Annotated in this window: 62 protein-coding genes and 1 tRNA gene (1 of these 63 only partly in view); 36 read left to right on the forward strand and 27 right to left on the reverse strand. The window is 45.2% G+C overall.

The genetic code is table 11. The features are described from left to right. Nucleotides 1-203 precede the first annotated feature (203 nt). Nucleotides 204-482 (forward strand): hypothetical protein, encoded by a 279-nt coding sequence (locus tag AZI87_RS14575; protein WP_063208640.1) that lies wholly within the window; start codon nt 204-206, stop codon nt 480-482. 102 nt (nt 483-584) lie between these two features. Here AZI87_RS14575 and AZI87_RS14580 read toward each other — a convergent pair whose 3' ends face one another. After that, nucleotides 585-1598, reverse strand: coding sequence for an alpha/beta fold hydrolase (locus AZI87_RS14580; RefSeq protein WP_063208642.1), 1014 nt, complete (start codon nt 1596-1598; stop codon nt 585-587). A gap of 10 nt (nt 1599-1608) precedes the next feature. Further along, nucleotides 1609-2274 (reverse strand): hypothetical protein, encoded by a 666-nt coding sequence (locus AZI87_RS14585; RefSeq protein ID WP_155722583.1) that lies wholly within the window; start codon nt 2272-2274, stop codon nt 1609-1611. 284 nt (nt 2275-2558) lie between these two features. Here AZI87_RS14585 and AZI87_RS14590 point away from each other — a divergent pair, with 284 nt between their 5' ends. The 7 genes from AZI87_RS14590 (at nt 2559) to AZI87_RS14620 (ending at nt 8655) form a co-directional block, all read left to right on the forward strand. After that, nucleotides 2559-3692 (forward strand): hypothetical protein, encoded by a 1134-nt coding sequence (locus tag AZI87_RS14590; RefSeq protein ID WP_253696873.1) that lies wholly within the window; start codon nt 2559-2561, stop codon nt 3690-3692. 245 nt (nt 3693-3937) lie between these two features. Next, a complete protein-coding gene (locus AZI87_RS14595) occupies nt 3938-4612 on the forward strand; it encodes a FliG C-terminal domain-containing protein (RefSeq protein ID WP_253696874.1) in 675 nt (224 codons plus the stop codon). A 426-nt stretch (nt 4613-5038) separates the two neighbouring features. Next, a complete protein-coding gene (locus AZI87_RS14600) occupies nt 5039-6766 on the forward strand; it encodes an alpha/beta hydrolase family protein (protein ID WP_063208648.1) in 1728 nt (575 codons plus the stop codon). Further along, on the forward strand, nt 6763-7377 hold the full coding sequence (locus tag AZI87_RS14605; RefSeq protein WP_063208650.1) for a pyroglutamyl-peptidase I: 615 nt from the start codon (nt 6763-6765) through the stop codon (nt 7375-7377). The genes AZI87_RS14600 and AZI87_RS14605 overlap by 4 nt, the downstream gene beginning before the upstream one ends. A 61-nt stretch (nt 7378-7438) precedes the next feature. Beyond that, nucleotides 7439-7864 (forward strand): Spy/CpxP family protein refolding chaperone, encoded by a 426-nt coding sequence (locus AZI87_RS14610; protein WP_063208652.1) that lies wholly within the window; start codon nt 7439-7441, stop codon nt 7862-7864. A 6-nt stretch (nt 7865-7870) separates the two neighbouring features. Then, the gene (locus AZI87_RS14615) at nt 7871-8359 is read left to right on the forward strand and encodes an RNA polymerase sigma factor (protein WP_063208654.1); all 489 of its coding nucleotides are present in this window, start codon (nt 7871-7873) and stop codon (nt 8357-8359) included. Next, nucleotides 8356-8655, forward strand: a complete 300-nt coding sequence (locus AZI87_RS14620) for a hypothetical protein (RefSeq protein ID WP_063208657.1) — start codon at nt 8356-8358, stop codon at nt 8653-8655. Before AZI87_RS14615 ends, AZI87_RS14620 begins: the two co-directional genes overlap by 4 nt. A 52-nt stretch (nt 8656-8707) precedes the next feature. Here AZI87_RS14620 and AZI87_RS14625 read toward each other — a convergent pair whose 3' ends face one another. Further along, nucleotides 8708-9808, reverse strand: a complete 1101-nt coding sequence (locus AZI87_RS14625) for an OmpA family protein (RefSeq protein WP_063208659.1) — start codon at nt 9806-9808, stop codon at nt 8708-8710. A gap of 247 nt (nt 9809-10055) precedes the next feature. On the opposite strand from AZI87_RS14625, the gene AZI87_RS14630 reads away from it, so the two are divergent. Continuing rightward, complete coding sequence (locus AZI87_RS14630; RefSeq protein WP_063208661.1) at nt 10056-10625, forward strand: hypothetical protein; 570 nt, start codon at nt 10056-10058, stop codon at nt 10623-10625. Here the strand turns inward: AZI87_RS14630 and AZI87_RS14635 are convergent, their stop codons facing one another. Next, nucleotides 10626-12137: a carboxylesterase/lipase family protein gene (locus AZI87_RS14635; protein ID WP_063208663.1), complete on the reverse strand. Its 1512-nt coding sequence runs from the start codon at nt 12135-12137 to the stop codon at nt 10626-10628. 83 nt (nt 12138-12220) lie between these two features. Then, a complete protein-coding gene (locus tag AZI87_RS14640) occupies nt 12221-13003 on the reverse strand; it encodes a methyltransferase domain-containing protein (protein ID WP_172795530.1) in 783 nt (260 codons plus the stop codon). A gap of 34 nt (nt 13004-13037) precedes the next feature. On the opposite strand from AZI87_RS14640, the gene AZI87_RS14645 reads away from it, so the two are divergent. Further along, the gene (locus AZI87_RS14645; RefSeq protein WP_253696875.1) at nt 13038-13367 is read left to right on the forward strand and encodes a DUF1904 domain-containing protein; all 330 of its coding nucleotides are present in this window, start codon (nt 13038-13040) and stop codon (nt 13365-13367) included. Here the strand turns inward: AZI87_RS14645 and AZI87_RS14650 are convergent. From AZI87_RS14650 to AZI87_RS14680, 7 genes are all read right to left on the reverse strand, one after another. Next, a complete protein-coding gene (locus tag AZI87_RS14650; RefSeq protein WP_063208666.1) occupies nt 13364-14455 on the reverse strand; it encodes a M24 family metallopeptidase in 1092 nt (363 codons plus the stop codon). The two genes, AZI87_RS14645 and AZI87_RS14650, sit on opposite strands and share 4 nt — an antisense overlap. Before the next feature lie 36 nt (nt 14456-14491). Then, complete coding sequence (locus AZI87_RS14655) at nt 14492-17968, reverse strand: hypothetical protein (RefSeq protein ID WP_063208668.1); 3477 nt, start codon at nt 17966-17968, stop codon at nt 14492-14494. A gap of 246 nt (nt 17969-18214) precedes the next feature. After that, nucleotides 18215-18628: a VOC family protein gene (locus AZI87_RS14660; RefSeq protein ID WP_063208670.1), complete on the reverse strand. Its 414-nt coding sequence runs from the start codon at nt 18626-18628 to the stop codon at nt 18215-18217. Nucleotides 18629-18708: 80 nt separating this feature from the next. Next, nucleotides 18709-19044: a hypothetical protein gene (locus AZI87_RS14665; RefSeq protein WP_155722584.1), complete on the reverse strand. Its 336-nt coding sequence runs from the start codon at nt 19042-19044 to the stop codon at nt 18709-18711. 92 nt (nt 19045-19136) lie between these two features. Further along, a complete protein-coding gene (locus AZI87_RS14670; RefSeq protein WP_063208674.1) occupies nt 19137-19445 on the reverse strand; it encodes a hypothetical protein in 309 nt (102 codons plus the stop codon). A gap of 5 nt (nt 19446-19450) precedes the next feature. After that, a complete protein-coding gene (locus AZI87_RS14675) occupies nt 19451-20230 on the reverse strand; it encodes a TIGR02147 family protein (RefSeq protein WP_172795531.1) in 780 nt (259 codons plus the stop codon). Between the two features lie 132 nt (nt 20231-20362). Then, on the reverse strand, nt 20363-20632 hold the full coding sequence (locus AZI87_RS14680; RefSeq protein WP_063208678.1) for a hypothetical protein: 270 nt from the start codon (nt 20630-20632) through the stop codon (nt 20363-20365). Between the two features lie 211 nt (nt 20633-20843). On the opposite strand from AZI87_RS14680, the gene AZI87_RS14685 reads away from it, so the two are divergent. Then, the gene (locus AZI87_RS14685; protein ID WP_063208680.1) at nt 20844-21584 is read left to right on the forward strand and encodes a hypothetical protein; all 741 of its coding nucleotides are present in this window, start codon (nt 20844-20846) and stop codon (nt 21582-21584) included. A gap of 12 nt (nt 21585-21596) precedes the next feature. Here the strand turns inward: AZI87_RS14685 and AZI87_RS14690 are convergent, their stop codons facing one another. Both AZI87_RS14690 and AZI87_RS14695 read right to left on the reverse strand, forming a co-directional pair. Continuing rightward, nucleotides 21597-23216 (reverse strand): S8 family serine peptidase, encoded by a 1620-nt coding sequence (locus tag AZI87_RS14690; RefSeq protein WP_063208682.1) that lies wholly within the window; start codon nt 23214-23216, stop codon nt 21597-21599. 81 nt (nt 23217-23297) lie between these two features. Then, entirely contained in the window at nt 23298-23954 is a 657-nt protein-coding gene (locus AZI87_RS14695) for a hypothetical protein (RefSeq protein WP_063208684.1), read from the reverse strand. Nucleotides 23955-24085: 131 nt separating this feature from the next. Here AZI87_RS14695 and AZI87_RS14700 point away from each other — a divergent pair, with 131 nt between their 5' ends. From AZI87_RS14700 to AZI87_RS14715, 4 genes are all read left to right on the forward strand, one after another. After that, the gene (locus tag AZI87_RS14700) at nt 24086-24985 is read left to right on the forward strand and encodes a YihY/virulence factor BrkB family protein (protein ID WP_063208686.1); all 900 of its coding nucleotides are present in this window, start codon (nt 24086-24088) and stop codon (nt 24983-24985) included. Between the two features lie 82 nt (nt 24986-25067). After that, on the forward strand, nt 25068-25943 hold the full coding sequence (locus AZI87_RS14705) for a S8 family peptidase (RefSeq protein ID WP_063208688.1): 876 nt from the start codon (nt 25068-25070) through the stop codon (nt 25941-25943). Nucleotides 25944-26021: 78 nt separating this feature from the next. Further along, complete coding sequence (locus AZI87_RS14710; protein WP_063208689.1) at nt 26022-26282, forward strand: hypothetical protein; 261 nt, start codon at nt 26022-26024, stop codon at nt 26280-26282. Then, nucleotides 26282-26851 (forward strand): HD domain-containing protein, encoded by a 570-nt coding sequence (locus tag AZI87_RS14715; protein ID WP_063208690.1) that lies wholly within the window; start codon nt 26282-26284, stop codon nt 26849-26851. The genes AZI87_RS14710 and AZI87_RS14715 overlap by 1 nt, the downstream gene beginning before the upstream one ends. On the opposite strand, the gene AZI87_RS14720 is transcribed toward AZI87_RS14715, so the two are convergent. Together AZI87_RS14720 and AZI87_RS14725 are read right to left on the reverse strand one after the other, a co-directional pair. Further along, nucleotides 26837-27625 (reverse strand): hypothetical protein, encoded by a 789-nt coding sequence (locus AZI87_RS14720; RefSeq protein ID WP_063208691.1) that lies wholly within the window; start codon nt 27623-27625, stop codon nt 26837-26839. The genes AZI87_RS14715 and AZI87_RS14720 overlap by 15 nt on opposite strands. Before the next feature lie 265 nt (nt 27626-27890). Next, complete coding sequence (locus AZI87_RS14725) at nt 27891-28358, reverse strand: hypothetical protein (RefSeq protein WP_063208693.1); 468 nt, start codon at nt 28356-28358, stop codon at nt 27891-27893. Between the two features lie 247 nt (nt 28359-28605). Here AZI87_RS14725 and AZI87_RS18225 point away from each other — a divergent pair, with 247 nt between their 5' ends. Together AZI87_RS18225 and AZI87_RS14735 are read left to right on the forward strand one after the other, a co-directional pair. Next, complete coding sequence (locus AZI87_RS18225; protein WP_063208695.1) at nt 28606-28986, forward strand: hypothetical protein; 381 nt, start codon at nt 28606-28608, stop codon at nt 28984-28986. A 147-nt stretch (nt 28987-29133) separates the two neighbouring features. Then, nucleotides 29134-29868 (forward strand): transporter substrate-binding domain-containing protein, encoded by a 735-nt coding sequence (locus tag AZI87_RS14735; RefSeq protein ID WP_155722586.1) that lies wholly within the window; start codon nt 29134-29136, stop codon nt 29866-29868. A gap of 49 nt (nt 29869-29917) precedes the next feature. On the opposite strand, the gene AZI87_RS14740 is transcribed toward AZI87_RS14735, so the two are convergent. Next, on the reverse strand, nt 29918-30172 hold the full coding sequence (locus tag AZI87_RS14740; protein ID WP_063208698.1) for a zf-TFIIB domain-containing protein: 255 nt from the start codon (nt 30170-30172) through the stop codon (nt 29918-29920). A 257-nt stretch (nt 30173-30429) separates the two neighbouring features. Here AZI87_RS14740 and AZI87_RS14745 point away from each other — a divergent pair, with 257 nt between their 5' ends. After that, on the forward strand, nt 30430-31626 hold the full coding sequence (locus AZI87_RS14745) for a DEAD/DEAH box helicase (RefSeq protein WP_081112242.1): 1197 nt from the start codon (nt 30430-30432) through the stop codon (nt 31624-31626). Nucleotides 31627-31759: 133 nt separating this feature from the next. On the opposite strand, the gene AZI87_RS14750 is transcribed toward AZI87_RS14745, so the two are convergent. Next, nucleotides 31760-33250: a MerR family transcriptional regulator gene (locus tag AZI87_RS14750; RefSeq protein ID WP_081112243.1), complete on the reverse strand. Its 1491-nt coding sequence runs from the start codon at nt 33248-33250 to the stop codon at nt 31760-31762. A 484-nt stretch (nt 33251-33734) separates the two neighbouring features. Continuing rightward, nucleotides 33735-33811: transfer RNA gene (locus AZI87_RS14755), tRNA-Pro, on the reverse strand. Between the two features lie 82 nt (nt 33812-33893). Here AZI87_RS14755 and AZI87_RS14760 point away from each other — a divergent pair. Next, nucleotides 33894-34556, forward strand: a complete 663-nt coding sequence (locus tag AZI87_RS14760; RefSeq protein ID WP_063208702.1) for a hypothetical protein — start codon at nt 33894-33896, stop codon at nt 34554-34556. On the opposite strand, the gene AZI87_RS14765 is transcribed toward AZI87_RS14760, so the two are convergent. Beyond that, nucleotides 34553-34756, reverse strand: coding sequence for a hypothetical protein (locus AZI87_RS14765; protein WP_063208704.1), 204 nt, complete (start codon nt 34754-34756; stop codon nt 34553-34555). The two genes, AZI87_RS14760 and AZI87_RS14765, sit on opposite strands and share 4 nt — an antisense overlap. Before the next feature lie 148 nt (nt 34757-34904). On the opposite strand from AZI87_RS14765, the gene AZI87_RS14770 reads away from it, so the two are divergent. Next, the gene (locus tag AZI87_RS14770; RefSeq protein ID WP_253696876.1) at nt 34905-35294 is read left to right on the forward strand and encodes a hypothetical protein; all 390 of its coding nucleotides are present in this window, start codon (nt 34905-34907) and stop codon (nt 35292-35294) included. A gap of 222 nt (nt 35295-35516) precedes the next feature. Here AZI87_RS14770 and rpsR read toward each other — a convergent pair whose 3' ends face one another. After that, nucleotides 35517-35786: a 30S ribosomal protein S18 gene (rpsR, locus tag AZI87_RS14775; RefSeq protein WP_063208708.1), complete on the reverse strand. Its 270-nt coding sequence runs from the start codon at nt 35784-35786 to the stop codon at nt 35517-35519. 179 nt (nt 35787-35965) lie between these two features. Here rpsR and rpmB point away from each other — a divergent pair, with 179 nt between their 5' ends. The 9 genes from rpmB (at nt 35966) to AZI87_RS14820 (ending at nt 42336) form a co-directional block, all read left to right on the forward strand. Next, nucleotides 35966-36253: a 50S ribosomal protein L28 gene (gene rpmB, locus AZI87_RS14780; RefSeq protein WP_041875865.1), complete on the forward strand. Its 288-nt coding sequence runs from the start codon at nt 35966-35968 to the stop codon at nt 36251-36253. 14 nt (nt 36254-36267) lie between these two features. Continuing rightward, complete coding sequence (locus AZI87_RS14785; RefSeq protein WP_063208710.1) at nt 36268-36528, forward strand: KOW motif domain-containing protein; 261 nt, start codon at nt 36268-36270, stop codon at nt 36526-36528. A gap of 189 nt (nt 36529-36717) precedes the next feature. Next, entirely contained in the window at nt 36718-37068 is a 351-nt protein-coding gene (locus AZI87_RS14790) for a hypothetical protein (protein WP_063208712.1), read from the forward strand. A gap of 4 nt (nt 37069-37072) precedes the next feature. Next, nucleotides 37073-37909: a carbon-nitrogen hydrolase family protein gene (locus tag AZI87_RS14795; RefSeq protein ID WP_063208714.1), complete on the forward strand. Its 837-nt coding sequence runs from the start codon at nt 37073-37075 to the stop codon at nt 37907-37909. Between the two features lie 96 nt (nt 37910-38005). Continuing rightward, the gene (locus AZI87_RS14800) at nt 38006-38254 is read left to right on the forward strand and encodes a hypothetical protein (protein ID WP_063208716.1); all 249 of its coding nucleotides are present in this window, start codon (nt 38006-38008) and stop codon (nt 38252-38254) included. Nucleotides 38255-38356: 102 nt separating this feature from the next. Then, nucleotides 38357-40093 carry an electron transfer flavoprotein-ubiquinone oxidoreductase gene (locus AZI87_RS14805; RefSeq protein WP_063208717.1) on the forward strand — a complete coding sequence of 579 codons (1737 nt, stop codon included), beginning with the start codon at nt 38357-38359 and terminating at the stop codon, nt 40091-40093. Between the two features lie 229 nt (nt 40094-40322). Beyond that, entirely contained in the window at nt 40323-41447 is a 1125-nt protein-coding gene (locus tag AZI87_RS14810) for a THUMP domain-containing class I SAM-dependent RNA methyltransferase (RefSeq protein WP_063209562.1), read from the forward strand. Between the two features lie 32 nt (nt 41448-41479). Continuing rightward, entirely contained in the window at nt 41480-41857 is a 378-nt protein-coding gene (locus AZI87_RS14815; RefSeq protein ID WP_063208719.1) for a hypothetical protein, read from the forward strand. Next, on the forward strand, nt 41854-42336 hold the full coding sequence (locus AZI87_RS14820) for a Mut7-C RNAse domain-containing protein (protein WP_063208721.1): 483 nt from the start codon (nt 41854-41856) through the stop codon (nt 42334-42336). The genes AZI87_RS14815 and AZI87_RS14820 overlap by 4 nt, the downstream gene beginning before the upstream one ends. 151 nt (nt 42337-42487) lie before the next feature. On the opposite strand, the gene AZI87_RS14825 is transcribed toward AZI87_RS14820, so the two are convergent. Both AZI87_RS14825 and lpxD read right to left on the reverse strand, forming a co-directional pair. Continuing rightward, complete coding sequence (locus AZI87_RS14825) at nt 42488-42853, reverse strand: hypothetical protein (protein WP_063208723.1); 366 nt, start codon at nt 42851-42853, stop codon at nt 42488-42490. 14 nt (nt 42854-42867) lie between these two features. Then, a complete protein-coding gene (lpxD, locus tag AZI87_RS14830; protein WP_063208725.1) occupies nt 42868-43917 on the reverse strand; it encodes a UDP-3-O-(3-hydroxymyristoyl)glucosamine N-acyltransferase in 1050 nt (349 codons plus the stop codon). Nucleotides 43918-44041: 124 nt separating this feature from the next. On the opposite strand from lpxD, the gene AZI87_RS14835 reads away from it, so the two are divergent. From AZI87_RS14835 to AZI87_RS14855, 5 genes are all read left to right on the forward strand, one after another. Beyond that, a complete protein-coding gene (locus AZI87_RS14835) occupies nt 44042-44581 on the forward strand; it encodes a hypothetical protein (protein WP_063208727.1) in 540 nt (179 codons plus the stop codon). A 62-nt stretch (nt 44582-44643) separates the two neighbouring features. After that, complete coding sequence (gene infA, locus AZI87_RS14840; protein WP_061836535.1) at nt 44644-44862, forward strand: translation initiation factor IF-1; 219 nt, start codon at nt 44644-44646, stop codon at nt 44860-44862. A 50-nt stretch (nt 44863-44912) separates the two neighbouring features. Further along, on the forward strand, nt 44913-47267 hold the full coding sequence (locus AZI87_RS14845) for a helix-hairpin-helix domain-containing protein (RefSeq protein WP_063208729.1): 2355 nt from the start codon (nt 44913-44915) through the stop codon (nt 47265-47267). Nucleotides 47268-47664: 397 nt separating this feature from the next. Next, complete coding sequence (locus AZI87_RS14850; protein WP_063208731.1) at nt 47665-49053, forward strand: TldD/PmbA family protein; 1389 nt, start codon at nt 47665-47667, stop codon at nt 49051-49053. Continuing rightward, nucleotides 49053-50393: a TldD/PmbA family protein gene (locus tag AZI87_RS14855; protein ID WP_063208733.1), complete on the forward strand. Its 1341-nt coding sequence runs from the start codon at nt 49053-49055 to the stop codon at nt 50391-50393. The genes AZI87_RS14850 and AZI87_RS14855 overlap by 1 nt, the downstream gene beginning before the upstream one ends. 4 nt (nt 50394-50397) lie before the next feature. Here the strand turns inward: AZI87_RS14855 and AZI87_RS14860 are convergent, their stop codons facing one another. Further along, a complete protein-coding gene (locus tag AZI87_RS14860; RefSeq protein ID WP_063208735.1) occupies nt 50398-50841 on the reverse strand; it encodes an LEA type 2 family protein in 444 nt (147 codons plus the stop codon). A gap of 133 nt (nt 50842-50974) precedes the next feature. On the opposite strand from AZI87_RS14860, the gene AZI87_RS14865 reads away from it, so the two are divergent. Then, complete coding sequence (locus tag AZI87_RS14865; RefSeq protein ID WP_063208737.1) at nt 50975-51208, forward strand: hypothetical protein; 234 nt, start codon at nt 50975-50977, stop codon at nt 51206-51208. Between the two features lie 25 nt (nt 51209-51233). Here AZI87_RS14865 and AZI87_RS14870 read toward each other — a convergent pair whose 3' ends face one another. From AZI87_RS14870 to AZI87_RS14880, 3 genes are all read right to left on the reverse strand, one after another. After that, on the reverse strand, nt 51234-52265 hold the full coding sequence (locus tag AZI87_RS14870; RefSeq protein WP_063208739.1) for an SDR family NAD(P)-dependent oxidoreductase: 1032 nt from the start codon (nt 52263-52265) through the stop codon (nt 51234-51236). 11 nt (nt 52266-52276) lie between these two features. Beyond that, nucleotides 52277-52774 carry a hypothetical protein gene (locus tag AZI87_RS14875; protein ID WP_063208741.1) on the reverse strand — a complete coding sequence of 166 codons (498 nt, stop codon included), beginning with the start codon at nt 52772-52774 and terminating at the stop codon, nt 52277-52279. Nucleotides 52775-52914: 140 nt separating this feature from the next. Beyond that, on the reverse strand, nt 52915-53691 hold the full coding sequence (locus AZI87_RS14880; protein WP_063208743.1) for an HAD-IIB family hydrolase: 777 nt from the start codon (nt 53689-53691) through the stop codon (nt 52915-52917). A 179-nt stretch (nt 53692-53870) separates the two neighbouring features. Between AZI87_RS14880 and topA the strand changes: the two genes are divergently transcribed. Further along, a protein-coding gene (topA, locus tag AZI87_RS14885) for a type I DNA topoisomerase (protein ID WP_063208745.1) crosses the window boundary here: on the forward strand, nt 53871-55245 show its 5' portion. It continues 1346 nt past the right edge of the window; only the first 1375 of its 2721 coding nucleotides appear in the window; the start codon lies at nt 53871-53873; the stop codon falls past the right edge of the window.

The following is a 55245-nucleotide window of genomic DNA, read 5'->3' on the forward strand; positions in this document are numbered from 1 at the left end:
GGCAGTAAGCTGATGCGTTATCCCGTGTTGTTCTTGCCCGAAAATTACTTCCACGATGGAAGTGAATCTAAAGTTGTCTTTAAATGGTGCGGTTAAGCGCTCACAGCCAGGGTAAAACAGCCATCTGCAACGAGTTTTCCTATAGTGTTGTAGCCTTATTCTTTCTGCTTAATGAGAGTCATCAAGCTTGATACGATGGAAGCATGAAGCAAAACGTGGAAATCTGCTCGGGCTGTGTTGTGAGATCGGCTGAAGGAGTAGAGGAAAGTACATTTCTTATTAAGAAGAAGTTTTTGCAAGAGCTCGTCGCTCGATTGAAGGAACTTCGTCCCGATGTGGAGTGGAATGTCTCATTCACTTCCTGTATGCGCTTTTGTCCCGATAAAAGAATGTCCCTGGTGATTAAAAATCAGATGGGTATGTCGACTGGGAACTCAGTTGATGTAGTAGCTGAAGATATTATTTCTCGCGCACTATCTTGAATTAAAATCTGCAACTGAAAGTTTAGATCTCGCTTCGCAAAAATAAGGGAAAGAATTTTCTTTCCCTTCTAATTCAAAGATTTAAATCTCTAATCGCGTAACCTATAAATTCTTTGTTAGTGCTTTCCAGAAAACCTCGAAGTCTTCGACGAAAGGCATGTGGCCTAGGCCTTTGAGTTCTACGAGTTTTGCTTTTGGAATCATCTTAGTTACCTGACGGCTGATGATGGGGTAATTGCCCATTTTCTTTTTCATGTCTTCAGAAGCCCACGCTTTGCCGACGGCGGTGCGATCGCGGTCGCCAATGATCAATACGGTCGGAACTTTGATGTTTTTGAATTCATAGAATACGGGTTGTGTGAAAACCATGTCTGAAGTTAAAGCGGCATTCCAAGCAATCAGTGGATAGTCTGGGCCTTGCAACCAGCCAGTAGGGATCTCTAACCACTTATCGTATTCTGGCTTCCATTTGCCGTCATAATAACTATCAAGCTGGTATTGCTTAATCTTTTCTGGCGTTGTCGCTAATTCAGATTTGTAAGACTCATCGATATTTCTATACGACGTCATGGTCTTCCAATCTTCTAAACCAATCGGATTCACTAAAAATAATTTCGTTACTTTTTCGGGATACATCAAAGCGAAACGAGAAGCGACCATTCCACCCATGGAGTGTCCTAGCAGATGAAACTTTTGAACATTTAAGCTTGCTAGCAAATTAGAAGTATTTTGAGCCAGAGTTTGAAAGCTATATTGATACTTCTGCGGCTTTGATGATTTTCCAAAACCGATTTGATCAGGAACGATTACGCGATAGCCTTCTTGATTCAAGCCTAAGATCACTTGTTCAAAGTAAGCTCCAGGGAAGTTCTTGCCATGAAGTAGGACAATGACTTTATCGCTAGGACGACCGGCTGGAATATCCATGTAAGCCATTTTCAAATCTTGCTCTTGGGATTTTAAAGAATAGTACTGCACCGGAAATGGGTATTGATAAGTTGAAAGTTCTGCGTTGAAACCCTTAGACGTCGTTGTTTCCGAGGCATTGTCTTTTACTGTTTTTCCCGCGCACGCAGTGAGTGCTAATAAACCTAAAGCGACAGTCCATTTTTTCATTCACGTTCTCCTATTTCTGAGGTGCCGATGGAGTTGCTGTTGGAGTGGAGTTTATAGCGGGAGCTGGCGCTTGTTGAGTATTTGTGTTTTGACCTTGCGCAGGTGCGACGTTTTGTTGCTGTGCTTGCGCAGGATTTGTATCGGGGGCCGCAGTTTGTGTCGGAGCCGCACTCGGTGCTGGAGCTGCTGGCGGTGGAGTTGGAACTTCCAGCGGAGTAATTTTGTTTAGGTTGTCCATCGTATAAGTGCGACCGACTTCAAAGATTTTATTTTTTGATTTAATATCGAAAAGGCTCGCTTGAATAATGATCCCAGGATTTTCCTCATCTGGCAGATCCATGAACTCCATCTCTAGAAATGCCGTGCCCTCTTTCACTCTTTGAATGTGAGGACGCTGTTTGCCGAGAATGGCCTTGGCAAGCTCAGAGTTCATGCGGATTTCTACGGTCGCAATTGAGTTCCACTGCGCAGGAAGCTGTTGTGCTTGCGCGAGGGCATGAAAATCATCGTTGATCATTTGAGCCAGTTGTTGCGCGGGAGTCAGTTGAACGCAGGCTTGCTCCTTCTTTTCTTTTTTGCCGACTGCAAGAAGACCACCGTCATCTTGTTGAAGGGTGATGTAAGCTAGAACTCCTGCCGCAGCGATAATTAAAACGCCCAAAATTTTGTAAAGCATGGTGCACCTCGCTTGAATATTATTGGAAAGTTTTGAGGCAGCCTCAAAGCCTTTCGCCTCAGAGCCCAAAATCGCTTCTTCGGACTAGGTCTCTTGAAAGAGATAAGTCTTCGAAATTTCACGGCAAAAAAGTGTCCTTCGCGGGCTCTTGTCTAAGACTTCGACAACCAGGAAGGGCCACTGTGTAAAAGAGATAAAGGTATAAATCGAGTAAAATCAAACACTTAGGCCGCGCTGCTTTTTCTGGCATCAGGCTTGGAAGTAATTGAGTGAGAGAGGTGTCTATGAATACGCTCACTAGAATGGCAGCATTGTCCTTTTTGGTAGGACTTTATGTGGGATGTTCCCCAGTGAAGTTCTCGTTGGATGACAGTAAATGTAAAGATAGCGGCTGCGTGGTCGTTGATGGAAAGTATTCTTTCGAATACTCAGCAACAGCAGGCTATGGCAAAGTCGACATTCTAATAGTGAACGACAACTCTGCTTCGATGTCGTTTGAACAAGCTCGTCTTGCTCCTCGTTTCCAAAACTTCATCGCGGATCTTGATAGTAAAAAAATCGATTACCGAATCGCGATGACGACAACAGATGTTGCTGGATCAGGAGCAGGTTCTCTGATTCCATTTAAGTCAGGCGTAAATTACATCACTAATCAAATGAGCGATCGCTACACATTATTCTACTCGACGATTCAAAGACCAGAAACTTTGGCGTGTGAGAAGTTTATCGCAAACTGGATCCGTAATAATGGTGGTAACAGAGAGTCTATCAACTCTTCAGCTTACTCTTCTGCTTATGCTCAGAACTGTCCATCAGGTGACGAGCGTGGCGTTTATGCAGCGAACTTGGTGGTGAATAACAATCCTTCTAGCTTTATCCGTTCGGACGCTCACTTGGCTGTGATTTTCTTGGCCGATGAAGATGAAAGAAGTGGTCTTTATGGAAACCAAGGTTACTACTTGGATCAAATGGATCAACCGTCTTACTTGATCTCGAATGTGAAAAGCAAATTGGGTGAAGATAAGTACAACTCTTTGAGTGTGCACGCGATTGTTGTTAAAGATAATGCCTGCTTGAATCAACAGAACAGTCAGACTTTGGATGGCTACTCTGTAACAACGGGTATGGTAACAGGTAGCATTGGTAACGTTTACTTGGCTTTCACAAATCAAGGCTGGGGTAATGCGGCTGATATCTGTTCTTCGGATTATACGACTCAGCTTGGTCAAATTCGCACGAAGATCACAGAGCGTATCAAAGATATCGTGTTGAACTGTTCTAATCCTACAGACCTTGTGGTGACGGTGTCTGGTTCGCCGGTGTCTCACTACATGGATGGAAAGACATTGAAGTTCAACCAATATCTGACCCCAGGTACAAGCGTAAGCTTGTCTTATAAGTGTGAGTCTTTGCAGTAAGATTTAAGTTAAATCTGAATAAGGTTTTTAAAAAAAGGATTCTATAATGGAGTCCTTTTTCTTTTATTGGTAAGAGCTTATGTGCAGTCTCGCGATGAGACGTGAACTGATGTGATTAATTATATATGTGTTGCAAACTAGAACGGTGGAAATAGGCCGTGCGGTAATTGTGCGGCTGAATCAGATTTATTTTCGCTAATGCTTTAGTCCTGGATTGTGTTTCCGATACATCTAAACATATGGGCATGTTAGACAGATACAAAAAAAAGGGCGGCTTTTATCAATTATTACAATTGTTGGAGACATCACCAGCGACAAAGCGGGAACAGTTTCTTACATTGATTGCGGGGGAGAGTCCTGCGTGGGAAGAGGCACTTCGTAAGCGCATTCTGACTATTACGCGCGTCTATTCTTGGGATGGTCAATACTTGGTCGAGATCTTTTCTCGTGTGCAGCCATTGACGTTGGCGAATGCAATGCACGGAAATCCTCCAGAGCAAGTTGAGCAACTACTGGGTTGTTTGCCGCCGATTTCAAAACGCAAAATCACGGATCTTATGGCCGAGTCGAACCCAACTCCCGCAGAGAAATCGACGTGCATTTCAAAAATGCTGTCTGATGTGCGTGGATTTGTTTCTCAAGGTATTATCCGTCTTGAAAAGGTAGATCCCGAGCTTCATATTCCTGAAAATATTGAAGAGATGTTGAGTGTGAATGCTTTCGCTGTCCCAACATATGAAGTGGATGTGGCGAAGAAAGATGCGAAGCCTAATATCGTTGGTGAGTCTTCAGAACCTGCTTCCCAAGAGGTGGAGTTCTTAAAACGTAAGATGAATCAGTTGGCTTCAGAAGTGAATGCTTTGAAGCACGAGAACTCTGTTCTTAAAGACAAGTTGGCGCAGATTAAGAAGATCGCTTAGTTTACAGAGTTAAAAGAAAAAATAAAAAAGGTGGAGTTTAATACTTCACCTTTTTCATTTCTATCCATCGCACCAGATTTCCATTGATTCGTCATCATCACAAACTCAAAGTCACGAACCGGGACGACTGGTTTCGTGAATCCTTCTTTCTTCAATCGCAATTTTCTATATGGGCCACCATCATTCTGTCTTGATGGCTGGTCCGGAGAAGTCGTTTTGGAATGTGAGTCGTTGCGATTTCAACCTCTTAGTTCGGACATAGGTAGCTCCTCGAAAAGACGCGAAAAATGTATCGCAACGAAACGAAGTTCGGCGAGTTTCCAGCGAAAAGTCCCTAATTTTGTAAAGAGTTTTGACGAAATTAGTTTTCTCTAAACCCCGACGAAACCCTAGTCGATAGGCCTCATGAAGTACGTGAGGTAAAAAATGTCAGCTAAGATTTTCAGCATGTGTGTTGGAACGTTTTTGTCAGTAACTGCGATCGCTCAGGCGCAATCCGTCGGAAAAGCGGGAGTCGATTCTGAAACTCTTTTTTATCAAGAACTAGCCAAAGAATCAGGTGAGGATGTTCCCAAGGTTCAAGGTCTTATGGATGAAGTCCCAGATGGACTTAGTACAAAAGATATCAGCCCTGGATGTGATCCGCGTCGCTTTGAAGATAGTGTCGTTGGTAAGAAACTAACAACAGCCCAATACTACGCTACGGTAAATAAATATTTTAAGAACTGCTCTGCAGAGCTCACTCGTCGTTCGACGTTAGGTATCTTGGGACTTTTGAAGTATTCAAGTTATATCTATCCAATGTTCACACATCCACAAATCAAGCAAGTTGTGATTAAACTTGCTGATGGTACAAAGGTGCCAGCGATTCTAGCGATGAAGAATGATCCGCGTCCACGACCCTTAGTGATCGTACGCTGTGGTGTGTTCTGTTCTGCAGTCCAATCAGCTTCGATCAAAGCTTACACTATGATGTTATTTGACCAAAGCCCGTTCAATCTTCTGTTCTTAGCGAATCAGACGGGAATGGACTATATCTACAATAACAAGCGCGTGACTTTAGGTGGCTGGTCGGAAGGTTACGAATCTTTGGAAGTTGGCAAGTGGATGCTGGAGAAATGGGAACACAAAGACCGTATCTCGAGTGTTCATTTAATGGGTATTAGCTTGGGTGGAAACGCGGCGGTTCTGGGTGCGGCTTTCAACGACAAATATCCTCTGGCTAATGGGAAAAAAGTTTTTAACTCTGTCACATCTATCTGTGGCGTCGTGAGTCTTCGTCCCACTTTAGATAAGCTTTATGGAGGTCAAATCGTCGGTCGCATCTTTACGAAGATGACGAAAGACCACTTCAGAGAAGCGCGCGAATACGTGAAAGACGTCCCGGATCTTATTACCGACGAAAATATTCCGGGCAGTCGCAGAAACATGCCGGATTATATCGGTTTGTTGGCCTCTGAATCTTTAAAACGTCGTGGTATCGCCAGTACTCCTGAATCCTACTTCAAAAGTAATAACTTCTGGAATTGGAAAGACGAAGTGAAGACGCCACTGATGTTATGGGCTTCTCGCGATGATATGGTCGTGAGTAACAAGATCAACACCGAAGTCGTCGAGTATAGCGATCAATATGAAAACTCTCCGATCGTGGGTACGTTGAACTTGAACTATGGAAATCACTGCGGCTTTTCTTCTGCATACGGCATGGCGGCTTCTGCGGCCGTATTAAGAACTTTCGTTCTGAATCACAGCCCCGAGTTCGTAGAGTCTTACAACCAAAAACAAGAACTTCCTTGGACATTTGGTTTTAAGAAAATCGGCACGACTCAAGAGCACGTGGGACAAAGCTTCACTTTCTACTCTCAATCAGAAGAGGTGAAGGTGACCTTCCGTTTGTTCAACTGGAATGGCGCTGACAGTTGTTCTACGTCGGGTCCGTGGAATGCTTCAGGCGCTTGTGTGCAAAAGCGTGAATACTGGATTCCGATTTCAAGTCTGAAAGCCTTAGGGGCTCGTGTTCCTCGCACTGATGCCGAAGCGCAAGCAATGACACGTGAATTTAATACGAAAGTAGAATTCCGTATCAAGGGCCATCCATTAAGTGGTACTAGTAGCAGTGATTTTTACATGACTTGGAGAAGCCATTTCGAATGAGGAAGATCCTCGTAACAGGGTTTGAGCCCTTTTTAAATGAAAAGATAAATCCCAGCAAAATCCTTCTTGATTGGCTCAAGAGGGATTTTGCTCATCAAGCTGAAACGCTGCTATTGCCCGTGTCATTCACTGAAGCACATAAGCACGTCAAAAGTTATCTGCAGCAGAACACCTATGACGTCATTCTTATGCTCGGGCAAGCAGGGGGCCGAAATAAAGTCTCCTTAGAGCGAGTGGCATTAAACTGGATCGAGACCGAACATCCTGATGAAGATGGATATAAGCCTTCACGGGGAGTGATTGAAGAAGGTGCTGCCAGCGCTCTATTTACGTCAGCGCCTGTTACTACTTGGAAAGAGGTTTTGATTCAAAAGGATCTTCCCGTAGAAATTTCCTTAAGTGCGGGTGGCTATGTTTGCAACTACACCTACTATCAAGTTCTGCAGTGGCTTAAAACGAACGGAAAAGCCTCTGCCGCGTGTTTTATTCATGTGCCGTATCTCAAAGAGCAAGTGGTCGACAAAGCCGCAGGAACGCCGTATATGGAGCTAGAGACCATGAAGGCGGTTTTAATTGAAATCCTTTCGCAAGTGGCCGCAATTTCAAAATGAGAAAAATAAAAATGAACCTTCTGAACGCTTGTTTCGTCTAAGGAAGCAAAGAGGAGGAACAATGAAATTGAATCAATTTCTTGCATCCATCGTGGTCCTATCTGTTATTTCCGGCCCGGCCTTAGCCCGTGGTCCTGGACGCGACGGCGGCCGCCACAAGGATGAAATTGTCCCAATGGAAAAGCACTTTAATCCAGAGAAGATGAAAGAGCTGGGACTGAGTGAAGAGCAATCCGCAAAACTCAAAGCCATCCGTGAAGCTAAACAGGCGGAGTCCGAAAAGCTGCGTGCTGAAGCGAAAGAGGCGCGCCATAAATTCAAACAATCAATTCGTTCCAACGCTTCTCGTGAAGAAGTTCGACAAGCGTTCCAAGCTATGATTGATAAAAAAGAACAGCTGGGGAAGCTTCGCTTAGAAAGCATTTTGGACGCTCGTGATGTTTTAACAGATGAACAAAAGGCGAAACTTTTTAGCCAGGGAAAATAAATCGACGTGAGCGCTAAAACTGCAGAGTCATTTCATAAACTTTATGAAGTCCATGCCACGAAAGTGCGTGGTCTTCTTTTTCGTTTAGCGGGAGAAGGTCCTTTGAAGGATCTCACGCAAGAAACGTTTATGAAGGCCTGGGAGTATCGAGATAAGTTTCGTGGCGAAAGTGAAGCTTCGACCTGGATCTTTCGAATCGCCTATAACTGTGCCGTCGATTATCTTCGTAAGAATAAAAAATTAGAAGAGCTTCCAATCATCGAAGTGGAAAACTCTTTAGAGTCTGATCTTTCCAACCGTCAACTGGTGGATCTTATGCTTTCCTCTTTGAGCATTGAGAATCGCGCCGTTGTCGTTTTGTTTTATCTGGAGGATCAGAGCATTAAAGAAATATCTGAAGCGCTCAGTATTCCGGAAGGTACGGTGAAGTCGCGCTTGAGTCAGGCGCGCACGAGGATGACTGAACTCATGGCCAGAAAAGGAGTGCAAGTATGAATGATAAATCTTTAAAGGACTTTTTAAAGGCTCACGCCAGTAAAGCTCCCGAAGCGGATTATGCGGAGTCATCTCGCATCTGGGCTCATATTCAGGCAGAAAGACCGCGACGTATTGCGTGGATCTTATTTCCTACTTTGATGACATCTTTAGTAGCTGTGGTGTTCCTGCGATTTGAAACAGCGCCTTCGCAAATGAATGAAGAAGAAGTCTATCTTCAGCAGGAGTGGGCCGAGATGCAAAGTGAAGTCGATTCGGAAATAGATCAAGAATTTGTCACGGTATTTGAAAAATAAAAAAGACCTGACTTTATTAAGCCAGATCTTTTTTATCGTCAGCTATCAAAGATTATTCAATCGTTGATAAAGCCTCACGAAGTTTCGCCTCATCTTTGACCCCAATAAAGATCAATTCGGCGCGACGATCCGAATCTTGCATGCCGGTAGAATCGGCAGTTCCTTTACCGACAGCGGCGACATCGACATCATCTAAACCATTTTGTTGTAAGATGGAACGAACCTGTTCGGCACGTTGTTCAGACAGTTGTTGGTTGAATTGTTCACTTCCTGTAGAATCGGCGTATCCGTGGATTTCAACTCGATCATAGAGGTCTTTATTTTCCTCGAGGACACCGGCGATGCTAGCCAGTTTCTCTTTATCTTCGGGAGAGACCGTGGCTTTAGCTGTCGGGAACTCGATATTGGATTCATCTTCAACTAAGGCTGTTAAGCCAACGGCTCCCAGGGCGGCAGCGGGTTCAACATCCGCGACAGGACGAGCAGGTTCGACAACCTCTTCAACGATAGTTTCTTCAGTCTCGACAGGATTTTCTGTTGTTCTGACCGAAGTTCTGTACGCCGAAGGGTTCCAACCGATTTGCAAATCAATCAAATACATGTAGACGTTATTATCTACAGTATTTGTCATCGCCATCGCGCGGGCTCCTAAGCGGGCTAACCAACTTGGTGAAAGATTGAATTCTTTCAAAGCTTGCAAGCCAACGAAGTGCGCGTCCCCTTGATCGGCGCCTAAGTCCTGACCTTGTTCATAAAATTGGTTGCCTACGACACCGGCTTGCCAACGTGTACTATCCCAGCGATAGCGAGCCGCAAATTCCAACGCGCCACCTGTCATGGCTGTGTCTTCATTGTCACCAGCTTGTGAGAATTGTTGGTTGTTCACCCCGTAACCTAGGTCAAAAACCACGGGGGCCTGTAGGTACCAGGAACCTAATAATTTGAGTGTTGCGGGTGTTCCTTCCGCGGAACCATCTTCGTCATATCCAGTGTAACCACCACCTAGCCCAATGAAGGGTAAGAGGCCTCGGGGAGCTGTTTCAGCTTCTTCTCGAGTGAACTCCATCGTACTGGATGTTGACTCTTGGTCTGCTTGATTCGCGTAAGAAAAGGAACCAACGCATAGTATTGCAGTGAGGATCAGTGTTTTCATGGTAGTCTCCTTTTTTGTCAGCTTTAGTATTTACCTCTCATGCACAGAATCAAATTTTCACAGGCCTAAAGAATGTAGGTTTGTCGAGATAAATGACGCAGACTAGGCATCTGTCCCAAAAAGAAGTTACCGCGGCGTAATTCGATCCTGGTCTTAATCTGAAACGTCTTGGGATCGTCATGGCGCATAGAATTTGACCTTGTCGGTTGCCCTGCTACAGTGAAGAAGCAGAACTCGTGGAGGATGTATGCGTAAGTTACTTCTAGTATGTGCAGTGTTCGCTGTTGCAGCCTGTTCATCAAAACACAAAGCAAAAGACATTGATACGACCGTAGGTATGTCAGCACCCGTGCGTGGTGATTCCGTCGTCGGCGTGAAAGACGGAGATATGGTGTACCAACGCAAAGTCGTCATGAGCGAAGAGCTTCGCCGTCTAGAGTTAGATGTGTACGATTTAGAAGCGAAGGTCCTGGGTGGCCCTCGATACCTAGACAATCGTGGCCTTTACGGAGTTTTGCGCGATTGCAGAGTTTCGCTTGGCAGTGTGGAAAACAGTGGGGATGGCAAAGTACGTTGGACGGAATCAAGACAGTATGTTACTCCGGATGATGATTTTTCATCCATCGGTGTGGAAGATAAAAAACGTATCGTCGGAGTTTCTGAGGAGTATTTAAAAGACCGTTTGGCGCGCTTTAAAGACTACAAAAACACTTTAGAAAAGCGTCAGGACGAGTACGAAACAAAAGTGAAAGTCTGTGAATTGGAGCTGGCAGCGCAAAAGAAAAAAGGTAAAGCCTCAGCTGCTAACAACGAATAATTATTCAAAAGTGATTTCTTTTTCCCAGGGAGGAAGCTTCTTGGGAAGAAGAAGGTTGGGACTTCCAGTCCAAAAAAATGATCTAAAATAGTGTGACATCGTCGCACGCAGTTCTTCTCTGGATTTTTTATTTTCTTTGGTCCAAGCAAAGCGCGCGAAATTTTCTTTTTCAGTTTCGAAGTTACCTAAGTAAAACATAGCGTCCATTCCGTGAACCGCGCCGAAAACTTCCTTCCAAGGGGAAGGGGTCTGCTTCCATTTAAAAGTGTATTTATAGACGTTGTCCTGATGAGTGCGCATAAGATGCGAAAGAGCGTCTGTGGTTTGAGACATTGCAAGACTTCCTGACGCCGTTGTTGCACGATAAGTGTTGGCGTCAACCTTGATTAAATCATGCACTGAAAGATCCGCCGGCGAGTTTTGAATCAGATTCCAAAGTTCCGTGGCAGAAGGCTTTAAGAAGTAGCTGCCAATAAGATAGGTGGCTTCATCGTCCGTAGAACCTATTATTAAAGGAACCTGGTGGTACTTTCCTAAAACGGTCTCTTGGAGGCCCACCGGAAAAACAAAATCGTCCACGAAATGTTGAAGAGGGACCGAATAATGTTGAGCACGAATGATTTCGTCTGTGCTCAAAGAAGACATAAATTTTCGGAGCCATTCACGGCTTCTAGTTTTCAGGAAGTCAGCGGCTTCGTCTTTGGAATCGACAAGTCCTCTATTCAGGATCAGAGTTTCCAAAAAATCTGTGGCGCGGGACTCAGCAAGCTTCCGAGGATAAATATTCGGGAGACCTGCAGAGCACACCGCTTTATGAAATAGATTCTTTGCAAGGGGCGTTTGCAAAAGTCCCCAGACATTCATACACCCAGCGGATTGACCCATAATGGTTACGTTATTGATATCGCCGTCAAAGTGTTCAATATTTTTTTGCACCCAGGTTAAAGCACTGACTAAATCCAAGGTTGTGAAATTTCCGGACCGGTCCCATTTATTTCCATCTAAATAGTGAGAAGATATTGCCCCCAGAAGTCCTAAACGATAATTGACGCTAACGAATACGACATGAGCGCTCGCGGCTAAATAGGATCCATCATACAGAGGGTCCGATGCTGTTCCTTTAAAGTTAGACCCACCGTGAATCCAAAAAACGACGGGGAGTTTTTCTTTGGAAGCTTTCGGTTTCCATACATTAAGGTAAAGACAATCTTCGTTCCCTACGGGAACTCCGAATTGTGAAGAAGGAACATTTGAAAAGTAGTTGCCGATCTGAGGACAGACGGAGGGAAGCTCCTTGGCCTTTAAATTTGCCTTCCACGCCCTCACGGCCCGAGGTGCTTTCCAACGAAGATGGCCCACGGGTGGGGAGGCATAAGGAATTCCTAGAAATGCTTCGGTATCATAGGCCCCGAAAGTCCCTTCAAGTTGGCCTGTGCTAATTTGCAATCGGGGAGAAGCGATTGTTTGGAGTCCTATCATCATTGTGGAAAGCACAAATAAAAAAAGCTTCATAGTCTTTTAATACTTTGAAGCTTTCTAACGATAAAGTTTAATAACTGTAAGAAACTTACTTACCACTCTAGGTGTGTAAGCATCTACAATCGCGCCCACATTAGGATGCGTTTGAACGGATAGAAAAAAGGTTTGTCATCAGGAAGTTCGTGAAAAAGGCGCTCTTTGTATTCTTCCGTAAAATCGGAAAAATCATCTGCAGAGAGTCTGCTTTGGAAGTAAGTGAGCAGGCTTCCTTTCACCCAACTGATGACATCTTCACGTGAGTTCATAACGTGGGCATAAACTCGTTGAAGGACTTTCTGCTCTTTAAAGCCCAATCTAAAAAGAAGGGTCGCGTAAGCTTCGGGAGTCAACATGGTCAGATGTTGTTTGTAGGATTCCCCTTGCAAAAGTTTTAACCACTTTTCTTCTTCGCTCATGCGGACGGCAAGAATATGTGTCGGATAGTCGTGATTCATTGGCATTTGAACGGCGAGCTGTCCCTGAGGTTGCAAAGAATCTTTGAGCTCTTTGTAAAGGGCCGGATGATTCTCACACCATTGAATTGCCGCGTTTGAAAATATCAAATCAAACTTTCCGTGTTGCCCGATGTTTTCAATGGATTCTTTTTTAAAATGCAAACCTTCGACAGAAATATTTTTCGCCTTTTCTAGCATCGCATCTGAAGTATCAAAACCCAAAGTTTCTTGAGCATGCATCGTCCGATGTAGAGTTTCGGTCAAATCCCCGGCGCCGCAGCCGAGGTCCACCACGCGTCGTAGGGAAGTTTTACTGTCCACCATTTCCATCAGATCGAAGAAGGGCTGAGAACGTTCGTTAACGAATTTATGATATTGCTGGGGATTCCAAGTATCTTTACTCATAGACAATGTCCTTGGTTTCAGTGATACTTCCATCATGCCTCATATTCGCATGCGCGCAATTAAAACCGAAGTTGTAAGCCAAATGAGTTTTGAACTGCCAAAAATCTTGGCGGCAGAGATGAGTACCTCTGAAGATAATTTCACTTTCGAAGCTGTTGCGACTCAATTTTTCAATATGGGAAAAGCCGACGCTTCTTATCCCTTTATCGAAGTTCTGTGGTTCGCGCGTTCACAAGAAGTGCAGAATCGCTGTGCCGAAATTATTACTACAAAAGTAAAAGAAGCGATGAAGTGTGACGATGTCGTCGTTGTGTTTCAAGTTTTGGAAAAAACAGCGTATTACGAAAATGGAAAACATTTCTAAGGTTCTTTGATCCAAGGTTGAGGACGGCGCAGTCCTTCGTATTCTTGTGTTGGCCAGCGCTCGTCAACAGTAAGGATTTCTAGACCTTTATCGTTTACTAATATCGTATCTTCAATTTTTGCTCCTGGCAGTGTTGGGTTCCACGCGACCGCGCAAGAATCAAATATGCGAAAGTCTTCTGGCGACTCGGGGCGCGCCACGTGTTCCCGGGAAAGATACCCTGTGAGCCCTCCTTGATGATGGCGATGAACCTCTTCCGGATATCCGCGCTGAGTGTAACTACTCTTTAAAACTTGATACAAAGAACTCATACTTGGTTTTTTCAGACACGCTTTTAAGACGGCGTTTTCGACTTCCATCACATGTTGATGATGCCGCTTTTCTTCGTCTTTCAGTTTGCGAAAGTAAACGAAGCGGGTGAGATTTGCATAAAGCCCTCCTTGGCGGGCGCAGAACACCATCATGGCGGCGTCACCGATTTTTTCTTCAGTCGCGATAGGATGGCGATAAATCTGCATGCGTCGATGACTGCCCACCATGACCAATGTGGGATCGATTCCTCGGCGAAGTAAAGAACGCGCTCCTTCAGAAGCGACGTCAAACTCAGTCCACTCAGGTGTCGCAAAAGAAAGCGCTTCCGTCATGGCTTCTGCGGCGTCTTTTCCTAGTTTCCGATAACGTTCTACCTCGTCATCACCTAAGGTCATTTTTGCCTTGTGAAAGTCAAAGTGCAGCGGAAGTTCTCGACTGGAGGGGCGATCCGAAGCACATCGCGAAATCTTTAAGTGTTGATGAACGAAGTCTTGGGAGGAGTTGATATTTTCCCAAGGAAATGCCAATAGTGCGAAAATCGGTGGCACTTCCTCATTGAGAAGCCTTTCGCGCTCAATAGCATCGGTAAGAACCCAGGCTTTTTCTTGTGTTATAAGAACTTCAGCGACACCGACTTCGGAAGTATAGATGACGACGCTATTTCCGCCACCGGTGACCCAGCTAAACCAGTCTACACCTTTTAGTAAGACGGCCTCTAAGTCATGAGCCTTCATGAGCTCGCGCACAATGTCGATTTTTCTGACCGCCTCACTCATAGAGTTAGGATCGGCCAGCCCGTCCGCACAAACAAGTTATTGGAATACCGGCTGCAATAACACAGTTCGACGGAAGCGATCTAAATAGCTATGACCTTGATACTTCCCAATCTCGGGACCCCAAAATTCACTTTGTTTTTGGTGCCTAAAGGTCGGGTGACTGAGCTCTAGCATGTTGGATATATTTGTTGTCACCCAAATTTTTTCGTCTTTTGTTAACTTACGAAGCTGTCCTATGTACTCGGCTTTTCGTCCAATTAAATGATCTAGAACATAGATCAGATCTTTTGCTTGGTCACTCAAAGGGTAAGGTTTTCCAAACGGTGTGGTGCCTTTTTTAATTCCATAAGACAATTTGTAGGCACGATCTTTAACTTGCGATCGAGCGTCCGAAACAGAGTTTTCATAGTGGTCGTGGAAACGCCCTCCACCGGGTAAAAGATATTCGAGATTATTGATATTAGAAGCGGCTGTCAGGATGTCATGAATAGCTTCTTTTGATATTTGCCAGCGCATGGTGCCTTCGATCTCAGGATATGCTCCGAGCTCATCGGGCATCACAAAGCGGATATATCTATTAGATCCTGAACGAGAGTTAAAAAACTTTTTGAAATCGTTTTCAAACTCTTTACGAGTGCAGTAATTATCAAACATCGAAAGTGTGATCATCACTTCCATTTCAGAAAAAGTTTTACTACCGGCACCTACAACACCTTCAAAAGCTAGATTCACATATTTTCCTTCACCCCAAAATTCACCGACGAAGTTAACGGCAGGCTCCGCCAGTCCGCCTTTGACTTTGTCGTTCCAGATGCGACTTAAAGATCGATCATAGGTGTCAGTTTTGTGAGCGACATAAAGTTTTTGACCATTGACCGTCAACTCGCTGACGCCAGAGTTTCTTCCACGATTCCAAACGAAGAAGGCAAAGTGGGAGTTTTTATTTCTTGCGGACTCCGTCCATTCGTGTGGTTTCACGAGGCGAGCCAGAGTGCTAAAGTCATTATCTATGAGAGCTGAATCGAAGGACTCTTGCAATTGTGCTTGTCCCAAAGGGTCTTCATTAAGAGTGTCTACGCGATAGATTTTATATGTGCGCTGAACTTTTTCAGCTCGAAAATTCGCTGCTAAACGCACGTAGGTGCGAACGTCCAGACCGGTTTGGAAAGAGGCGACGTCGACATAGTCTGTTGAAATTTCGAATAATGTGGGGTGCGGCTTTGCGAAGTACAGAGTCTTCACCGAGGCATAGCTCAATCCTAAAAGGGCGGCTTCAATTTGAATATCTTCGATGACCTTTAATTTAGTTTTTCCCACTGAAGCCCCGATAGAGTGGGTGACTTGCAGTTGCTCACCGATTCCCAGGGAACGACGAATGTCTAAAATACTAAAGGGATTTAACAAGGCAAAGAAACGGCTCGTTCCCACCTCTTTCATCGTCGAAACACTATGCATGTATTCAAAGGTGTAGGTGTAATACAAACCTACGGGGGTCGTGATTCTGTCTGAAACCAGGCCAATAGGGATGCTGATGCTGAGTTTGTCTTTAAGAAGATAGCGTTTTTGCCCAGGTCCAAGTTCGGGATTTACACTGACACTTCGAGAAGCATCATAACCGATATCGCCATGAACAGTGGCGTGACCTAAATCGATGGTGAAGTTTCCCGCGTTTTCATAAGTCGCCGGATTAAAAATTTGGAGAAAGCGGTTTTGAAGATAGTTGATTGTATAGACGACTCCAGCCTGCAGGGGCGTGAAACGATTTCCTAAAATCGGAAGAGTGTTTTCTGGATATTCTTGTGCGCCTTCTTTAAGAAAGCCCTTTTCACTAATGTATTCTGGATAGCTTGCCGCCAAAGATTCTTTTGAAAGTACAGGATGAAGGGAATAACCTTCCTGATCTAAGTTAAAATCAGTCATCATTTTATTCAGGCGAGATTTAAACTTTTCGGCGTAAAGTTTCGCAGCGGGTTCCGGGAAACCCGAAGTCGCCATAATAGCATCAATCTGTGCGGTGCTGATGCGAGCCAAGCGACGGGCTAACCATTTCACATCGCTATAAGTGGTGTCTTTCCATGTGCGAGAATTAAATACAGAGAACCAGAATAAACGAACCTGTCCATCGCTCCGTTTCGTGAATTCCCAGGTAAATTCATTCACGGCTCCTACATTCCCTAACATCGCAGGAAGCCCTAGGGCAGAGCTTGTATCAGAAATGAAGAAAATAGGAAGCCAGCCTCGCGCTTCATCTTTAACGGCGTCGACACGAGCCTGATACTCAAACTGGTCTTGTAAAGAAATCAAGGCATTATAAAGTACCATCGCGCGATATTCGCGGCGATTGCGAAGGCCATTGTCTCCCATGCGGAAAGGACCCATTCGACGGTACTCTTCTTTATCGGGATAAGCCTCTAAGGTCACGTTTTTCAGAATGACTGCGTTTTCACCGACGATCCGCTCAACGTGAGTGATGGCGCTTCCCATTTCTGTTCCGTGGACACGCTTCCACTGAGTCACCAATTCTTCAAAACTAACATCACCCAGTTCCAACTTGATATGGCGGCGGAAAGTGGTGGGGTTGGCTGGATAACCAATGATTCGCGCAAGATGATTTACGACCGAAGCATTGTAAGCTTCAAATCCGACACGCAAGGTGACGTCTTTCTTTTTAGGCTTTCCTTTTTTGTTCAGTTCATTTTCATCAAACCAGTGCGTTTTAAATTTAATCGTTCCATTCCCCATTCTTTCATAGTGAAAAACGGGAAGTTCAACATCAGGGGCCGGGAAGAACTTTTTATTCCAATACACTTCGGCGTACGGATCGTAAGCTTCAACCTCATTATCAGTCCAGATCGGTGAAGAGGGCGGGTTTAATAAGCTGATGTCTCCGCCGGATGCTTTGAATTTCGCTAACGCCGTCTGTGTGGCGAACTGACCGTTGAGAAGCAAATTACTGGCTTGAGTCTGGCCCTGCTCATTCACGGGAAATTCAAAAAAGTTTTCGATTAAGTTTTTTGCGCGATCGATGGCATCTGTAAATAGCGTTTTAGGGTAAGGTGTGTATCCTGCTCCGATAAACAGAAGAATGAGTTCGACCTTCTCATGAATTTGAAGGGGCGTCATCTGAGGATAGCGGTTTTTAAGATCTTGAGTGTGCTCGATCGCAAAAATCAGCGGAGCAATGGTTTCTGCTTCTTCTGTTTGGGCTTCAAGACCTTCTTTCTCTGCCCTGTCATTTTCATAGCCATGCACCAAGATAAGGTTGGCTTTACGATTCATTTTCGCCGAATCCATTAAAAGAGATTTTTGAAATTCTAGGAACTGCAATAAGCTATTCAGTTTTACGGAACTGATTTTTCCGTCTTCGTAAAAATATTTACGGCGGTACTTGTTGAGAACGGGATCGTGTCCTTGTTCAATAATTCCTTCAGATGGGGAATAGGGGCTCCCGGCATAGGCGGGGAATGCGGAAATCGCGACTAAGACACAGAGGATCGATTTTACGAACGTCATATCAATTACCTTATGGAAAGTGAAAGACGACGTCTTAGTGGTTGTTTATGTAGAATGCCAGTTGCGAAAAGATCAGGTTTGTTACTAGAACGAAATACTGTTCTTAAAGAGACTCAGGCTTGAATAATTTGCGACGAGTGACGTTGCGTCCAGATAATATAAAAACACCATCTCCAGTATAGTGAAAAGTTTTTGGGTATTTTGGAGGCTTCGCCGCAGGGGCTTTTACCACTTCATACCTCTCCTTTAAAGCTTCTTGATTTCGTCATAGCCTCTTCCCGTAAATTCGATCAGGCAAAAGCCGTGGCCGAAAGGATCTGAAAACGTGGCGAGCTTGCCATAGGGTTCGATACGAATGTCGGTTTCTAATTTTGCACCGGCACTCAACACTTGTTTTTTGCTTTCAGCTATTGATGAAACGACAAAGTCCAAGTGAACCGGACTCCAGTGTCGAGAATAATTCCGCCCCGCCATGGCTCCGGGGTAAGGAAGGGTTCCTGTCTCGTTTTCTAAAAGAAAAAGGGAGAAGGAACTGCCGATAAGTTCAATAAATTTAGAGTCGAAGCGACGGCCTATTTTAAATCCCAAAGCTTCCGTATAAAACTTCACGGCCCGTTCTGAGTTGTCGACGTCGATATTTATTAATATATCTTGTAACATTCTTCACTCCCGTAGCTATGTATTCTAGGGAGTGAAGATGCGGAACCCAAGTTACTACTTCGAAACGATGAACAGCGCGTTTATTCGCAGATCAGAGCTTCTGTTTGACGAACACTTAAAACTGGGTTTTCAAGTTTTGCCGTGATTTCAGTGTCGACAAAATTCATATCGAAACTTTGACCAACATAGCGAGTGTACGAATCAACCAGAACACCTTGGTCTGTAGCTTTTACTTCGCCATTTACGAAAATCACTAGATCAATAATGTCTGTGTTTTCTTGAGGAATTCCGTAAATGAGTAAAGCAGAGTCGGCCGTAGGAAGGCTTCTGCATGTGAAAAGCGTCGAGCTATCCGCCAAAGCAGACTGTGCAAATAGCGCCATCAAAATTGCGGGGATCATTGTTTTTAGTTTCATGTGATTTCCTTTCATGAAGGGTTGTTGTTTTGTTGTGAACCCTTCATACGACAGCTTCTGCAAAGGCTCCAGAAATCCTGACACAAACTGTGTCAGTCACCGCCACGTGTACAATTTAGAATAGCTAGGTCCAAAATGAAACTTTGACCAACAAAAGTAGTTCCATCTTCGCTGATATGACCTGAATCTTGGTGAAGAAGTTGCCCTTGCCAAAAAACCAGAACTTGGACTTCTGAGGGTGCGTTGTCTAATCCAATAATGGTCAATGCCTTATTTTTATCTATACATTTGAAAAGCATAGATTGGTCACCGCCACCTTCTTTAAAGCGATGAATGCGGGCAAGGGCCGAAGAGGAGGCAGCAAAAATAAGAGCCGCTAAAGTGATTTGACGTAGAACCATAAAATTCAACCTTTCAATTTAGTGAGTGGAAAAAAACTGATTTGAATCTGAAAAACTTCTTTGCTTTTTTTAGGTTTAAATTCGCGGGCGAAGGCCCGTCTAAATTCCGTAATTCTCTGTGCCGCCTGAGGCAGATCTTCGGGATCGAAACAAAATGTGGCCGAGGTGTGATTGCGTCGATCCAGCGGCACTTCTTGCACGGTCTTTTTTGAAAGCTCTAAAAGTTGACACTGGTAAGTCCTAGCTGCATCGGAAGTTTGCCTAGGAGTCAGATGGGTCAATTCACCGTTGTCCGAGGTGTCGAGCCACTGTCCTTGCGAAGTTTTCTTTAGAAGCTGAAGATTAAAAAGTCGCTCAACGGCAATATTGGCCTCTGTGCGCGTGATACCCAAGCGTTGGGCGATCCAGGCAATGTTAGGTTGAAAACCGTCGACATGAGTTAACTCCAAAATGGCATAGTGGTACCAATCCGCAATAGCCGCAAAGGTATCCAGGGTGAGGTTTTTCGGTTCGCGTTCCTCGGGAAAATCTTCGCTGGGAAGGCGACGAATTTGTTCGGTGTTAAGCCCTAAGGCGGCACCCAGACGAAGTTTCATTTTGGCGGTGATAGGGCGTTTGCCGTTAATCATTTGAGAGAGCGAAGAAGGCTCTACGTTCAGGGATCTGGCAAACGATCTTAATGAGTAGCTGGGATTCAGTCGACATCTCTCTGTCAGTTCGGCCTGTAAAAGCTGACGGAAATTTGCGGCGACGATTTTTTTACGCTTTACTTTGAGAGTTTCCATAGCCGCACGGTTTATCATTCCAATAGAAAAACCTCCATTTTTTTGAAACAGAGTGTGTCAGCTTTTGCCACGGTAAAGATGGTAATTCCCTAAATTTAATCTAGGGAGCGTGGAAAAGCCCCGGATGGGGCTTTAGCGACACACATGTCCTTCATACTCATTGTTGCCAAGAAAGCAGCTGCAAGGCTGACCGAAGCGGTCGTAATATCCCATATCGCAATATGTGCCCCCACGTCGGATGCAGCAGTAACGTGACGTCGACTGAATGTCGGCCTCTGTGTTTGAGCCCTCGGAAGACATAACGACGGGTTGAGTGGTGACAGGAAGGCTAAACAAAGATCTTTCCTGCGCACTGGCGATCGCGGATACGAACAAAAGACTGCTTATTAAAAGCATTTTCATGAAAGTTCCTCCTTGAATATTTCGTATTATTCTTCAAAGCGCCATTACCAACAGCAATATGTAAAATGTGAAATAGCTCCGCGAAATTCCGAAGTGTGACCTAACAGAGCCGACCCTTTACGGCACTGAAAACGCTCTGGTCAGACCAGCTCCAATAGGTTTCTTTATAAGTGGCACAGGAATTGGAATCTTGGACCCTTCGGAGTTACTCATGAAAAAATTGATTTTGTCTGTTTTGGTAGCGGTTCTTTCCTTTCAAAATATCGCCTGGGCACAGAATGCGGATTCTGCCTGTGACACTCGCACGCTAGCGATAAAGGCGAAAATATATCGTCAGCAGGCTAAAGACCTTCGCACTCTTTCAGAAGACTTTAAAGACATGCACTTAAGTGCTACTCGCGATAACGAGCGTTCGATGGCCATTCTGGGAGTCAGTGCGGGACTTCTTTTTATCGCCGAGTTTATGCTCGTTTCTGAAGGAGCTGCCGTTGTGACATCCACGCGCGGAGTGATTGGAAAGCTCGCTTACAAACGGGCCGCTGCTTCAGAAATTATCGCGGAAAGAGCCGGCTCGATGGTGACCAGTGAGTTCTTATCCGTATTTCCTGTGATGGCAAGCACTGTAGTGACTTCGCCTCATCTGGCGAGCTTAGGGGCTAGCATGGTGATCTCATCTCAAGTTCCTGAGTTATCTGAAGATCAAAGTATTCGTCAAAAGCAGATTTTAGATTATACAGAGAAGCTTTTGCTTTCAGCGATGAACGACCGAAGAGAACAGCAGGCGCAAATTCTGAGTGATGCCCCTCATTCTTTTTTGGATGGACTAAGCCTGGGCGCCTTAGATCGTAAGTGGACTTATCGCATGTATGAGAACTCTGTTGCCATGGCTGAGATCACAGAAAAACTAGCGCGACTTAAATCCGACGAACTTGTTCAGTGTTCATCAAAATAAAACGAGCGTGGGTTATTCCCACGCCGCTCTTGTGATATCAAACCCGTAGTCGTTGACGCTGCCATCAGATGAAAAAACGATTTTTACGTAATCTCCTTCGACGGGGAGAGAGTATTCTCCGTCATTTCTGCCAAAGATTTCAGTGACTTTAGTGCCCGCCCGATCAAAGAGTTCCACCTTATCGAGATCCACTTCGGTTTTAAATTTTGAAAAGAAGAGGGCGATGCGCTTCGCGCCCGGGATTGTAACTTCAAATTCTTGCCGGGTGTTGTTGGCGTAAGGGTGTGCGGTAGAAATACTTAATGTCTGTCTATTCCACGATCTAGGATCATCGGGATCTGGATTCATCACTGAATTTTGCAAAGCTGCGGGCGCATACACCAAGCCTCGGCGAATGCGGGCTCCGCCTAAAAGATTTTTGGTGGTGCTCATAATACGACTTCGGATTGATGTGTTTTTAAGTGCGGGATTTTTACTCCATAAAAGAACCGCGATCCCCGAGACGTGGGGTACGGCCATCGACGTACCTGAGAGGATCGTGTAGCCTCCGTACAGATCGGTTGAAAGAATGTTTTCTCCCGGAGCAGCCACGTCCACTGTGTAACGGCCAAAATTTGAAAAATCTGAGAGTCGACCTCGATTGTTCATCGAACCTACGGCAATCACATTTGGTACTGCGTAATTTGCGGGGTATTCTGGAGTCTCATCGTTGTCAGATGAATCATTTCCAGCTGAAGCGACGAAGACCCCGCCGGCTTCGTGAGTCATTTTGATAGCTTGTTTTAAATTCTCAGAATAACCTCCGCCACCCCAAGAATTTGAATAAATGCGCGCCCCCATTTTTCGGGCATAGTGGATGGCTTTAATGGCGCTATCTAGATAACCATTGCCATTTTCATTTAAAAATTTAACGGGGAGAATACGAACATGCCAGGCCGTTCCTGCGACACCTTGTCCATTAAAGGATTGGGCTCCTAGTGTTCCAGAAACATGTGTTCCATGCCCGTAGTCATCAGCCGGATCTCCTGTTGGCTTTGCGCTATCGACAAAGTTAGCTCCGAAAATATCATCGATGATTCCGTTACCGTCATCGTCGACGCCAGCCGTCCCTTTTTGTTCTGCTTCATTGATCCAAAGGTTGCCTTGTAAGTCAGGATGGTAGTAGTCCACTCCTGAATCCACAACAGCGACAACGATCTCTTTTGATCCCGTTGTCAAATCCCAAGCTTTTAAGGCGCCAATATCCATGCCGCGAATTCCTGGTGTTAGATCCGCATCGCTCTGACCATAGTTATAAAATCCCCACTGTTGTGGGAACATCGGGTCATTGGGAGTTCGATGTGCGGTGTATTTGTAATTGGGTTCCGCAATCTCCACGAGATCATTCTGGGAAAGAATTTTTAAAGCGGCGTCGCGTTTCTCAAAACTCGCTCTTTTTAGAACGACAATGTTTTGCTCAGGGATCGTAGCCTTGATCGCGGACCCCAAGCTTTGCGCCAAACTCGGCAAGGAAGAGACTTGAACGGTCACATTGTTTTTGATTTTGACAACAAATTCGCCGGGGGCTGATTCAATCTCGTGTGCGAATGAAAACGTGGGCCAGCAAAGCACCAGCCAAAGAATGTATTTCATAAGAGCTTCCTTTTTTAAAAATGGTAGCTCTTATAAAAATGAGAGGTAAAAGAATTTACCAATGACGTTAAAGATCAGGAGTTATTTTTGAAAGCGCAAAAGAGCCGTTTTTGTATCTTCATTGATTTGGCGCAATTTAAATTCCATTTTGGGGAACACCAAGCCTCCACCAACGCCGACTTTGATTGCGACGTGAAAAACATCGTGCTTTCTATTTTTTGCCGGAAGCCACGAGCCTTCAAGGCCCAGAAGGGCATCTGCCACAAGACCAACACCTCGGCCGTATACTCCGCCATGCAGTTCATCAACATTCACGCCACTTGGAATAAAAGTGAACATCCACTTATAGGCGATTTCAAACTTAAAGCCTCCATTGTGAAAGTCACAAATAAAGAGCTCTTTCATGTCAATCAACTCATTTGTTTTCGGATCCCGAATCGTGGCATCAAAATACCAAGTGTCGTGATCTAACAAAAAGGCCCAGTTCATTCCGGCAGAATAAAGATATCCTTGAATCGGGATTTTTTGTTCTGGTTTGACACCCAATTGTTGCTGCAATGTTTGGATGAGCGCGCTGATTTGCTCGGGGTTCAGGTCCGTGTTCTTTGCCAATGACTCGGTCAATTTTTCTTTTGAAATTCCAGTATCGTTGTCAAAACTTGCGGCATAGACGGATTTCATTTGTACAAAGAAACAGAATAAAACCGATATGCAGGCCCACAGAATTCTTTGAGTCATAATCACCTCTGCCTAAATCCTAACTGCACTCTCGGTAAAAGCCAAAGATTCTTATTCGGCACGGGTGTGAAAACACAACTCATCTTCCTGAAGTTTCAAGGTTAATTTTAGGTTAAGAGGAGAATTTCAACGTGAACTTAAAACAACGGTTTTCAAATTTTGTTGATCAAATGGGAAAGCATGAGGTCTTTATTCTGTCGGCTTCGATTGCTTATACGACGGGCTTGGCACTGGCTCCGTTCGTGCTGATCCTCTTATCGCTGGCAGCGCTTTTTGGTGATCAAACTCGTGAAAAAATCTTTACGGGATTTTCTGATGTTGTCGGCAAACAAGCGAGCGGTTCGATTCAAATGATTGTTGAAAATGCAGAACGCAATCCTACCGGAACGGGGATTTCTGGTGTCATCGGATTTATTGTGCTTTTAATTTCAGCTTCCGCCATTTTTTCGCAACTTCGTTATGCTCTGGATAAAATCAACGAACACAAAGCCGGCGAAAAAGAGCAAGGCATTATGGGTTTTGTGAAAGATCGTTTTTTCTCTATGGGATTGTTGCTGGGTTTCGTGTTTTTAGCGATTGCTTCAATGCTTCTGACAACTGTATTGACTGTAGCTTTTCCTGAACAGCAGGGGTGGATCTGGCAAACTGTGGCTTTCGTTGTAAGCTTCGTGGTTTTCAGCTTTCTTTTTACCGCGATCTACCGTTTTGTGCCTTCCGACAGAATGGTATGGAAAAGGTGTGCGATTGCCGGGGTCACCAGCGCGATTTTTTTCGTAATCGGAAAGACCCTCATAGGTCTTTATCTGGGAACGGCAGGCCTTGAAAAGTCCTATGGCGCTGCGGGTTCCATCGTCGTGTTTTTAGCTTGGGTTTATTATACCGCTTTAACATTGCTGGTTAGCTATGAGTTCGCCAACTGGATGATTTTAGGGGCAACCCCGGTCTTAGCTAAAGATCAAGAAGCGCCTAAGAAAGAAAAGACGCCACCGCCACCGCGCACTCGTCCTCGCAGTCCTGATCTCAGTATGTAAGCTTCTTAGACAGTTCTGCATTTTCTACATCGGGTTCGGGCCGCCGTGGGAATAGGGTCTTAAGTTTGCTAAAACGACAGCAATGACATGGCGTCCTTGGAGCTATTTTCTATTTCTGTTTTTCCTATCCTTTAGCGCTGGCGCTTCAAACTCTTTCATTGACCCAGAAAATCTTCGACTTAAAAAAATAATTTCTTACGGTGGGGCGAACTATCTTACTGGCAAAAACATCAAAGTCGCCGTCATTGATTCGGGAGTTTCGTTGCCTGAATCCTATGATGCCCAAATACTTCCGGGCTGGGATGCCTTTGACAATGATACGACCTTTGAAGATTCCGATGGGCATGGGACTGCGGTAGCGGGAATAATTCTGTCTTTAGCTCCGCAGGCGCAAATCATGTCTGTGCGAGCGTTCAATCAAGGAATGGGTTCTATCGCTGCCGCTATTGAGGGATTTAAGTTTGCTGTGGATCAAGGCGTTTTTATTGTGAATTGCTCCTTTTCCCTGAGCGAAGATATTCTGCGACAGATGCGGGCTTCGGTGGGCCCTGAGCGCTTTAAACGAACTCTGTTGATTTGGTCTTCAGGCAATCAGTCATGGCAGCTTCCTGATTTCGAAGAGTCTTGGCCCAATGTTATTGTTGTAGGAGCAACGAATCTGAATCCACCGATCTCTCGCGTTTTTTACTCTAACACGGGCTCCGTTGTTGATGTCTTAGCGCCTGCCGGGGACCCCGGGGATGGCCTGACGACATGGACTCCTCAAGGCGACTACCGAACATTCAATGGAACTTCCGGGGCAGCTCCCGTCGTGGCGGGGCTTGCGGTTTTGTATAAAGAGCAAAACGCCGGGGCTTCACCCGCGGCTATCAAGCGCGCCATTGTCGAATCTTCTTGTAGGGGAGTTGTAAACTCCGCACGTCTGCTTAGCATTTCTGAAGCTTGCCCGGCATTGTGATCGTCAACACCAGCCTGCGATAAATCACCTATATAAAGCCAAAAATCCCCCGTAAATTTAAATAAAGGGGAGGTTTCGATGAGAGCGCAAGCCGCAAAATCTATAGTCAGAAAAGAGAAGGCCCACGTCGCCGGCAGAAAGGCCGCTAAAAAAAGATTGTCGGATGTTCCAGGAGCGAAGTTAAAAAAGATTCTAAAAACCGAGGCCGACACGATGATTGAGCCCGCCAAAAGAGCGGCTCCGAAAAGCACTCAAGGTCAAAATCGTCGCCGTAAAAAAGGCACTACTCAAAATCCAGAGCGAAGTGAAGAACGACGTCAAAGCCGGATGAAGCACTGATGATCGAGGTTCAACTTCTTAAAGCTGTCGAATTTGCCGCCGAGGCGCATGTGGGACACAAGCGCAAATCAAGTGATGAACCTTATATAAATCATTTGATTCGTGTTGCTCATCAAGCAGCGAAGGCCGGTCTGTCATTAGAGGCAGTCGAAGCCTCTTTACTTCACGACATTCTTGAAGATACCAGTGTTACCGCGGAAGACCTGGAACAGGCGTTTAGCAAACGGGTGGTAGACCTGGTAGAGCTCATGACTCAGTGGTGGCCCGACGATGCCCCCCAAAATTTGAAACGCACGGAAATTCCAAAGTACTATGCAGCGATATTAAAAGATCCTGAAGCCATTGCGATCAAACTTTTGGATCGGGCAGACAACTTGCGAGAGATGGCTAGAACAATCGATATTGTACCAAGGTGGGCGCAACGATATCTCAAAAAATCAGAGATGGAGATGGAGGAGCTGTTAAATCAATCCCAACATCTCTTCGCGGTCGAGGACTGCCGGCGCGCACTTGAAGAGTTGCGCCGGGCTCTTATGAAACATAAGCCTTCTAGGTCACTGGATGTTTAGCGGGAACTGGAAATTTAAGCCGATAAATGTTTGAAAGTTGGGAACTCCGTCACCTTCATGCGCCACCGTCCATTGAGGTTCCGCGAAAAGATTCATATTAATTCCACCTTCAAGTTTCCAGATTTTGCCACCCCCAACACCGACCGGAATATAATAGTCACCTGTTTCAAAATTGAAGAACCAAATTCCTGTCGAGCGGGCATAAAATCCTGCGGGAAGGTTGTACATGATCAAAGGTTGAAAGGTTGTGATGTTTTGAGTGGGCCGGTCTTCATCACCTGCTATGTCGTGTTGATATGTTAGCAGGGCTCCGACAAGTCCCCAGGGTTTTGGACTGATCGCCGTTCCCGAAAATCCAATTTGCCATTTTCCTGCTCCCGTTTCATCTTCACTCGCCGTCGGAAAAACGAAGTAGGGGCCGATTCCAAGTTGCACGTTCCCTATAGGTCGAAGCAAAAATATATCGAATATATTTAGATCACCAACGCCAGTGATTTGGTCGCCGTCAATTCCCGGGACACTAAGATAAGGAAGAGACACTCTGGTCAATTGGGGCAATCCGCCTATTTTTTGCGGAGTCGAGCCCCTCAGGAAAAACGTGTTTGAAGTTTCGTCGGTTCCGAATATTGATGAAGCTATGTAATCGTGAAAGTTCAATCCGACAGAAGGTGTTAAGGGGTTGTTAGACTTGTTCATCTCATCGTCTGAAACTTCGGAAAAAGCACGGGGAGCAAATAGAATCATCATCACGAAGAAAATCGACTGCAGTTTCATCAAAAACTCCTTTTAAAAATGATACGGATTTTGTTTACGACAAACGAACCGTATTAATGAGCATTGAAGAAAAACAGGCGTATGTTGAAATCGCAGTATTTTAATCAAACAAGTTGGACTCAAAGTGACCATTTGCACTAGCATCTGTGCAAATTTTGTGTGGGAGTTTAATAATCGAGATCGAGATCAGATCGATTAATAAGAGACAATAACATATAAAGAAAAGAAGGGCGCGTAGAGCTCCCTTCTTACTGTTTTAAAATGACTATTTCAAAATTAAAGTCGGTTGGGCGCCGTCTGGTGTTGTTAAAATAAAGAAGTCATACTGACCTGTGCTTACAGGAATTGACAAAAGGAATTTCTGTTCTGCCTCTAATAAAGCCTGTGTAGCAAATTGCAGTTGAGCTCTGTAAGTATAGGCGTTCAGCTTCCAAAGTCTTGGTTCAGACGCAATAGCAGAGCCTTCACTAACCTGAGTCAGGCTTGGAGCATAGAATGTGTTGTAGTCTTTAGGAACGCCTTGTCCGTTCAGGCAGTCAGCCTCAACGATGGATATAATGACTTTTGTAATTTGAGGCCCGCGAATAACCGCTTCAACTGTTGGCAAAATCACTTCTTTACGGTCACCTTGAGAACAGTAGTGTTTTACCTCAGGTGGTGCATCTAAAGAAACAGAGCGAGCTTCGCTGACACAAGTACCTAGTAAAAGAACAAGAGATAAGATGGAACGCATTTTAATCCTCCTAAATTTGGATAGGCTCTCATAAAACGGTTTTTGGTATGTCATAAAGATAAAAACACTTATCTACAAAAATCTTGCGGATCTTTCGTACCCGAATTGTTTAAACATGATGAATTTGAAACGGAAAGAAGCTTGATTAATGGATGTTCCGGAGCATCCCGCGAATTAAACTGCGATTGGCGTTGACGGAAGGAACTACGAATCGCAAGCTTAAAGAGATTCGTTTTAAGGAGGCTTCATGAAAAACATTTTGCTCGCCAGCGCAGTCCTGTTTTCAGCTCACTTCGCAAATGCAAAAACTTTGGATCTTCTTTGTAAAAACAGGGAACATCTTGCTCAAATTAGTTTTGATGCAGAGATCATTCACATGGCCTGCCGTAACGAGGCTCATCCGCATCCGGCGATCTCTTACTCCTTGAACCTTGGAGACGCTGTGACCTGGTCTCCGGTTCGCACTGTCTTGTTGTGTTCTGAACCTTTGCAAAAGACGATGATGACGTTCCACCGCAGCCCGGAAGAGTCTATTTACGTGGAAGTTGAGCATGGACTTAAAAGAGCGACAGCTTCATTAAAAGTTCAAGGTCAGCACTACAACATGGAATGCATCTCGACCCTTTAAAATTTTTCCACGTTACAGGGACTTCCGAAAGTCCCTGTATTTCTTTATAGCTGTTTTTCGCGAAGACGTTTAATCTTTCTAAACAACACTGACTAGACTTCATGAGTTTGTGATGCATTCTTTATCACTTCGCTGTATCTCTTCTTTATGCGGTATGTACGTTCTATCTTTTTGTGTTTCGTGGGGCTGGTCTGTTCTGTGGTTTCAAAGGCCGAATCCATCTCCTTAGTCGCGACGACAGGTTATAAAGATGTTGAGGCTTATAAAGAGGCCGTGGAGTTTGTTGCTGATTCCATCCAAAGCGTGGGAATCACCGTCAAGCTCATAGAGCTTCCCAGAAAGCGCAATGCTGCTGAAGTGAATAATGGAACTTTTGACGCTTTACCTATTCGCGGACTAGAAGATGCCCAAGAATTTCCCAACGTCATTACCTCAAGTATACCTGTTGCCTTCACCAATTTTCGAATGATGTGGCTTAAAGACAAAACCGTGAACGGTTCGGAGATTCATAAATACTCTGGGGCGATCGTGTTAAACAATGCCACTCTTCAGGCAAGAGTTAAAAAAGTCGGACTTAAGGTCACAGAGGTGAACGTTGGGTACGCTGAACTTTTAAAGCTCTTGAATTCTAAAAGGGTTGATTACGTCATCATGCCTGAAGAGATTATTGAAAGCCTCAAGGCGGCAAGTCCAAAGCTCGCTGAAGGTGTGCAAGTCAGTGAGAGCATTTTTGTGCGCACCCCTCTTTATTTTACGATGCACAAAAAACACAAGGATCTGATGGTGAAGATTGAAGAAGGTCTTCGCAAATCTTTAAAAGGGGATTTATCAAAGTACCCCTTCATACGGCATTCTTTGAATGTAAAGTTAGAGAAAGAATAATCTGCGTCGTCTAGCGAAACAAGGACGTCGTTAGACGTCCTTGTTTTTATTAATCAAAGAGTTCTTCAAAGAAAGATTTTCTTCGTTTATAAGGTTTGTGACCGTAACCAGGGTTTGCATTTGGCATGAAAGCCTCTTGTGAAGGCTGTGCACGTTTTTCTTCTTCTTCTTGGGATCTATCTAGAATTTTATCAAGCTCGCCTTTATCTAACCAGATACCACGGCATTCAGGACAGTAATCGATTTCCACACCTTTTCTTTCACTCATGACCAGATCTTTATCTTTACAGTGAGGGCATTTCATAACGGACCTCCTTTTCTTTCGATCAGGTTACCAAAATGCAGTTCATTCAGATAATAGATAATTAATAAGAAAATCTTCGTTTAAATGAATAAGATCGTTGTTATTGTCCTAAGGTGACTTCATTCAGATGACATTAGAGGGTGCAAGGAATATAGGAATGCCCATAGTTTAGACACTGCATTTAATATTCGCGTACCATTTTTATCTGCTCGACGAAAAGACGCGCCTTTCTTGCGATTCCTGTATACATTGCGGGGATGAATAATTTCTCAGAATTCGGTCTATTACCTTCTCTTTTAAAAACTCTTAAAACGCAGCGTATTTTTACGCCGACAGAAATTCAGCGCATGGCCATTCCCTTGCTCATGTCGGGTCAATCCGTTGTCGGTGTTTCTGAAACTGGCAGTGGTAAGACACTGACCTATGCTCTGCCACTTTTAAACATGCTTAAAAAATTGGAAGAGGACGGGGAGCCAGTGAAGGCTGAGGCAGCTCCGCGCGCGCTGGTGATGGTGCCGTCTCGCGACCTCGGCGAACAGGTGGCCAAGGTCTTTAAGACTTTTACTCATGAAACCCGTCTGCGTGTGCGTCCGGCTTTAGGCGGGATGAGCATGGAACAAACGATTCGCAACATTAGCGGCTCTTTTGAGATTTTGTTAGCCACCCCGGGACGCTTGATTCAACTGCTGAATAAAAAGCTGATTGATTTATCGGACGTGCGTGTTTTGGTTTTTGATGAAGCGGATCAGATGTTGGATAAAGGATTTTTGACGGATTCGAACTATATCGTGGATACCTGTCCTCAGGATATTCCATTAGCACTTTTTTCCGCGACAGTTTCCAAGAATGTTGAAGAGATGATGAACTCGCTTTTTGCTAAGGCGGAGGTCATTCGTAGTGGTGGTAGCGGTAAAACCGCAAAAACTCTGACGACAAAGAATGAAACCGTGATTGATGGCCTTCGTTGGCCTATCTTTGAAAAGCTTTTAAAGAAGAAAATCGAAGGTGGAACCATTGTCTTTGCGAACACACGTGAGCAATGCGACAAGATCGCCAAAGAAATGACGGATAAAGGCTACAAGTGCCTTCTTTATCGCGGTGAAATGGATAAAAACGAACGTCGAACAAATCTTAAAAAATTTCGCAGCGGAGAAGTCGACCTGTTGATTTCGACAGACTTAGCGGCTCGCGGTTTAGATGTACAACACGTCGGCCGAGTTATTAACTATCATCTTCCGCAACAACTGGATAACTATCTTCACAGAGCGGGACGCACAGCACGCGCCGGTCGTGAAGGCTTGGTCGTCAATCTTGTCACTGAGCGCGACCTCCCATTGATCGCGAAAATCGAAGGCAAAGGCCAAACGGCGAAAGAATTGAAATCTCGCTTTAAGGACAAAGACGGCAAACGCCTACACGTGAAGCGCGATGAGAAAGCCGTGAAGAAGAAATAGAGGATAGAAACTCTCCGCACTTTTGATCGAAGAGTCGAATTCAATCTCTCCGAAATGAAAAAAGCCTTTTGAAGCGAACCACGGTTGTGACCACTATCAAAAGGCTTTCGAAGCTCTGTGTAAAGCCGGTTCCCTAAGCTTTTAAATAAAATTCGTGGGGAGTGGGTTTGTATCCAAACTCAAACCAAACCAGGCCATGTTCTTTTTCCCAAGCTTCAACTGTCGCAAGGTACTCTTTTGGCCAAAGTCCTTTCAAAATTGCTGTTTGCTTGTACTGAAGCCACCCATTCACCGAATGAGCCTTTGAGTAGACGCTCTTGCAAGTTGAAAGTAATAATTTTCTAAGCTCAGTGTTCTCCACCTCTTCAAGAACTGAAAACTCAGGCGCATTTTCATTTTTAGCGATCGCTCTTTGAATCCTGTTCGCTTCAAGAATTGAAACTCCTGTCGTTCTTGCAAGAATTTTAAGCCAGTCCTCACGGAATATTAATAAGCCCTTGGTGTCCTTCAGTTCCGGTAAAGAGCTGGGACAATCGCTCGCCCTTCGCTGTGGGTAAGCAAAGAACTCCTCGCGCATTCCCAGCGACATTAAACAGTCTTGAACCATATAATCCATAGGGCTTTCAAAGCTATTTACTTTAAAGAACTCTTCAAGCTCCTCATTCTTCCATCGAGATTTTTCACGCCATTCAACAGAACTATTCTGATGTGCGTGGAAATTAGGATTCCAGTCGAGCCAGAAAAGACCTCGCGTACCATTTTTAGGGGCTTGTAAAATCATCGGGTCATAGTCGGAAAAGGAATTAAACTCCACTTTGCCGATTTGTTTTTCAAGGGATTTAAAAATATCTAAAAGGGGACTTCGAAAGGCGATGACCTCGACGCCAGTTTTTTGCGTGAGTTCATCACACATCCGACCAATTTCTTCATGACGAGAATACTCGACATCCAGCCAAACAAATTTAGTGGCACTAAAAAGCTCGGGCAATAACCCATAGTCCATAGGATTTCTTTTTGAATAACCTTCGGCAAATAAAACTAAACTGCCTGCCGAATTTCCGCGCCCAGGGCCTAAAAGAATATTTTCTTTTTTTGCGTATTCGATAATCTCGCGAATGCCAGCAATAACTTGCTTTTTCTCATGGGAATAAAGCGAGATCTCTTCACGCACTTGTAAAAGAGCATGCTCATCAACAACGCCTTTTCTTTTTAGATTGTTCTCGCTGATTTCTAGGATGTTCTCCATAACTTGAGTCCTCTCTGTCTCTGACAATTCCTTGTCTTGGTTTAAAGAGGTCAAAATGGATTCCAGGCTTTTTATCTGTTGCTGCATTTGGGCGGCACTTTTGCGACTCTCATAAAGACGCGCTTCTAGGAGTTCTTGCAGTGATTGCTCGTTAGTTTCGCGCAACAATGTCTTAATTTGCTCAAGCGTAAAACCAAGATGTTTGTAGTGCACAATGCGTTTCGCCGCCGAGACTTGCTCGGTCGTATACACGCGATAACGGCTTTCACTCCGAGTATGCGGAGATAAAATCCCCTTTTCTTCATAGAGGCGCAAAGCTTTAACCGAAAGCCCTGTGAGTTCGCCAAATTCGCTGATAGTAAGCCAGTTCTTCATCATGAACCTCTGATACTAAGGCTCAAGTCCGCCCCAAGGGCAGAGTAAAGTAAAAAAAAAGGGCGGATAGAACGGGATGGGGCTCGCGCCGTCGTGGCGCTCGGTCCTTCGGACTGCCTTCGGCACCCTCGCGCTAGCATCCTGCTAGGGCGATCGAAGCAACTAAGACCTTCAAAAGAACAAAACCAAATGGGCCCCAGCGCCATAGCGATGGGGTTCAGCAACATTTTTTTAAATTATGGTGAGATGAGAGAATCGAACGAACAGCCGCGCTGTTTAAAAAAATGGTCGGGGAGATAGGATGGGGCTCGCGCCGTCGTGGCGCTCGGTCCTGCGGACTGCCTCCGGCACCCTCAAAATAGCATCCTGCTATTTTGATCGAACCTACGACAGCTTGACCGATAAATTCGAAGCCTATCGCTTCCAGATCACAAAAACAAAAAAGCCGACTGGCATCTTTGATGCCACTCGGCTTTTTTGAAAAAGTTGGTCGGGGAGATAGGATTCGAACCTACGACCCTCTGGTCCCAAACCAGATGCGCTACCAGACTGCGCTACTCCCCGACGAGGAGTGGACAATAAATAATTATTGGCCCTGTTGTCAAATCACTAGATAGTAACGCACGACATTGCTATTCTTTTTTTCATGGAAAACTTCATAAACTCGCTTCCCAAACCTGTTCTCGCATTTTTAGCCATATTAATAGGCATCGGCGTCTTCATGCTGGTCAGCCCGCCGCACACGGTTTGTGATTCCCAGCAGACGACTTTTCAAGAGTTGCAGAAGGGGAATATCTTCCCAACAGAGATTAAGAAGAACAAAATTCCTCCTACAATTGTTCGCGCTAAAGAGGCTTGTCAGCTCGGAAACAGCGCGGGTTCCTGCTATGAGTACTTCATGGTGCTGAAAAATGTGGCAGATGGTATCGGGAAGGCTTCTAGCGAATGCACGACGCAGTTATTTAACGTGACCGAAGTGCGCTCGGCGATGAATGACGGGATTGAGTTGATGGCGCGTTTGGCCTGGGGGATTAAGCCGCCCGAGCCAGGGATTGAAAGATTTGGTTGGATGCAAGAAGCCGACATCGCGATCTTCTGCCGTCTGAAGAACATCTACATTCGCGCCAACGGCGAAGAAGCGTGGGTGAATTTGCGTAAAAAAATATATGAAAAACTGCCGGGGGAGGAAGTGCCTCCACCGACAGATCCTACTCAGGTAGCGGTCGAACCTCGTAAGGCGACGCTGATGTTGAATGAGCAGGATATTTTCAATCGAAGTTTGTTCTCGGTTCGTTGCGAAGCTTTCTAGAGAGAATACACCTCCAAAGATTTCCACTGCGGCTTGCGGTTGCGATACTCAAGCCGTCCGTACAAAGCGAATGTTTCGTCATTGCGATTTTGAACCAGGAAGTTCAAAGCCTGCAGGCGAGAGATGTTCCATTCCGCAGGGTTCAGGCCGAAGTTTTTAAGCTGATTGCGAAGAAGTTCTAAAGTCATTTCGTTTTTCATAAAGGGTTCCTTTTTAAAGTGTGTTGTTGTTCGATGAACCCTTTGTGCAAGGCGAAAGCCGGATGCATGCAGCCTATAGCTGCGGTATATTTGAATTGAGCTGCTCCTTGTCTTGAGTTGTCTAGCCTCGTGGACTACCTTCTTGGACATGAGACGAAATGTTTTTTCCAAATATTTATTAGCGCAAGCGATCGTGATCGCCTTGGTGATGATTATCTTTAGAGTGATAGCGGACCGTCAGGTGGCGGCTACGGTCGCGGGATTTTTATTTGTTCTATTGCCTCTGGTCCTGATGGTTCTTGAATATCGTCGGGCCAAGTTCGCGCATCCCATCTGGTTTGCGGCGGTTTTGCAGTTCTGGATTCTTTTTGCCTTACCGATTTTAGGAATTCGCCTTCTAAATTGGGGAGTGCCATTTGATCAGCTATCGGCCTTTGGGGTGCCGGGACCGGTGTTGCATCAGTTCTCAAGTAAAAGTTACATGGTCATGATGATAGTGACGCTCTTCATATCCTGGAAACGTCCCCAGAAGGGTTGATCCTTCGTTGCTTGGGCGGGCGGCTTGTGCGGCCTACCTCCAGTAGGCCTCCGCGCCTTCCTCGGTCGCGCCTTGGCTGAACCCCTCTGGGAACGTTTCGGGTGGCGCGTAGGGTTGATGGGGAAGAAGAGGGGAGTTTTTGGGCATAAAAAAAGCCGGTCTTGGACCGGCTTTTTTTGTTTTCCCAACAGGAAATCTATAATTTCAGCAGTTTATTCGGGATTAGATCTCGAAAGGAACTGGAGAGATTGCTTCAGCTCTGTGGAAAGTATCGTAAGCGTCTGAACCAGAAGGCAATAGAGCTAGGTTACGAGCTTTTTTAACTGCAGCAGCCACTTTCTTTTGTTGAGCTACTGATAGTTTAGAGATGCGAGATGGAGTGATTTTACCACCGTCACCGATGAAACGAGTCAAAGATGCTGGATCTTTGTAATCGAATACGTGGTCGCCGGAGAATTCTTGACGGTATTTGCTACGAGTTGTCTTTTTCATTACTATCCTCTTTTTAGATTTCCTATTGGTTAGCGAGTTAATGTGTGTACAAGAAAAAAGAGTTGCCATCAAGTGTCTTTTTACTTTATATGGTTACTTCTTGTTTGCGGCGCCCCTATTTAATTTGAAGGATGGCGTTGACCCAGACTTGTAGCCAGACTGTATTAGAGGAGCTTCGTATGAGCAAATGTGAAATTACTGGAAAAGGCCCTGTTGTAAAAAACTTGGTGTCTCACTCCAACATTAAAACTAAATCAACAGCTCAACCAAATGTTCAAAAAAAACGCATCTTTAGCCGTGTTTTGAACCAAATGGTGAGATTGCAAATCGCAACTAGCGCGATCCGTGACATGGAGCACATGGGCGGTTTCGACAACTTTATTCTTAATTCTGACGACGCTAAGCTTTCTAAAAGAGCTATGGCTGTTAAATTGAGAATCAAAAAGAAAATCTCTACTAAGAAGTAATTAAGAGGCCGCAGATGAAATTGAAAATCAAAAAAGGCGCAACTGTACAAGTTATCACTGGATCTGACAAAGGTAAGAAGGGTTCAGTAATGGCTGTTGACGTTAAAAACATGAAAATCCAAGTTCAAGGTGTGAAAGTACAAACACACTATGACAAAAAAGACGGTCTTTTGAAAAAAGAAGGCTTCATCGACTACTCAAATGTGAAGTTGGTAGAAGCTGCTACTAAAGAGAAAAAGACTTCTAAAAAAGCTACTAAGTCTAAATCAGCTTAGTCATCTCTGAAGGTGCTGTCGTCCTGACAGCACCCTGGCTTTGCCTGGCGGCAAAGTTTTCCTAAGACAAAGTCTAAATTTGGTCCTTACAGCGATCTCTTCGTTTTAGTCTCCTATATAGCTGCGTAAAATCAAAGTTGGGTTTAGAAGTTTGTATTTCAACTGAACTTTGAAATAGAGGAGAGCAGCTTGAACAGGGACCAAATCTCAGCACTAAAAAGCAAAGTAGCACTGTTCTCGGCGACGACGACGGTGTTTTTTTTCGCGTCGTTAGCAGCCGCGGATCTTGGCGACTCTTTGGTGTTGTGCAAGAACAATAAGACCGTTCGTACCTTGCGTGTTGAAATGGGCGCAGACTCAAAATGCCGCGCGATTTACACGAAACAAGGTGTGGATGAAACCATTGGCTCTGGCCTCAATCCAAACTCTTGCGTTGAATTCGTATCGAATGTTCGCAAAAATCTAGAAGAAGCAAAGTGGAATTGCCGTGAAGTTAAAGAAGCACGCACTTCCAATGTTCTTATAGATTCTGCGGAGTAAAAAAATGAGTTCTTCCTCTGAGTTGGTGGTCGCAGCAGTGCAAATGACATCGATTGACGATGTCGACGCCAACCTTATGCAGATGGAAGCTCTTCTTGAAGAAACCTTCCGACAATCTCAACCTCGTCTGGTCTGCTTTCCTGAAAATTGCCTGTATTTGCGACTGAAAGAGGGCGAAAAAATCGAAGGTTTCGCCTTGGATCACTCGGCCTTCAAGTCACTTTCTGAGGCCGCAAAAAAATATAATACGTTTTTGCACCTGGGTTCGGTGCCTCTTTTTGTAGAGGGGCATTTGTATAATTCTTCCATGCTGATCACTCCACTTGGAGAAGTTCGACCCACTTATCAAAAGCTACATCTTTTCGACATCCAACTCGAAGGACAAAAACCTATTCGGGAATCCGATGTTTTTCGTCATGGTCAACGCCCGAATATCTTGGACATTGATGGGTGGAAAATTGGCGAAGCGATTTGTTATGATGTGCGATTTGCCGAGCTATTTTCTCAGTATGCTCGCAAGGAAGTGGATGTGATTTTATTGCCCGCAGCTTTTCTTGTTAAAACGGGAGAGGCCCATTGGGAAATCCTGCTGCGAGCAAGAGCGATTGAGAATCAGTCTTATGTCGTCGCCGCGGCACAGGGTGGTACGCACACAAGTTCTCATGGTGGCACTCGCGAAACTTACGGGCATTCTTTGTTGATTGATCCTTGGGGAACCGTTGTGGGACAAATTGAAAAGCGGGCGCCAGGCATCGCGGTTGCGAAGTTCACAAAAGATCGCATCGACAAAGTGCGCGCGCAAATCCCGATGAAGTTCCATCGTCGCTTGCCGGTGGGCTAAGGGTTGCCTAAAGTCTAGAAATCCTGCACTATTTCAATGACAATTTTCTCAATTAGCTTTTAATATGCGCTCAAAGCGCTAACAGGGAGCTGGATTATGATCCGAGTTTTCTTAGTTTTATTTCTGCTATCGTCTTTAGTGGGCTTTAAAGCCCTTGCTCAAGAAGCATCGGCAGAGCCTCAGTACGACGAAGCCCGTGAAGCTGAACTCGCTCAGAAGGCCAAAAAACGCATTTATCCTGGCGGCCGTGACGAAGAAGACCTCAAAGTCCAAAGTCAGCTAACAACCCCTGTGCGTAAGCTAGCTCCTCAAGCTGAAGTAAAAGAAGAAGCTACTGAGGAGTAGGGCCGGATGGCCGCAGAGCTGAAGAGCCGGCAGAGCGCAGGGCCTCGGCCCGAAGCTGAAGCAGCATTAGAATTTTTGTTTTGAGAATATTTTGGAGTACCTATGTCAATCTATACTGAACTACCAGAAGGCGTAACTCGCGAGACTATGGACGTTGACGTTTTGATCGTCGGCGGCGGAGCTGCGGGACTTTCTTGCGCGCTTCACTTGCAAAATCAAATTCAAAAACACAACGAAGACATTTTCGCGGGTCGCAAACAAGGCGAACAAATTCCTGATCAAATGATCGTGGTTTTGGAAAAGGCTTCTGAGATTGGTGCGCACAGTTTTTCCGGCGCCGTTTTAAATCCAAGAGCTTTGAGTGAACTTATTCCTAACTTCAAAGACGAAGGTTGCCCTATCGATTCCGAAGTTAAGAAGGATGCTGTTTATTATCTAGGTTCTGATTTCTCTTTCAAACTTCCGATCACTCCGCCTCCATTCCATAATGAAGGCAACTACATCATCTCTTTAAGCAAGTTCAACCGCTGGTTGGCAACGAAGTGTGAAGAGAAGGGCATCAACATCTTCCCAGGTTTCGCTGCGGTGGAAGCTCTTTATGAAGGAAATAAAATCGTCGGTGTTCGTACGGGTGATAAAGGCCGTGATAAAAATGGCAAACCTAAAGCGAACTTCGAACCAGGTTTGATCTTGAAGTCCAAAGTCACGATCTTCGCAGAAGGAACTCGTGGATCTTTGTTCAAACAAGTGGAAAAGAAATTGAACCTTCGCGCCGGTAAAAATCCAGATGTGTACGAAGAGGGCGTTAAGGAAGTGATCCAAATGCCAGCGGGTACAGTGGAAGCGGGCCAAGTGATTCACACTTTGGGGTTCCCTCTTTCTAAGTCTATCGGTGGAACTTTCATTTATACTCTTCCAGGGGACAAGATCATCGTAGGTCTTGTAGCTTACCTGGATTCTGAAGATCCTCTATTGGATCCACATCGTGAACTGCAAAAACTTAAAACTCATCCGTTCCTGCAAAGCATGCTCAAGGGCGGTAAAGTGGTCGCTTACGGTGGTAAGACTTTGCCAGCCGGTGGTTGGTATTCTATGCCGAAGCTTTACGGCGATGGATTCATGGTTTGCGGAGACTCTGCAAGCATGGTCGATGTACAAAAGCTCAAAGGCATCCACTTGGCGATGAAGTCGGGTATGCAAGCCGCTGACACCATTATGGAAGGTTTGGCGAAGGGTGCGGATTTCTCTGAAGCTGTTACCCAAGGTTATGAAAAGCGTATTGAGTCTTCTTATGTGAAAGACGATCTTTACCGCGTTCGTAACTTCCACCAAACTTTAAGCAAAGGAATGTTTGCATCTATGCCGCTTTTGGCATTGCAAGAGATCTCGGGTGGTCGCGGTCTTCATGATTTCATGAAAATCGATCATATCGACGCCGATACGACTGAAAAGGTCGTCGACGTTTGGGGTCCTTATGGTCTAGATCATGAGGATAATAAGCTGCCTAAGCCTGACGGAGAGCTTTTCTTTGATAAGCTTTCTAGTGTGTATTTGACGGGCACTATGCACGACGAGGATTCTCCTAATCACTTGATCCTTAAGGATGGGGATATCTGTCGTTCGGTATGTGAGCCTCAGTACAAATCACCGTGTAATCATTTCTGCCCAGCCTCTGTATACGAAATGGTACCGTCTACAGTTGAAGCAGGTAAGAAGGACTTACAAATCAATTATACCAACTGTATTCACTGTAAGACTTGTGATATTAAGTGCCCATTCGAAAACATCGAGTGGACCGTTCCTGAAGGGGGCGGTGGACCACAATATCGCGAAACATAGTGCGGCCTTCGATGACCGCCGAGTACTAGGGACTATCCCAGAGGCAAGGGCCTCGGACAGTCCTCGCGGACGTGCCCCTTCGGGGCTACTGCTGTGGAACTCGGCGTTTGCCTCTGGGATAGTCCCTAGTACTCGGCAGTCATCGAGTGCCTTCCAAATATAGCGGTATTTTTAGATGGGAAGCTTGGCGAGGGATCAGGCTTCTTTAACCAACGGAAAGGAACCGTTTATGCCTCAGTTTTTTGCCTCCACAGCTCGTGGCCTTGTAGAACCTCTTGAACAAGAATTAAAAGACCTCGGTCTTCAAGTTACCGGAAAATACATCGGTGGCGTTTTCTTCGAAAGCAATTGGGAAGGCTGCTATAAAGCGAATCTTCAATCTCGTCTTGCAAGCCGTATCTTAAAACCGGTTTTGGATTTCACGGCTTATCAGCCGGAAGAGCTTTACAATCAAATTCTTCGCCATGATTTCACGAAGTATATCAAGCCAACGCAAACGATCTCTATCGACGCGAGTGTGTCTGATTCAAAAATGCGTGATCAACGTTTTGTTGCGATGAAAGTGAAAGACGCTATCGTCGACCAATTCCGTGAAAAGTTTGGTGTACGTCCTGACGTTGATAATGAAAATCCATCTTTAAGAATTCACGTTCGCGCTATTAAAAATCAATTCAACGTTGCGATCGACACTTCGGGTGATAGCTTGTTTAAGCGTGGCTACCGTAAAGAAGTGGGCGATGCTCCTTTGAAAGAAAACTTGGCAGCAGGCCTGATCAAAGTTTCTGAATGGGATCAAAAATCTCCGATCGTGGACTTCATGTGTGGATCTGGAACTTTCTTGATTGAAGCCGCAATGATGGCTTTGAATATCGCTCCGGGTTTGAATCGCACTCGCTTCGGTTTCCAAAACTGGTTGAACTACGACAAAGGCCTTTGGGAGCAAGTTGTTCAAGAGGCGATGGATGCGGAAAAAGAAGAACTTGATTTCAAATTCTATGGTTTCGACATCGACAATCGCGTGATTAAAAATGCCAAAGATAATGCAAAACGTGCGGGCGTTGATCAAGTGATTGAGTTCAAAAAAGAATCGGTAGCGACGGTTGAGCCACCAGTTGAAAAAGGTTTGATCATTGTGAATCCTCCGTACGGTGCGCGTATCGGTGATGAAGACAATCTTCGTGACGTCTATCGTGATTTAAGTTTTACGCTTAAACATCGTTTCAAAGGTTGGGACGCGTGGATTCTTTCTGGAAACAAAGAGTTGATCGCTGATTTGAAATTGAAATCGACGAAGAAGCACTTTGTATTTAACGGCAATATCGAATGTCGTTTCCTAAAATATAGCATGTTCTAAGGCGCGTGAGCGCCACTCGCGAAAGAGTCCTTATGAAATCGCTTGTCCTTTTTCTTTTAGCATTTCCAGGCATCGCGCAAGCCGCAATGCCTGTTCTTTCCTATAAAAACGTTCAATGCCGTTACACGGAAAACGACAAGCTTGTTAAGGAGCAGACAGTCGCACTTATGACCCTTGTCATTGAAGACAGTTTGGGTCGTTTTGCGCAAATTCAGTTCGGCGACGACGCTAAAAAGATTCAATATCAAATTCTAATTGAAGACGATCTAAAGACAAAAGACAGCGTCGTGATTCTGCAAAATCTCATGGTCGATAAACTGGAAAGTTCTTCTGAGCTTTCGGGAAAAGAAGTAAGCTGGGTTCGTATCGCACAGGGCACACACAGTGTCCGCTGCGATTTGAAACCATGAATGAAAAACACACATTTTTAGTCGACGAAAATTTATTGGGTTTGGTGCGCTGGTTGCGCATGATGGGCTTTGATGCCGCGAGTTTCAAAGCTCTTTCCGACGATGAACTCTTAAAAATTGCCTATCATCAAAAGCGGATTCTTTTAACAAAGGACCGCCTTTTTTTTGCCCGCATGCCTGAAAACTTGGGATACCTTGTTCAAAGCGAAGAGCCCGAAGATCAGCTTGTTGAAGTTCTTAAGCACTACCGAATCATGCCCGATGAAAATGCTTTGTCTCGTTGTTTTAAGTGCAATACGCCGATCGAAGAAATTGATCGCGACAAAGTAAAAGATAAAGTCGATGCAAAAACCTTTTCTATTTATCAAAGCTTCTTCTGGTGCCCTCACTGCCAGAAAGTTTATTGGGAAGGTTCCCATTTCAGTAAAATGCAAAACAAAGTGGAAGAAGTTCGCAAGGCTTGTAAGTTTGACGAGTGATGGTTGTCTTTGAATCAAACGGCCACAAGTTCATGTCCGACAACTTAAGTAGTTCAAAAGGTTAAGTACCACAGACGGGGCTGATCTGATTAGAAATAAAAAAGGCCCCGGAATCCCAGGGCCTTTTTTATTATTTTTCTAAATTTTAAAATTAGAACGGTTTGTTGATCGCGATGTAAGCGGCAGAGCCACCCAAGATCCAAAGAAGGATCGCGATAGGCCAACCGAAGTAACCTTTTCTTTTCACCAAAGAAATAGCCACGCCCAAAACTAACCAGATACCGATCTTAGCTTGCACCCACGTTGGCAAACCTTGAACCATTCCCAAGCGAGCTGCCATACCAAAACCGCTGACAAGAACCAAAAGAAGACCCACACCATGAGTAGCATAAGCCATGATGCGCGCGCCTTTCGTCAAAGTGAGTTTTGCGAAAGCCGGAATGAGAAGTCCTCCGAAACCAAAAAACATGATCATGAAGCCCAGCATGTGAAGGACTTTATAAAACTGATAGGACATTGATGCGTCTCCTTTTATTCTTCTTCGTTGAGGCCCAGGTGTTTCATCACGCGGGACAGGTCTTTTCTGATTCGAGTTAGGTGCGCCTTGTTTGCCAAGGTCTTAAGAGAATCACGCAACGGCTCTAGAGGGTAACCTCCGTAAGCACCCGGCTTTGTGACATCGTTCGTGACGCCAGAGCGTCCAGCAAGAATCACTTTGTCGCCAACATTGACGTGATCTGAGATCGCGGCGTCTCCGCCGATCATGCAGTTATTTCCGACGGTGCTAGAGCCTGCCACCTTAAAACCTGCGGCCATCACACAGTTATCACCGATGATAACGTTGTGGGCGACGTGACAGAAGTTATCCATTTTCGTCCCATTGCCGATACGCGTTTCAGTCAAAGCCGCGCGGTCAATTGCGCAGTTGGCTCCGATTTCGACGTGATTTCCAATAACCACGCGGCCGATTTGCGGGATTTTTTTGTGAGTACCTTCTTTGGTCATCGCAAAAGAAAATCCGTCAGCGCCGATTGTCGTGTGAGGATGAATTTCGCAATAAGAACCTAGGGTGCAGGAAGCTCCGACGAAAACTTGTGGATGCAAGATCGTGTGGTCGCCAATTTCGGCGTAGTATTCAACAACAGTGTGGGCGCCAATAGTGCAGCCGTCGCCGATTTTAACATGTTCACCGATCACTGCAAAGGGGCCGACTCCCACGTTTTTTCCCAAGTGAGCCGTCGGGTGAACGAAGGCGGTCGGGTGGATTTTTGTTTCTTGGTTGAAGCGATTCATCTTTCCGTCAAAAAGGGGAAGGATGGCTGCCATCGCCAATTGCACGTTCGCGGCTTGGAAGAAGGTGGTCTTAGAGTCCGCAGGAAGTTGCAAAGCTTTGTGCGCCACGATGATGGGAGCTTGTGCTTGCAAAGCGGAATCAAGTTGCTCTTTCTTCGATACGAAAATCAAACTTTGTGCGTCTGCTTTTTCGGGTGGAAGAACCTTCTGAGCCACTGCTTGCAGCGAACCAGAAACGAAAGAGAGATCGGAAGAATTTAGATCTTTGATAACTTCAGCTGTAATCATAGTGATGCCTCGCGCTAACACTTAACAATTATTTTTTTGATGTCAAGTCACTGGGTGATAGTATAAACCAGCTAATTAAACACTTTTGATTCTTTCTCACCTTTAATTTTAGAGAGGAACTGAGATGGCGAAAAAGGCTGCGAAAAAGGAAGCACCTGCGGCAAAAGCAAAAAAGGCAGCAGCAAAACCAGTAGCAAAACCGCAACAAAAAGCGGCGGCAAAACCTGCGGCGAAGGCGGCAGCTAAACCGGCTGCGAAACCAGTGGCGGCAAAACCCGCTAAGCCAGCAAAGGAAGCGAAGGCTGAAAAGCCGGAAAAAAAATCAGCTCCCGTTGAAGCTCCAGTGAAAGCGGAAAAGGCAGAGAAAAAGGCGAAAGCAGAACCCGTTGTTGAAGTCGCTGAAAAAGCTCCTAAAAAAGAGAAAAAAGCTAAGATTGATAAAAGCGGGCTGTCTGAAGATCAAGTGAAGTGGCATGAACTTCATGAGAAATACAAAGCCGTCAAAGCCCCTGCCTACAGCATTTCTGGGCAGTTTGAAGCTAAAACTCCGCTGCAACATAAGATCTTTGGCTGGGGATATGTTCTATCGAATGAATATGACCGTTTAGAGGTGCTTTTCGAGGACGGAAAGCGAATGCTGATCAGCAACAGAAAGCTCTCTTAAGGGAGAGCTCTTCTAAAAAAGGTATTGCAAGCAGCCCCTTTCTGACCTACTAATTTATCTGCATGGCAAAAGACGATTTAGTACAAATTGACGGAAAAGTAATCGACGCCCTTGCGGGTGGCCTTTACAAAATTGAACTTGATAACAAAGCGATCATTAACGCAAAACTTTGCGGAAAAATGAGACGTTTTAACATTCGTGTCGTGGTCGGTGACCGTGTTAGCGTGGGAGTTTCTCCTTACGATCCAACACATGGTCTGATCATGTTCCGTCACAAATAATTGATTTAATTTAACTCAACCTTAAATTCCCAATTAAATCTAGAGGTTCTATGGATCAGGCTCTTCAGAGTTATTTGGCTCGTATTGTCCCAACTGTTCCCGCAAAATCAGCACAGGCTGTTATTGAGCTTGCGGCAGAGGGCGCTACTGTCCCTTTCATCGCTCGTTACCGTAAAGAGAAAACTGGCAACTTGGACGAAGTTCAAATTCGCGCAGTCATCGAAGGTCACGAAACTTACAACGAAATCGTCAAGCGTAAGGCGTTCTTGATTAAAGAAATCGGAGAACAAAACAACCTTACCGCTGAAATCCAAAAGCGCATCGAGCTTTCTTGGGATTTGGGCGAACTTGAAGAGATTTACAAACCATTCAAGAAAAAGAAAAAAACCAAAGCGACTATTGCCCGCGAAGCTGGCTTGGAACCTTTGGCAAACTGGATCTGGGAAATGGGCCACGGTTTGATCAAAGACGATCAAACAATGGAAATGAAGGCAAAGAACTTCCTCAACCCGGCTGCAAAAATCCAAACATACGAAGAAGCGCTTAAAGGCGCTCAAGACATCATCGTCGAAAAAATCGCCAATGATGCGGATCTTCGTGCGATGGTTGCGAAAAACTACAACGAAAAAGGCCGTATCGTTTCTAAAGCGGCTAAGGGCTTTAAACCAAACTCTAAGTACGACATGTACAAAGAATTTGAAGAGCCCGTTAAAAACTTGATGGATGCGAAAAACAATCACCGCTACTTGGCGATGAGACGTGGCTGGCAAGAAGAAGAGCTTTCGGTTGATGTGAAAGGCGATGACGAAGACATCTTGAAGTCTTACGAAAAATTCGCAACGTCGACTCCGGACAATGCTATCGGCGACTACTTAAAACAGTGCGCTCGTTTGGCATTGAACGTTTACGTTCTTCCATCAGTTGTGAATGAAGTTCACCGTGTTCTTAAAGAAAAAGCGGACACAGACGCTATCAACGTTTTCGCTGAAAACGTACGTAAGCTTTTGTTGGCTTCTCCTTATGGACCAAAATGTGTATTGGGTGTCGACCCGGGTTTAAGAACGGGTTGTAAGGTAGCTTTGATTGATAAATCTGGCGCTTTCATTTCTCACACAGTTCTTTACACTTTGGGTGACGATGCCGACAGAAAAGCGAAAGCTCTTTTCGGTGACGTGTTAAAACAAATTCAAATCGAAGCGATTGCTGTCGGTAACGGTACTGCGGGTCGCGAGACAGAATCTTTCCTAAGAAAAGTTCTAAAAGATCTTGGTAAGAACATTCCAGTGGTGATGGTTTCTGAATCGGGTGCCTCTGTGTACTCAGCTTCAGAAGCCGCTCGTGAAGAGTTCCCGGATCTGGATGTGACAGTGAAAGGTGCGATCTCGATCGCGCGTCGTTTGCAAGATCCTTTGGCGGAGCTTGTGAAGGTAGATCCTAAGTCTATCGGTGTCGGGCAATACCAACACGACGTCAGCCAATCCCAATTGAAAAAATCATTGGAAGCCGTGGTTGAGTCTTGCGTGAATGCTGTGGGCGTTGACGTGAATACAGCATCGGCGGCTTTATTGTCTCACGTTGCGGGCATCGGTCCGGCGTTGGCAAAAGGCATCGTTGAGGCTCGTAAGAAAACTCTTTTCACAGACCGTTCTGAGCTTTTGAAAGTACCAAAATTCTCTGCAAAAGTTTTCGAACAAGCAGCGGGTTTCCTAAGAATTCCTTCTGGAAAACAAGTTTTGGATTCAACAGGTATCCATCCAGAGCGTTACCAAGCGGTGACGGACATGGCGAAAGATCTTGGTGTTTCTTTGAGCGAAATCATCGGTGAAGGTGCTAAGAAGTTGCTTGCGCAAAGAACAAAATGGGCTCAGCTAGTCGGTGAGTTTACTTTTGATGACATCGTGAAAGAGCTTGAAAAACCAGGTCGTGATCCTCGTGATCCGTTCAAGGTTTTCCAATTCCGTGACGACATCATGGAAGTGAAAGACCTTCAGGAAGGCATGATCTGCCCAGGTATCGTGACGAACGTAACGAATTTCGGTGCGTTTGTGGATATCGGTGTTCACCAAGATGGTTTGGTGCATATTTCTGCGCTTTCTCACAAGTTCGTGGATGATCCTCGTAAAGTCGTGAATCCAGGCGATCATGTGACTGTTAAAGTTCTTAAAGTAGACCAGGTGAAAAACCAGATCTCTTTGACAATGAAGATGGATGACGCTCCAGAGGCTTCAGCGCCTCGTGGTGAAAGACGTCCTGATCAACGCGCCGGCGGTCCAAGACCGGCTGGTGGCGGCCGTCCTCAGGGCGGTGGCCGTGATCAACGTCCTTCCGGTCCTCCACCAAAACCTGCAAATCCGTTCAACAACCCATTTGCAGCATTGATGAACGTTCCAACGAATAAAAAATGATCGGCAGGTCGCAGTGCCGAAGCGCCTTCGGGCGCGTAGGCTGAAGCAGCTTTCCCGAAAAAATTTAAAGGAGAATTAACATGGCAGTAAAAGGCAAATCTAGAAAAGGCATCCGTCATAAGAAAAAAAGAATTGCGACTAAAAAACGCATGATCAAAGCAAAAATCCGTAAGTAAGATTTTTGAGATTTGAAAGATTTAAGCCCGCTTTCCTTAAGGTGCGGGCTTTTTCTTTTCCAAAAGGTGCCAGGGAGCTTTCGGCTCGACCTTTGACACGCTGACACCTTTGTTTGAAGTATCAATTAGTGATACCGGCCTTCGTTTCCGTTGCGGCTTATTCGAATTCTCTTTAGTGAGGGCTTTCTTTCGGGCTATCCTTGTCAGATCAAGGAGGTCCTATGATCGTTCAACCTCATATCCTTACTAAGGCTCTGGATGCGGCTTTAAGCACCGGTGCTGACTTCGCGGATATTTTTCTCGAGGACACTTATTCTTCTCAACTTTCCATTTTAAATTCAAAACCAGAACAAGCTATCGTGGGCCAGCTTTACGGAGCGGGCATTCGTTTGTTTTTCGGGCATGAAATTGTTTACGTAACCACCAACGATCTATCTGAAGACGGCTTGGTGAAGGCCGCTCTGAATGCGGCGAAAAGCCGTGGTCAAGGGGATGCCAAAAAATCCATGCCTTTGATGCAAGTGCCATTTGATTCCATCCATACTTACGGTGAAAAGCCTTGGGAGATGGATCGCGCTAAAAAACTTCACTGGTTGAATTCAGTGGATCAATACTCACGCGCGCGCAATTCGGCGGTCACTCAAGTCGAAGCGGGTTTGAATGAAAAATTTCAGAAAGTGCAAATCGCCAACTCTCGCGGTTTGATGGCTTATGATGAGCGTGCTTACAGCCGCATTCGTATGGAAAGTTTTGTTGAGCATAACGGTGTGAAAGAAAGTGCCTCTGAAGACGAAGGTCACATGGGAACTTCTGAAATCTACGATCAAATCGACCTTAAGTCTTTGGCCGAAATGGCGGTCGATCGTGCCATGATGCTGACAAAAGCTGATTATGCTCCGGCGGGTGAAATGCCGGTGGTGATTGATAACGCTTTTGGTGGCGTGATCTTCCACGAGGCTTGTGGACATGGATTAGAAACTACCAGCGTCGCTAAAGATGCTTCGGTCTTCTGCGGTAAGCTCGGACAAAAAATCGCTCACGAAAGTGTGACGGCGATCGATGATGGAACGATTGAAAACGGTTGGGGTTCTTTGAACCTTGATGACGAAGGAAATAAAACTAAGAAGACGACTCTTATCGAAAACGGTGTTTTGAAATCCTATATCGTCGATGAAATGGGTTCTCGTCAAACAGGTTACGAAGCGACCGGCAGTGGTCGTCGTCAATCCTACAAGTATGCTCCAGCATCTCGTATGAGAAACACCTACATCGCCGCCGGAAAAGACAAATTCGAAGATATGATTCGTGACGTGGATTACGGATTGTACGCAAAGAAAATGGGCGGTGGCTCAGTCAACCCAGGTACAGGTGACTATAACTTCCAAGTCGGCGAAGCGTACATCATTCGCAACGGTCGTATTGAAGAAGCCGTGAAAGGCGCTTGCTTGATCGGTCGCGGAATCGACACACTTGGAAAAATCACCAAAGTTTCTGATGATTTGAAATTGGCTCGCGGTATGTGCGGCTCGGTCAGTGGATCTATCCCTGCTGCCGTAGGACAACCACAAATTCTTGTTTCCAGCCTGATGGTTGGGGGGAGAGCGAAATAATGGATGCTATTAAATCTAATTTCGAAAAAATCGCTCAGCAAGCTCGTCAAGACGGCGCCAAAGTTGAAATGCTTTTGTCGGGTGGTGAGAGTCTTAGCATTGGTTACCAAAAAAAGAAGTTGGATGCCTTTGAGTCGACACAGTCTCAGATGGCGGGGTTCCGTGTGATCTTAGGTGGGAACCAAGGTTACGCTTACACCGAAAATCTTTCCGAAGAGTCGTTGGTAAGAACTTATCGTGAGGCTTTGAATAACGCGAAGACCGTGCAAAAGGGCGAAGGCTTTGAAGTGCCTTTAGCAAAACCTGTCGCACATCAATCCATGAATCTTTTTAATCCTGAAAATATCGAAATGGATAAGAAGATGGAAATCGCGCGATTGCTTGAAGAAAAATGTTTAAGCAAGGATGCACGTGTGCAGTCCGTTCCGTATTCCAATTTTGATTCTTCCGTGAGCTTTAAGCGCATCTTAAACTCGGAAGGTTTGGATCAAGAGTTTAAACAGACCTATTATTCTGGTTATGCTTACCCTTTGGCAAAAGAGGGGGAGTCTTCGAAAATGGGTGGTGAAGGATTCTTTGCTCGTAAATTTTCAGAAATCAATATCGACCAAGTGGTTGATGAAGGTGTTAATAACGCAGTATCCAGACTGGGAGCACAAAAGCTGACAACTGGAAAGTATGCTGTCGTGATCGACCGTACTCAGTTCCCCATGATTTTAGCCATGATTAATGATTATTTTTCTGCCAAAGAAGTGCATGAAGGAAAATCTTTGTTCGATGGAAAATTGGGTCAGAAGATTGCCAGTGAAAAGTTTTATCTGGTGGACGATCCATTTGAACTTCGTGGTTCTGCGGTCAGACCCTTCGACGATGAGGGCTCTTCTTCACAAAAGACAGTTCTATTCGAAAAGGGCGTCTTAAAGAACTTCTTAACGAATTTAGAATACGCTAAGAAGATGTCGTTACCTCACACCGCTCATGCAAGTCGCAGCCCGGCTTCTCAATCGTCGATCGCGCCGACAAATTTGATTGTGGCTAAAGGGACAAAATCTTTGCAGGAACTTTTAAGTTCTTATGAAAAAGTTGTTCACCTCAAAGAATTTTCGGGGGGCTTGCACGCGGGCTTTAAAGAATCCACAGGGGATTTTTCTATGCCAGCAGAAGGCTTCTTATATGAAAACGGAAAGCTCGTGGGCGCTATTGACCAGTTTGTTATGTCTGGAAATGTGCTGGAGCTTTTACGTGATATTGAAGAGCTGGGGAATGAATACAATAAACCCGGCAGCTCTCGTATTTGTCCTGATGTTCTTATCAAAAGTCTAAGCTTTGCTGGCGCTTAATAGCCTAGCGAAGTTCCACTTTTCCTTCTTTAGTGAAGGGGATGGTCGCAAAAGAAAATTTCGCATCCCCTTCAATTTTATACGGCAATTCACCCGAAGTTAAAATAGAAGCCACGTGTCCCATCAGGTCGCCATACTTCACAGGTAATGGCAGTTCGATGTTGGCGTCCTTCGATGCAGGAACCTTGATCGCCTTATCTGTTTTAGAGGTTGTGAGTTGTTTATCGCCCACAAAAACTTTGTACGCCACTTCTTCCACTTCGATGTCAAAACGATTGGGATTTTGCACGTTCACGACAAAGACCAATGTGGTTCCTGAAAGATTTGTATCTTTCGCATAGACGTTTTCTAGCTTCGCCTCCGGTTTTTCAGCAAACCCTAAAAGACTTTTGCCCGAACAGGCCGTCAGCACAGAGAGAAATATAAAAGCCAAAGTCCAAAATTTCATTCTTGTTTCCTTTAAAGATTAAACTTAATCGCTCGCACCCTTGGTCGCAAGCGGAAAGTCTGTTGGGCAAATACAGCTCCATACCTATTTGGACCCATGATAAATTTTGGGAATGGCAGGAAGGAGGTTCACGATGGGAACTTGTGAAAATTGTGGCAACGTCTATGATAAGGCTTTTCGAGTGACGATCGGCGACCAAGAACATGTGTTTGATAGTTTTGAGTGCGCTATCAATCAACTGGCACCTCGTTGCGAGCATTGTCGTACACGCATCATAGGGCACGGACTGGAAGCGCAGGGAAAGATCTATTGCTGCGCTCACTGCTCTCATGCTGACAATGTGAAAGAGTTAAAAGATCGAATTTAAATCGTGGAAGGTTCTAGGGGAACCCCTAGAACCTTTGTTCATTATTTCTACGAGCCGCATCTTCCGACAACCGCGTCGCCGCCGATGGTGAAATCGCGGAATGAGAATCCATGCCTAGCTTTTTGGTGTTATGCACGGTAGGCGTGGGTAACAGGGTGTTTGCTAAAGACAAGATGTCGGCATGAATTTCTGGAAATAGATTTTGAAATCCGATCGCCAGTTTGGCCGGAATCGAAATTGTCAGTTCCGCCTTTCCATATTTCATCGCGCGAATAATCTGCCGAGCTGCTGACTCCGCACTCACGGTAAGAAGCGGCATTGAGCCTGAAATAGAGAACCATGCAAATTCATTCTCATGTTGGCCGCCAAACTCGGCATGTCCTTGAGAACCCGTGCGCATAAGTCCCGGGAATACGGTCGTCACATAGATGCCATCCTTCATCAGTTCGGCTCGTAAAGTTTTAGAATAGCCCGCCAGTGCAAATTTTCCTGCACAGTAAGGTGCAAGGTGAGGCACGGCCATGCGACCGCCGATAGAGCTGATATTGACGATACGACCTCCGTCTTTCATCAAGTAAGGTCTTGCCGCTTCAATGATGTTGAACGGAGCCCAGAAGTGAACATCCAGAGAATCGCGGAACTCTTGCTCTGTCGCGTTGACGTAGGGCATGACAGAAATGATGCCGGCATTGTTGATGACCACATCCAGACGCTTAAAGTGATCTATGCATTTACTCACGGCAAGCTTTGCATGTTCCGACTTCGTCGAGTCGCAAATTTGATAAATCACTTGAGAGTTCGGGTGATTGAATTGGATCAAGTTTTGCGCCTTCTTAAGCTCGTCTTCGTCGCGCGCAAGCAGGCACACCGATGCACCTTCTTCGACAAGTTGATTTGCTAAGACAAATCCCAGGCCTCGAGAGCCTCCAGAGATCAGCACCACTTTTCCCTGAAAACTAAAGCGACGAAGAGCTCCTTTAACGAGGTCATAGGCAAGATATCCCAAAAGTCCCAAACCCACATATTTCGCAAATTTGTTGGATGATTTCTTTTTCATGTCATATCCCTTTAATATTCTTTGTAGTGACGGCCGCGGCGAAGGTCTTCCTGAAAGCGTTCTTCCGTATTGTTTTCGTTATGGTGATATTCGAAATTTTTTTGATGATTGCTCCCCATATGTGGGTAGTGATGATCTGAATGGCACTCGCGGAAACGGTCCTGACAGATCTCGTTGTAGCGATCTTGCGGGGCCCAGTCTGAAATATTTTGCGGTTCGTTCAGATATTCACTTCGTTGAGCATGACGGCGACGACCGCGATTGTAATCACGGTTCATACTTTCATCGGCATTGTCATAGTTGCGGTCGCGTTCACGACGTGATTCACGTTCGTCGTCGGCGTCGCGATAGCCGGCTCCATGATTCCCCTCGCTGTAGTTTGATACTGGACGAGATCGATGTCGGGGGCTTTCTTCTCTCTGCAAGCGATGAGGCCCGTGATATCTTTCACTGCCGTGCGATCCTTGTTGTCGAGAATAGTTGTCCTGCGGTGATCTGCGATGTGGCATGTGTTCCTCCTTGTGCATACACGTCATTCCTTGGGAAGAGTTGCAAAAGCGGAACCACTTTAAAAAAATGAGAGGAAGAGCTGAGGGAGTTTCAGGGGCACATCTCCGTGAACGAATTTGACGAAATGCCCCGAAGAAATTTATTTCTGTTTAAGAATCGCGTTCGCAATTTCTGTGAAACCCAAGCCGCCTCTTTGTTGAGACACATACGTAGGTTTGTTTTTGATCTGATCAATGAAATTTTGAATGTTCGCCACCGCAAAGCTATGCGGGAAATAGGCAAACATGGGCTCATCGTTTGGGGAATCCCCACTGAATCCGCAAACTTTCTTGGCCTCGTCGGCCGTGACGGAAAATTCTTTTTCTAAAAATTTGAGTGACATCGTCAGCTTGTCGTAAGCGCCAAACCAGCCATTCACATGAATGGAGCTGACTTTGGCCTGAGCGCCATGGGAGTGAAAGATGTCCACAATTTTTTGAACTTCGGCCCGTGGCAAAGCGGCAACATCTTCGCAAAAGTCGATGGCTAAATCCATCAAACGACAAAACTGGTCGCTTGCTAAATCACAGCCCGGAACTTTTTGCAGAATTTCTTTTTCTAGCGCGTTTAGTTTTTTACGATTCTCGCTTTGAGTTTTTTCATCGAAGAAAAAGTGACGATGCATTTTTTTTCCGTGATAGCGGAAGTAGAATCCGCCGTTTTCTCCGACAATGCCGCTGACGGGCCAAACGCGGGCGATCATTTCACACCACCCAGCAGGGCGGCCAGTTACCGGAATCACGTGGATTCCTGCCTCGTGAAGTTGCCACAAAGCTGTGTAAGCTTCAGGACCTAAAAGGCCTTCGTCAGTCAAAGTGTCATCGATATCAGTCAGAAGAAACTGCAGGCGTTCAGAGAAGTGAGAAACATTTTGCATGCTTAAATTATCAACCTGGTTCCTTTTTTAAACAAAGGGAAGCAGGTACCTTTGGTATGGCTTGTCAAAAATTAGACTTGCACCTGAAAGCAATCGCCTTCATTTTTTGTCTATATATATAGGTCGGGCTGCAAGAGTCGTTATCCCTCGACTTTGGATGAGCCCTTAGGAATTAGAGCATGGCCAAAAAAAGTGAAGCATCTGATGGTATCAAGCTGGTCGTTGTGGAGTCCCCAACGAAGGCTAAGACCATTCGTAAATTCCTCGGGAAAGATTATGTGGTTGAGTCCTGCATGGGGCATATTCGTGATTTGCCACAATCTGCGAAAGACATTCCTGAAAAAGTAAAAAAAGAAAAATGGGCCCAACTTGGGGTCAATGTAGATAAGAACTTCGAACCTCTTTACTGCGTGCCTAAGGACAAGACTAAAGTCGTAAAGAACTTGAAGGACAAATTAGAAGAGGCCACGGAGCTTTACCTCGCGACCGATGAAGACCGCGAAGGGGAGTCTATCAGCTGGCACTTGCTTGAAGTTTTAAAGCCCAAAGTTCCAACAAAGCGCATGGTGTTTCACGAGATCACTAAAGACGCGATTCAGAAAGCTTTGAAGGATACGCGCGAAATCGATTTGAACCTGGTGCGTGCGCAAGAAGCGCGTCGTATTTTGGATCGTTTGGTGGGTTACACGATTTCTCCACTTTTGTGGAAGAAAGTAGCTTACGGTCTGTCTGCGGGTCGCGTGCAGTCCGTGGCAGTTCGCCTGATCGTTGAAAGAGAACTTGAGCGCATTCGTTTTAAAAAATCCGCTTACTGGGGAGTTCTTGCTGAACTTTCTAAAGATGGTGTGAACTTTGAATCTCGTCTGCAACAGTACAAGAATCAAAGAATCGCAACGGGTAAAGACTTCGATGGGCTTACGGGTCAGTTGACGGCCGGAAAAGATGTTCTAGTCCTTGATGAAAAATTAGCAGCAAAACTTGCGGCCGATTTGAAAGCGGGGAACTGGACAGTTACGGAAGTTGAAGAAAAACCAACTTTCAGAAAACCGGCACCGCCATTTATCACTTCGACTTTGCAACAAGAGGCGAACAGAAAATTAGGTTTGAGTTCGCGTGAAACCATGCAAGTGGCTCAAAAACTTTACGAGCAAGGTTTCATCACTTATATGCGTACGGATTCTACGTTCTTGTCGAACGAAGCAATCACGGCATCTCGTGATTCTATTGGCAGCAAGTACGGTAAAGAGTATTTACCACCGCAACCACGCACTTACGCGGCGAAAAAAGTCAAAGGCGCGCAAGAGGCCCATGAAGCGATTCGTCCTGCTGGAAATCAGTTTATGGATCCGGATGAAACAGGTCTGACAGGCACTCAATTCCGCCTTTATGATTTGATCTGGAAACGTACGATTGCATCGCAAATGGTGGATGCTCGTCAGAAACAAGTCAGTGCAAAAATTCAAGTGGGTGAAGCTTTGTTCGGGGCTTCTGGTATGACGATTGAGTTTGCCGGTTTCCTTCGCGCTTACGTCGAAGGCAGTGATGATCCGGAAG

Source organism: Bdellovibrio bacteriovorus (assembly GCF_001592745.1).
GTDB lineage: Bacteria > Bdellovibrionota > Bdellovibrionia > Bdellovibrionales > Bdellovibrionaceae > Bdellovibrio > Bdellovibrio bacteriovorus_B.

Excerpts from the sequence above, each read along its gene's own strand:
- AZI87_RS14630 (WP_063208661.1), top strand. The coding sequence starts at position 10,056 with ATGCGTAAGTTACTTCTAGTATGTGCAGTGTTCGCTGTTGCAGCCTGT.
- rpsR (WP_063208708.1), bottom strand. The coding sequence starts at position 35,786 with ATGAAAAAGACAACTCGTAGCAAATACCGTCAAGAATTCTCCGGCGAC.
- AZI87_RS14850 (WP_063208731.1), top strand. The coding sequence starts at position 47,665 with ATGATCGTTCAACCTCATATCCTTACTAAGGCTCTGGATGCGGCTTTA.
- AZI87_RS14625 (WP_063208659.1), bottom strand. The coding sequence starts at position 9,808 with ATGAAAACACTGATCCTCACTGCAATACTATGCGTTGGTTCCTTTTCT.
- AZI87_RS14610 (WP_063208652.1), top strand. The coding sequence starts at position 7,439 with ATGAAATTGAATCAATTTCTTGCATCCATCGTGGTCCTATCTGTTATT.
- AZI87_RS14805 (WP_063208717.1), top strand. The coding sequence starts at position 38,357 with ATGTCAATCTATACTGAACTACCAGAAGGCGTAACTCGCGAGACTATG.
- AZI87_RS14640 (WP_172795530.1), bottom strand. The coding sequence starts at position 13,003 with ATGAGTAAAGATACTTGGAATCCCCAGCAATATCATAAATTCGTTAAC.
- AZI87_RS14800 (WP_063208716.1), top strand. The coding sequence starts at position 38,006 with ATGATCCGAGTTTTCTTAGTTTTATTTCTGCTATCGTCTTTAGTGGGC.
- AZI87_RS14635 (WP_063208663.1), bottom strand. The coding sequence starts at position 12,137 with ATGAAGCTTTTTTTATTTGTGCTTTCCACAATGATGATAGGACTCCAA.
- AZI87_RS14645 (WP_253696875.1), top strand. The coding sequence starts at position 13,038 with ATGCCTCATATTCGCATGCGCGCAATTAAAACCGAAGTTGTAAGCCAA.
- AZI87_RS14595 (WP_253696874.1), top strand. The coding sequence starts at position 3,938 with ATGTTAGACAGATACAAAAAAAAGGGCGGCTTTTATCAATTATTACAA.
- infA (WP_061836535.1), top strand. The coding sequence starts at position 44,644 with ATGGCAAAAGACGATTTAGTACAAATTGACGGAAAAGTAATCGACGCC.
- AZI87_RS14675 (WP_172795531.1), bottom strand. The coding sequence starts at position 20,230 with ATGGAAACTCTCAAAGTAAAGCGTAAAAAAATCGTCGCCGCAAATTTC.
- AZI87_RS14715 (WP_063208690.1), top strand. The coding sequence starts at position 26,282 with ATGATCGAGGTTCAACTTCTTAAAGCTGTCGAATTTGCCGCCGAGGCG.
- AZI87_RS14875 (WP_063208741.1), bottom strand. The coding sequence starts at position 52,774 with ATGCCACATCGCAGATCACCGCAGGACAACTATTCTCGACAACAAGGA.
- AZI87_RS14795 (WP_063208714.1), top strand. The coding sequence starts at position 37,073 with ATGAGTTCTTCCTCTGAGTTGGTGGTCGCAGCAGTGCAAATGACATCG.
- AZI87_RS14740 (WP_063208698.1), bottom strand. The coding sequence starts at position 30,172 with ATGAAATGCCCTCACTGTAAAGATAAAGATCTGGTCATGAGTGAAAGA.
- AZI87_RS14705 (WP_063208688.1), top strand. The coding sequence starts at position 25,068 with ATGACATGGCGTCCTTGGAGCTATTTTCTATTTCTGTTTTTCCTATCC.
- AZI87_RS14575 (WP_063208640.1), top strand. The coding sequence starts at position 204 with ATGAAGCAAAACGTGGAAATCTGCTCGGGCTGTGTTGTGAGATCGGCT.
- AZI87_RS14680 (WP_063208678.1), bottom strand. The coding sequence starts at position 20,632 with ATGAAAATGCTTTTAATAAGCAGTCTTTTGTTCGTATCCGCGATCGCC.
- AZI87_RS14880 (WP_063208743.1), bottom strand. The coding sequence starts at position 53,691 with ATGCAAAATGTTTCTCACTTCTCTGAACGCCTGCAGTTTCTTCTGACT.
- AZI87_RS14810 (WP_063209562.1), top strand. The coding sequence starts at position 40,323 with ATGCCTCAGTTTTTTGCCTCCACAGCTCGTGGCCTTGTAGAACCTCTT.
- AZI87_RS14825 (WP_063208723.1), bottom strand. The coding sequence starts at position 42,853 with ATGTCCTATCAGTTTTATAAAGTCCTTCACATGCTGGGCTTCATGATC.
- AZI87_RS14760 (WP_063208702.1), top strand. The coding sequence starts at position 33,894 with ATGGAAAACTTCATAAACTCGCTTCCCAAACCTGTTCTCGCATTTTTA.
- AZI87_RS14820 (WP_063208721.1), top strand. The coding sequence starts at position 41,854 with ATGAATGAAAAACACACATTTTTAGTCGACGAAAATTTATTGGGTTTG.
- AZI87_RS14770 (WP_253696876.1), top strand. The coding sequence starts at position 34,905 with ATGAGACGAAATGTTTTTTCCAAATATTTATTAGCGCAAGCGATCGTG.
- AZI87_RS14620 (WP_063208657.1), top strand. The coding sequence starts at position 8,356 with ATGAATGATAAATCTTTAAAGGACTTTTTAAAGGCTCACGCCAGTAAA.
- AZI87_RS14855 (WP_063208733.1), top strand. The coding sequence starts at position 49,053 with ATGGATGCTATTAAATCTAATTTCGAAAAAATCGCTCAGCAAGCTCGT.
- AZI87_RS14600 (WP_063208648.1), top strand. The coding sequence starts at position 5,039 with ATGTCAGCTAAGATTTTCAGCATGTGTGTTGGAACGTTTTTGTCAGTA.
- AZI87_RS14590 (WP_253696873.1), top strand. The coding sequence starts at position 2,559 with ATGAATACGCTCACTAGAATGGCAGCATTGTCCTTTTTGGTAGGACTT.
- lpxD (WP_063208725.1), bottom strand. The coding sequence starts at position 43,917 with ATGATTACAGCTGAAGTTATCAAAGATCTAAATTCTTCCGATCTCTCT.
- AZI87_RS14685 (WP_063208680.1), top strand. The coding sequence starts at position 20,844 with ATGAAAAAATTGATTTTGTCTGTTTTGGTAGCGGTTCTTTCCTTTCAA.
- AZI87_RS14725 (WP_063208693.1), bottom strand. The coding sequence starts at position 28,358 with ATGCGTTCCATCTTATCTCTTGTTCTTTTACTAGGTACTTGTGTCAGC.
- AZI87_RS14765 (WP_063208704.1), bottom strand. The coding sequence starts at position 34,756 with ATGAAAAACGAAATGACTTTAGAACTTCTTCGCAATCAGCTTAAAAAC.
- AZI87_RS14720 (WP_063208691.1), bottom strand. The coding sequence starts at position 27,625 with ATGAAACTGCAGTCGATTTTCTTCGTGATGATGATTCTATTTGCTCCC.
- AZI87_RS14860 (WP_063208735.1), bottom strand. The coding sequence starts at position 50,841 with ATGAAATTTTGGACTTTGGCTTTTATATTTCTCTCTGTGCTGACGGCC.
- rpmB (WP_041875865.1), top strand. The coding sequence starts at position 35,966 with ATGAGCAAATGTGAAATTACTGGAAAAGGCCCTGTTGTAAAAAACTTG.
- AZI87_RS14670 (WP_063208674.1), bottom strand. The coding sequence starts at position 19,445 with ATGGTTCTACGTCAAATCACTTTAGCGGCTCTTATTTTTGCTGCCTCC.
- AZI87_RS14745 (WP_081112242.1), top strand. The coding sequence starts at position 30,430 with ATGAATAATTTCTCAGAATTCGGTCTATTACCTTCTCTTTTAAAAACT.
- AZI87_RS14695 (WP_063208684.1), bottom strand. The coding sequence starts at position 23,954 with ATGACTCAAAGAATTCTGTGGGCCTGCATATCGGTTTTATTCTGTTTC.
- AZI87_RS14660 (WP_063208670.1), bottom strand. The coding sequence starts at position 18,628 with ATGTTACAAGATATATTAATAAATATCGACGTCGACAACTCAGAACGG.
- AZI87_RS14845 (WP_063208729.1), top strand. The coding sequence starts at position 44,913 with ATGGATCAGGCTCTTCAGAGTTATTTGGCTCGTATTGTCCCAACTGTT.
- AZI87_RS14785 (WP_063208710.1), top strand. The coding sequence starts at position 36,268 with ATGAAATTGAAAATCAAAAAAGGCGCAACTGTACAAGTTATCACTGGA.
- AZI87_RS14605 (WP_063208650.1), top strand. The coding sequence starts at position 6,763 with ATGAGGAAGATCCTCGTAACAGGGTTTGAGCCCTTTTTAAATGAAAAG.
- AZI87_RS14815 (WP_063208719.1), top strand. The coding sequence starts at position 41,480 with ATGAAATCGCTTGTCCTTTTTCTTTTAGCATTTCCAGGCATCGCGCAA.
- AZI87_RS14585 (WP_155722583.1), bottom strand. The coding sequence starts at position 2,274 with ATGCTTTACAAAATTTTGGGCGTTTTAATTATCGCTGCGGCAGGAGTT.
- AZI87_RS14710 (WP_063208689.1), top strand. The coding sequence starts at position 26,022 with ATGAGAGCGCAAGCCGCAAAATCTATAGTCAGAAAAGAGAAGGCCCAC.
- AZI87_RS14690 (WP_063208682.1), bottom strand. The coding sequence starts at position 23,216 with ATGAAATACATTCTTTGGCTGGTGCTTTGCTGGCCCACGTTTTCATTC.
- AZI87_RS14580 (WP_063208642.1), bottom strand. The coding sequence starts at position 1,598 with ATGAAAAAATGGACTGTCGCTTTAGGTTTATTAGCACTCACTGCGTGC.
- AZI87_RS14865 (WP_063208737.1), top strand. The coding sequence starts at position 50,975 with ATGGGAACTTGTGAAAATTGTGGCAACGTCTATGATAAGGCTTTTCGA.
- AZI87_RS14655 (WP_063208668.1), bottom strand. The coding sequence starts at position 17,968 with ATGACGTTCGTAAAATCGATCCTCTGTGTCTTAGTCGCGATTTCCGCA.
- AZI87_RS18225 (WP_063208695.1), top strand. The coding sequence starts at position 28,606 with ATGAAAAACATTTTGCTCGCCAGCGCAGTCCTGTTTTCAGCTCACTTC.
- AZI87_RS14735 (WP_155722586.1), top strand. The coding sequence starts at position 29,134 with ATGCGGTATGTACGTTCTATCTTTTTGTGTTTCGTGGGGCTGGTCTGT.
- AZI87_RS14835 (WP_063208727.1), top strand. The coding sequence starts at position 44,042 with ATGGCGAAAAAGGCTGCGAAAAAGGAAGCACCTGCGGCAAAAGCAAAA.
- AZI87_RS14665 (WP_155722584.1), bottom strand. The coding sequence starts at position 19,044 with ATGAAACTAAAAACAATGATCCCCGCAATTTTGATGGCGCTATTTGCA.
- AZI87_RS14650 (WP_063208666.1), bottom strand. The coding sequence starts at position 14,455 with ATGAGTGAGGCGGTCAGAAAAATCGACATTGTGCGCGAGCTCATGAAG.
- AZI87_RS14750 (WP_081112243.1), bottom strand. The coding sequence starts at position 33,250 with ATGATGAAGAACTGGCTTACTATCAGCGAATTTGGCGAACTCACAGGG.
- AZI87_RS14870 (WP_063208739.1), bottom strand. The coding sequence starts at position 52,265 with ATGAAAAAGAAATCATCCAACAAATTTGCGAAATATGTGGGTTTGGGA.